The following is a 56,784-nucleotide window of genomic DNA, read 5'->3' as shown; positions in this document are numbered from 1 at the left end:
GCCGTCATCAACAAGCGATTCGTGTGTCATCGCAGTGTAGAATCACACCCGATTCCGCAGGGCAATACCTATCTTAGCGCCTATGGGTCAAAGGGGGCGCTCACGAGCCGCCTAATCGATAGACCGGGATGCCGAGCTTGCGGGCCTTGTCGGCGAGGTTCTCCTGAATGCCGGTGCCGGGAAAGATGATGACGCCGATCGGCATGACCGCCAACATCTGGTCGTTGCGCTTAAAGGGAGCGGCCTTGGCGTGTCTGCTCCAGTCGGGCTTGAAGGCGACCTGCGGCACCTTGCGATGATCGGCCCAGCGGGCGGCGATCTTTTCAGCGCCTTTGCGTGATCCGCCGTGCATCAGCACCATGTCGGGGTGCTTGGCGCGGATTTGGTCGAGCTTTGCCCAGATCATCTCGTGATCGGCGGTATCGCCGCCGGAGAAGGCGATCTTGGGGCCGGCCGGCAACATGACCTCGGTTTCCGCGCGCCGCCTGGCCGCGAGGAAGTCGCGGCTATCGATCATTGCGGCGGTGAGATGGTGGTGGTTTACCATCGACCCCGTGCGCGGTCGCCAGGCAGAACCGGTGTACTGATCGTAGTGTTCGGCGGCCTGGTCACGCATGAGCTCGAAGGCGCCCCGCCGTTCGATCATGGTCTGGCCCTGGGCGGTGAGTGTCTCGAGTTCAACCGCCTTGATCTCGCTGCCATCCTGTTCGCGCTGCAGACAGCGCTGGGCCTGCTCGTTGTCTTCCAGTTGCCGCTCGATCCGTTGTACAGCTCGGTGGAAGACATTGGTTAGGGACCAGAGCAAGTCATCGAGGTCGGGTTCGAGGCGCGTGTCAGCCAGGGTGACGATGAGGGCGTCAAAGATGTCGGCCACGGCTCCGGCCACTTGGTCGCCACCGGGGAGCGGTCGCGGATCGGGCTCGTCCGCAAATGGTCGCCAGCCATAGAGCTGGAGTTCGGTGAGGATGTGATCGGTCGCAGAAGCGGCGTGGTGCGGTTCAGTGTCGTCGTGCTCTCTCATGGGGATACTCCCGTCGGTTTGACCGCGACCCTCGCGGCCTTCATGGCGACGAGAGCCCACGGGCGGGACGGTCCGACACCCGCAGCGATGCGGAGGGCCGGAGCGCAGCGGAGGATGGCGGCGGCCGACTATTTTGCCTCGCGATGGAAAGGCGTCGCGCCCGATCGCTGCCATTCGCGACCAGTCGCGCGCGCCGGAAAATAGTCGGCCGCCGCCATTGCCTGGCCGGCCAGTTCGTGGGCCGATCGCCCTCTCGAAGGCCGGGTCTCGGCTCTCTGCCGGCGGGTCACTCATCCATGCGCCGCACCGGCACCGTGCGCCGCGCGCTTCCCCTCCCGGCTCATGCCGCCTGTGTCAGATATCGGATGCGATCTTTGCGCATGAGCTGGTCTGCAATCGAGGCCCGGAAGGCCGCAAGTCCGAAGCGGCTGAGGTCTTCGTTGAAGTCTTGCATCGCTGGCGACAGCACGATTGCATCGATTCCGGCGTCCGTCGCGCGCTCGAGCAGGCTGTCGCGGGCACCGTCACCGGCCGGATCGTTGTCGCGGATGACATAGAGCCGGCGCAGGGTTGGCGGGAACAGGATGGCGGCTAGATGGGCTGCCGAGAGTGCCGCAGCCATCGCCATATCGGGCAAGGCGCATCTGAGCGACAGCGTCGTCTCAATGCCCTCGCCTGCCGCCATGACGCTGCCGGGTGCACCGAAGCGGACGGCGTGACCCAGAAGGTCACCCATTGCGCGACGCGGCGTGTCGACGAGCGCCTTGCCGGTGCCGTCCGGTGCGAGCCAGGTGCGGTGCGCGCCGGTCAAATGTCCATCAAGGTCGGTGACAGCAGCGATCATTGCCGGCAAGGTCTCGGTCGGTCCATGATCGCCGGGCCGGTAGTAGCAGCGCGGATGGAACCGCAGCGATCCGGTGCCGGACAAAGTCGCAATGCCACGTCCACGCAAATAGGTTTCCACGAGGGTGCCGATAATGGGCTTCGACATGGCGACCAGTCGGCGAGCCGCTTCCGGAGATCCAATGGGGACCTGCGTGATCGGCGCGGCCGGTCGGGGTGGCATGGCATCTGGCATAGCGAGAAACAGGCGCGCCTCATCGGCGACGTCCCGGAAGTTGACCAGTCCGAGGGATTCGCGGATGACGTCGAGCAGGTCGCCATGCTCGCCGGTAGCGGCGTCGGTCCATTTGCCTGGCGGTCCCTTCGGGGATGGCTGCAGACGCACGAACGTCGAGCGGCCCGGCGCATTGCGGACGTCGCCGACGCTCCAATAGTTGCCCTGGCGACGGCCATTGGAGAGGTAGTGGCGGCACACCGCCTCGGCATGTTCGGCGAGGCGGTGTGCGAGGTCGGATGCAGCGTGACGCGGAATCATGCAGCCTCCCGCTCACTGACCCGCTCGATTGGGAAGCGGTCGAGCACGCGCTCCAGCACGGCGAGCCCGTTGGCGTCGATCGGCACGAACATCCTGAGCTTCCACGAAATGATCTCGTGGAAGAGACCGTAGGCGGTGAGGCGCTCCCGCATCATGTCGGTGAAGCCCGACAGTTCGATGCGCCACGCGCCCATGACGCGGCTGCGGCGAAGCTGGAGACCCTCGGCGAGATCAAGGATCGTCCGCCCGTCGATCAGCGCCGCGAGCGCCTGCTCGGGCGATAGCGATGCGACGCCTGTCGCCGTGGCGTTGGCGGCCCAGGCCGGCGTGACAAGGCGACCAATTATGCGCTCGCCCTCGTCGGTCTGAAGTCGAAAAACGCGGGTCGACTCGTTTGGCAGACGCTTCCAGATCGGCAACAACAGGCCCGTCACCATGTGCAGCACGGCATCGGCAAACTCGGGAGTCTCGGCGACCTCCGCATTCCATGCTGCAGCGAAAGCTTCACGGTGGGCCTCGACCCAGCGGGTTTCGCCCATAGCCTTGAGCGGCATGTTCTGGCCTTCCATTGGCCGGATCAGGCGGACCCGCGGCTCGATCTCGCCGTCGTCGAGCATGATGCTGGTGGTTGGGATCTGCACGGCGGCGCGGCCAGATTGCTCGTTGATCAGTAGGATGGCGCGCAAATCGCGAAGGTGATGGAGCGCCGCATCGAGCATGACGGGCCGATTGCGCTTGCGCTGGGTGATCGTCAGCAGCCGCGTTTCGGCGCCGGTGCGCGGATGGGCGTAGATGACCTGCCGGTCGGTGATGACGAAGCTCTCGGCCCGCAGGGTCTCCAGCCCGGTGTCATAGGTGCCCGAGGCGATGGCGCCACCGATCCGAGCGGCCAGAAGCTGCTCGAAGGCGCCGAACAGCACGCCCTGCACTTCGATGGTCAGCGCCAACAGGCGATTGAGGAAGGTGGTGATCGGCGGCAACTCGTCCTTGATGCCGTTGTTGTCCATCAGCTTGAGACCGGTCGCCGCCTCGAAACGCTGGAGTGTGCAACCCTCGACCTTGCCGCGTACGATCAGGAGATAGAGCTGCCGCAAGGCATCGCCGGCATAGTGGCTTTCAAGATTGTCCTCTGGCCGGAACAGCCCTTGGCCACCGGTCTGGCGCTGGCCGCGCGTGATTGCGCCCAACGTGTCGAGACGGCGGGAGATCGTCGAGAGGAAGCGCTTTTCCGCCTTCACATTGGTCGAGATCGGCCGGAACAGCGGCGGCTGCGCCTGATTGGTCCGATGCGTGCGGCCCAGGCCCTGGATGGCGGTGTCGGCCTTCCACCCGGCTTCGAGCAGATAATGCACACGCAGCCGCGTGTTCCGTGCCAAGAGTTCGGCATGGTAGGAGCGACCCGTCCCGCCGGCGTCGGAAAACACCAGAACGCGCTTCTGATCGTCCATGAAGGACTGCGCCTCGGCCAGATTTGCCGACCCTGCTCGGTGCTCGACGACCAGGCGGTCGCGCTTGCGCACGATGCGGCGCGAGCGGCCAGTGACTTCGGCGACGAGGTCCGCGCCGAAATGTTGGACGATCTGGTCGAGCGCGCCGGGGACAGGCGTCAAGCTGGCGAGTTTCGCGATCAGCTCGTCGCGCCGGGCGACCGCCTCGCGGCTCTCGACCGGCTGGCCATCGCGGTAGACCGGGCGCGACGACAGATTGCCCTCCGAATCCGTGAAGGGCTCGTAGAGCTGCACCGGGAAGGAATGAGCGAGGTAGTCGAGGACGTATTCGCGCGGCGTGATATCGACGCGAACATCGTTCCATTCCTCGGTCGGCAACTCGGCCAGCCGCCGCTCCATGAGCGCCTCACCCGTCGAGACGATCTGGACAACGGCCGCATGGCCCTCCTCCAGATCGCCGGTGATGGATTTGATCAGGGTCGGTGTCTTCATGCTGGTCAACAAATGGCCGAAGAAGCGCTGCTTGGCGCTTTCAAAGGCGCTGCGCGCGGTCGACTTGGCCTGGGCATTGAGCGTGCCGGTGCTGCCGGTGATGTTGGCCGCCTGCATCGCAGCATCGAGATTGTTGTGGATGACGCCGAAGGCCCCAGCGTACGCGTCATAGATGCGGACCTGTTCGGGCGTCAGCTCATGCTCGAGCAGTTCGTATTCGACACCGTTGAAAGAGAGCGAGCGGGCGGTATAGAGGCCAAGTGCCCTGAGGTCGCGTGCCAGTACTTCCATCGCCGCCACGCCGCCAGCCTCGATCGCCTCGACGAACTCGGCGCGGGTCGAGAATGGAAAATGCTCGCCGCCCCAGAGGCCGAGCCGCTGGGCATAGGCGAGATTGTGCACGGTGGTGGCGCCAGTCGCCGACACATAGACGATGCGGGCATTCGGCAGGGCGTGCTGTAGCCTCAGGCCGGCACGGCCTTGCTGGGAGGGAGCGGCGTCGCCGCGTTCGCTCTTGCCGCCACCGGCATTTTGCATGGCGTGCGCCTCGTCGAAGATGATGACCCCATCGAAATCCGGACCCAACCATTCGACGATCTGCTTGACCCGCGAAAGCCTCTCGCCGCGATCGTCGGACCGCAGCGTGGCATAGGTGGTGAACAGGATGCCGTCCGCCAGCGTGATCGGCCTGCCCTGCGGGAAGCGGGAGAGCGGGGTGACCAGCAAGCGCTCCATGCCGAGCGCGGACCAGTCGCGCTGCGCATCCTCGATGAGCTTGTCTGACTTGGAGATCCAGACGGCCTTGCGACGGCCCTGCATCCAATTGTCTAGGATTACGGCGGCGGACTCGCGGCCCTTGCCTACACCGGTACCGTCGCCGATCATGAAGCCTTGCCGGAAGCGCACGGCCCGCGCCGCGTCATCTGCCGCCGCGCTAATTACGTCAAAGGTATCGTCGAGCGTCCAGGCGCCGGCGAGATACTCGGCGTGAGCATCGCCCGCATAGATGACGGTCTCGAGCTGCGCGTCCGAGAGCAGGTCAAGGACGTTCTTCGGCAGGCGCGGCCGATAACTCGGCTTGGGCGGCGCGACCGAGGCCATGGCCGCCGATTGCACGAGTTGGGTGGGGTGCGGCTGCGCGCCGGGAATGCGGATCGCCTGAAGCGCGTAGTCCTCGTAGATGGCGTCGCTGATGTGGCCGCCCTCGGCGGCCTTCCAGTCGAGCACCTGATAGGCGAGCTCAACGGCATCGGGATCAGTGAGCGGTGGCCGCGGTGTTATTCTTGCCGTGGGACCAAGATAGCCGCGCACTGTGCGGGGTGCGGCCGACGACGATGTGGGAGTTGCACCTGCGGGTATGGTGACCGGCAGCCGTGCCGGCACATGCTCGCCGACCCATGCGATCAGCGTCGCGGCATCCGGGGCAACGCCCTGATCTGCCGGGAACACGTCCGGATCGTCCGCCGGCACCCGGTCGATGACGGTGAGGCGTGTCGGAAAGGTCGTGCCATGCTTGGCGTAGGCCGAGCCGTCGATGGCGGCGGAGAAGACGATGCGGCCACGTTCCTGCAGGCGAGTAAAGGCGGCGGTCCAGGCCGGGTGGTCGGGCGCGAAGTTCGCACCGGTAATCGTCACCAGCCGCCCGCCGGGCGCAAGGCGCGCCAGGGCCGAGGCGATGTGCCGCCAGGCCGCGTCGGCCATGCGGCCCTCGACGTTGGCCATGACCGAAAAGGGCGGGTTCATCAGCACCACGCTCGGCACGGCGCCGGGATAGAGATGGTCGTCGATCTGGGCGGCGTCGAAGCGGCTGGCGCAGACGGCCGGAAAGAGGCCGGAGAGAAGTGCCGCGCGGGTTTCGGCAAGCTCGTTGAGAATGAGCGAGGCGCCGGCTATCTCGGCCAGGATGGCGAGCAGCCCGGTGCCGGCGGAAGGCTCCAGCACACGGTCGGCCGGCGTGATGGCAGCGGCCGTTGCGGCGACCATGCCGAGCGGAATCGGCGTCGAGAACTGCTGGAAGGTCTGTGCTTCTTCGGATCGGCGGGTATGCGTCGGCATGAGCCGGGCGATCTTCGACAATGCTGACAGCCGGAGAGCCGGAGACGCGGCCTTGCGGAACAACGCCTTTCCGTACTTGCGCAGGAAAAGGACCGTCGCAGCCTCGCAGGCATCGTAGGCCTGCTTCCAGTCCCAGGCGCCGGCGGCGTCGGAGGCGCCGAATGCGGCTTCCATCGCCGCGCGCAACTTTGGCGCGTCGATGCTGTCGCCGCGCTCGAGATGGGGAAGCAGAAGGCCGGCGGCGGCGAAGATAGCGCCGGCTGCACCGGTTTGGGGGAGCGGGAGCGGCGCGGCTGCGGGAACTGCCACAGCGGGCGAGATCATGTACATGGTGTGAACCTCGGGAGAGCGGGGACAGGATCGAGCCGCGCGGCGCTCTCTCTGGACCGTGCGGATTCAAAACCATCCCGGCTCGCCTCTCCCTCTCTGGCCTCCACCGAAGCCAAAATGAAACAAGCGCCCCGCCATGAGGTGGAGCGCTTGCCGGTATCAACCGATCTCGATCATATTCCGCCGTCAGGCCCCGACTTCTGTAGGAAACCATTGGCGCTGTCGGGATCGGGCGGCAGGTAGGCATCATAGGGATTGCCGTCGGCAAGATGAGCGAACGGCGTGAACTCGTAGTGAAGAAGAAAGGGCCGAGCGACCCGCGCCACTCCGCCGACGGTGCTATCCGGCGGCGACCGCGTGTGCGGCAGTCTCATGGGTGGCCGAGCCGTCCTCGTCATCACCGGCCAGGAATTCGGGGAGGTCAGCTTCCTCGCCCACATTCGGCCGGGCGGCGTCATTGCCGCGAAGGCGGAGCGGTTCGGGTAGCCAGCCACTATCGGCCAGGAGGCGCTCGGCCTCTTTGGCCATGTCGGCCTTCTTGAGATGGTCGATAAGCTGGGCGGCCTGGTCGCCGGCGCCTTCGCGCACGGCTTCGAGAATGCGGGACTTGGTGACGCGACCGAGATAGTTATCCACCGTCGGCCGCCAGCCGGCATCTACCATGTCAAGCCCGGTGGCACGGGACAACCGATCGGCTTCACGCCGGCGCTGATCGAGTCCATGCTGGGAAACGCCGCTGCCGTAGGGATTGGGTCGTTCGAACAAGGCGTTGATCCCATAGCTGACGCAATGCGCCAGCAGCGTCTGCCGGCTTGCTTCATCGAGTCCGTCGAGCCACGCCCATAGGGCCTCGTCGTCATCCAGTGGAATGTCGCTCTTCCATGCCTCATGGCGCTCATGGACGGCCTTGGCCGCAGGGCTGTCCTTGAGACCGACGTCCTGCCACGGCAAGTGGACATGTCGGACGAAGGCCTCGACGCAGCCGATGGCGGAACGCTGACCGAAGGTGTCGAGGACGAGCCGGTGCAAGAGCGCCGTGATGGCCACATGCCGGTTCTCGGCCAGTGCGTTGCGCAGCGCCAACGTGCGATGGGCAGTAAGTTCGATGACCAGGCGCTCGGGTAGCGGCTTGATGGTGTCGCCGTCATCCTCCTCAGGCTCGGACGCCTGCGCGCCGATGGTGATAATCGCGCGGGCCGAAGGATTGTGTCTGCTGTCTTCGTTCTCGGTGGCGCAACCTGGCTCGGCCGAGTGGCCGTCGACCGCCTGCATCGCTTCGTCCTCGGGGCGCACATGGGCCCGATCGACGACGAGATCGCCATCACGATCGATGCTGATGAACACACCGGCGCGGGCGATCTCGGCCCCATCGTAGTGCATCGGCCGGCTCTCGAAGGCCTCAAGCGCGGTCTCGATTTGACCGAGGCGCTGATCGACATCGTCGGGGAGTTCGTCGGATTCGCCATACTCGGCTTCCAGCCGGTCGTACTCCGCTCGCAGGGCTTCGCGTTCCGCCCGCTCCGCGTCGGTCAGACCGACGGGGGTGCCAGCGATTGCCCGCAGACCGTGATTGTACCCGTAGGGCAGATCGGCATCGACCACGATCCACTTCCAGCCCTCCGCCGCGATTTCGTCGGCGATCGACTTCAGCCTATCGCCGACCAAGCGGTCGAGCAGAGCGGGGTCCTGCAGCCAGCCGCCATTGTCGGCCTCGAACAGGTCGCGCAGCACCACGCCGCCGGCAGCGACATACGCGTCGACACCGACGAACAGCGCCCGGCGATCGCTTGCCCGCACAGTGGTCTCCGTCAGCAGGCGCCGGATCTGCTGCGGCTCCTTCGACCAGGAGTTTTCGAGCGCCTCCCAGACCTGCTCCTGACGGGCGTGATCGTCGGTCACGGTGAACGCCATGAGCTGCTCGAGCTTCATGCCATCCTGCTCGTAAATCTCCTGCAGCTTGGCCGAAACCCTGGCCAGCCTGAGGCGCTGCTGCACGAATGTTGCGGAGACGAAGAAGCGTGCGGCAATCTCCTCATGGCTCGCGCCCTGGTCATGAAGTGTCTGGAAGGCGCGAAACATGTCGAGCGGATGTAAATCTTCGCGCTGAAAATTCTCGGCCAGCGAGTCCTCCTCGATCGGGACCGCGCTGTGGGCGTCGCTTATGACGCAGGGAACTGGCTCGGTCTTGCTCATGCGCTTCTGCTTGACCAGCAGTTCCAGCGCGCGATAGCGGCGCCCGCCAGCCGGCACCTCAAACATGCCGGTCTCGTTGCCCTCGCCGTCCAACACTGGCCGGACGTTGAGGCTCTGGAGCAGGCCGCGCCGAGCGATCGACGCGGCGAGGTCCTCTATGGTTTCCCCGCGCTTGATGCGCCGGACATTGGACTGGCTCAGCATCAGCTTGTTGAAGGGGATGTCACGTGAAGCGTTGAGGGTGATCTTCTGCTTGGGCGTAGCCATGTGGACTATCTCCGCGACGGGCGGCCGAAACTCTCTCGTCCTCCAAACCCGTCAAAAAAGACGGGCGCAGCCCTCTCACTCTGAGGACTGAGCCGCACCGAAGATCCAGAGGTGGGGACAGGGCCGCAGACACGACTGCGCATCTGCGGCTTGCGGATTACAAGCTGAGATCTCACTCGCCGTCTCGGCCAGATTGGCCGGCATGGTCGAGTTGCGTTCGGGGTCGCGAAGGTTTCCGCCCCGGCGGACCGCCTCTGCCCAGACGGAAATCGGCAGGTCGGTGCCAAAGAGCATGTCCCGCTCGATGCCGATGCCGAGAGGCAGCCGGATCGACGTCATCTCGAGCGCGGTTGCGAGCCAATTCCTTCGCCGAGTTGATTTGAAGAGCTTCACCACCCGTACGTGTTCGGCGTCGCGATCGCGGCTATTGGCGAGCAGGCACGCGCAGTTCCTCGGTGAGAACGATCATGCCGCCCTCTTCTCGATTTCGACCTCATCGACGCTGGCGGGCCCTGCCCTGGTTCCGTTGTCGGGTTGCGGAAGGAAGGCGAGCAACCAGTCGGCTGCCTTGCTGGCTTGGGAGGCGGCACGCACGATGGCTCGGTTGTCTTCGCGCAGGACGTCGAGCCAGGAGGCCAGGTAATCGGCGTGGCGCACGGTCGGCGCAATACCTCGCGAGGCGCAGCAGAAGGCTGCGTTCATTTCGGCGACCAGTTCCTCGAAAGCATATCGCTTTGTGCCGAAGGCGCCGCCGAGGTCACGGCCGACGCGGGAGGGATGGCCGGTCGCATGGCCAAGCTCGTGCAGGGCGGTGCGGTGCCAGTCAATGGTCTCGAAATACGCCTGCGGAGGCGGCACCTGCACGTAGTCGTGCGCCGGCACATAATAGGCGCTATTGCCGCCGATGCGGAAATCGATCCCTGTCGCCTTGATCAGTGCCTCGACGGCCGGTTCGATCAGTCCGGGCTCTGGTGCGGGCGGAAACACCGCCAGATCGTCGGGCAGATTTTCGCATTGCGCGACGTTGAAGACGGTGAAGCGCTTCAGAAACTGTATGGCCCGTGCTGCCTCGCCGGTCTCCCGCGCGCGTTTCTTCTCGTCGTCAGGGATGAAGCGGTCAGAATAGACGACGGTGGTCCGTGTTCGCCCTTGCGGACATGGCCGCCCAGCGATAGCGCCTGGCGGAAAGTCAGCCAGCCCTGGACGGGAAAGCCATGCTCGACGACCGCACCCCAAAGGATCAGCACGTTGATCCCCGAATAGGCACGGCCAGAGGCGGCATTGGCCGGCATGGCGAGGGGTGCTTGCGCCGCCGCCGTGCCCCAGGGCACCCAGGGAAAGCGCCCAGCCTCCAGCTCGGCGATGATCTTGTTGGTGATGTCATCATAGAGGCTTGCCCGGTCGGCGCCGGCGCGAGCGTAATGTCTGGACATCGGGTTTCTCCGCGACGGGCGCCGGAGGCCTCTCCTCCAGCTCTCAACCCGTCACGGCAAACCGGTCCGTACTCTCGCTCTAGAGGCTAGCCCAGGCCTCGAGGGGGACGCTCCCGGACTTGGGGCAAAGGCGGTCCGCGCCAATCAGTAGTGTCGCTGACCTATGGTTATTGCTGCCGGACTGCGTGCCGAATGCGGTCGGTAAGCGTTTGTGCGACGTCGAAATAACCTTCCCAGGCTTCGCGCAACTGAGCCCGCGCGGCGGCGGCGAAGACATCGAAGCCGTTGGCGTTTTTCGCAGGTGGGCAACTCATCCCAGCTGACAGGCACCGCGCACGACGCCCCCGCGCGTGCCCGAGTCGACCAGGGGCAGATTGCAGTGGAGCCCTGGCCGTTGCGCAGGTAATCGAGAAACATTCGGCCCTTGCGCTTCGCCTTGCTCATATTGGCGACGAAGCGCAACGGATCTGTACGGGCCAGCAGTTCGGCGAAGTCCTGGCAGAAGCTCTTGACCTCGTCCCAGTCTGCCTCCGGGAGGAGCAGGACGACCACATGAACGCCCTTGCCGCCGGACAGCAACGGCCACGACTGCAATCCAAGCGCTTCCAGAATGCTCCGAATGTCGAGGGCTGCCTGCTTGACGGCAGCAAAGCCCAAGCCCTGTCGGGGTCGATGTCGAAGATCATGCGGTGCGGCAGATCCGGCTGCTGGCGACGGCTTCCCCAGATGTGGAATTCGAGCACGTTCGTCTGGACGCCCGCGATCAGCCCAGCCAAGTCATCGACCACGAGATGCGGCTTTCCTTACCGGACACCTTCTCCAAGTGGCCATCATGGATGGCCCTGGGCACGCCTGGCAGGTTGTGCTTCTGAAGAAGGTCTGCTGCAGGTCGCCGTGAGTATCGCGCACCAGCGACAGCGGCCGATCCTGAATGTGCGGCAGCATCTTCTCGGCGACCACTGCGTAGTAGGCGGCGAGCGTGGATTTGGTCACCTTGGTGCCTGGATACATGACCTTGTCCGGATGCGTCAGCTTGACGCCGACAGCAGCGGCGATCTCGTTGCCGGATCGAGATTGGCCGAGTCTCTGGGCCGTTTGCGCCTTTTGTTGAGAGTGCCGTCTACTCGGACATGAGGAACTCGGATACATGTCAATACGCTGCCTGGGATTCGGTTCCATGCCCAAGCACCGCGCCGGCGACCGTCGGCGCTCAAGGAAGAACGGCGCATAAGCCGCAGTCCTGCGCGCGGCCGCAACAGCGGACAATTGTCACGCGCAGGACGGAGGAAATTCGCCCCCCGCCGCGGGCGGTGAACAGGACAGCCGTAGGAGCGTCAGCATAGCGCCGGCCGCAGGACGGGACGCGGGACCGACTGTCCCCGTCCGCGGTGGTCCGCATGTTTTGGTTCGAAGCCCACCGGCTGAGATCGCGCAGTTCAGTTCTCGACAGTCCGACCGCTGATCCGCGATGATGCAAACAGGATTGAACCACACCAGAGCCGAGTTTGGCTGCAAGAAATCGATCTGGTCTTGCACCCTTTCGGCTTCTTCCTCAATTGCGTTGCAGCTTGTGAATTCCAAGCCTGACAGGCCCTCCCCTGTCACAACTCGTGCAGAAAGCGCTCGCTCGACCGAACTGAGAATGCGGCTTTTCCATTGCGCTCAATGAGGCGTTTTGCCGTTGCATGGTGCGAACATGATCTGCAACAAGCTCGCAACACATGCCACTCGCGAAATGTCGAGCGCCCATACAGGCCACCGTGAACGCTGCCAGGCGCTCTCAAGCGTCAACGCCGGTTGCTGTTTAGCTGGCGACGTCCCTTGGCACGCTTTCGGTCGGAGAAAAGCGAATATCCGCCGTCCTCCCGAAATCTGCAGCGACGCATGAGCCCCGGGCTTGACCCATTGCGTCGCCGAGATTTATTCCCTTGGGCGCCGGCATGGTGTGCCCCAGGAACCTCTTCCACAGTCGCTAGCCAATAGCGGGGCTCGAATTGATGCGGCTGAGCCCACAAATTGGTCGATCGCGCGGCCAATCGAAAGCCATGAAGAGAGGTGGAAACCCTGTAGTGCCGAAGTATCACGTTGAGGGGATGGATGGTGCTACGCAGACGGCCATACGGACAGTCAACGCCCATGTGGGCTGCGCTAACGCTTCGACGCGCCATCAAAGCATTGACCATGTTGGGGGGCGATCGCACCGCTGATGGCCAGCGAAGGCCAACAAGTGGTCCGGCTACCCTTGGAGCCAATCCGCATTTCTGGCGATTTTTCCCTGGAGCAATCAGTGCATTGACATGAACTCGGCCGTTTTATTGTTCCTTGCTGAGTGCAGGTAATCGTGCCGGAACTCAGCAAGAAAGGCCAGTCCTTCCCAATCATGGATGGTCAATTGGCCATTCACAAGTGATGTAAGGTGCTTCTCCCGAAGAGACTTGAGCGTGCGGTTGATGTGGACTGCCGACAGCCCTGTCGCCTCGCCAAGGTCAGCTTGAGTCACACCAAAAGCGCAGGTTTGATCGGACGCAAGTCCGGCATCTTCCATACGTAGCATGATTTCACAGAGAAGGTGGGCCACTCGGCCAAGCGCTTGGCGCTTCCCGACATTGACCACCCATTCGCGAAAAATCGATGCATCAACCAGTGTCGTTCGCCAAAGATTTGCCGCCAGCCTGGGGTGGCGTTCGCAGAGCAGCCGGATAGCCGAGTGATCTATGAAGCCAACACTGCAAGCGCTCACCGTTCGAACGTCGCTATCCAACAGATCGAGGTGCAGGCTCAACAGATCGGGCATGTCGCCAGGCACATGATAAGCAGTGACCTGACGCTTCCCGTCTCCTGTTACCTTCGAGGTGCTGGCTAAGCCAGCCAGGACCATTATGCACCGGGACGGCTGGTCGCCTTCCCGGACCAAGTTCTGGTTTGCGCCAATCGCAACGATCCTTATTCTTACCGCGTCGAGAGCTTGACGCTCACCTGACGTGAGGGTGAAGGCACGATGGAACTTGGCGGTTAAGGGGCTTTGATAAAGCATGTCGGCTCTCCGTTTGGGCGGGAGCGCTATGGTCTCTCAGTCACCCGCGGCCAGCAGAACGCGAATGATGCCCGACCTTATATCATAAACACCGGACCGACTTAACCTGTGATAAGTCTGGCACTGCTTCCGATGGTCCTTTCCCCATCGGCAAACACAGGCTCAACAGGATTGGTGCTTACGAGGGAAGCGGCCCATCATCGGGCCTCGAGTTGCGCAGCTGCGGCAGCAGCTATAATAGATCGTTCTCAAATTCGAGGACTCACACCATGACCGACGCCCCCGACCACGCCGCTGAACTGGTAGAACTCACGGCGGATGTGGTATCCGCGTACGTCAGCAACAATCCCGTGCCGGTCGCGGGCTTGGCGGACCTGATAGCCTCAGTGCACGGGTCGCTGTCTGGGATTGGCCATCGCGTGGCTGCCGCGACCGAAGAACCAGTGCCTGCGGTAAATCCAAAAAGGTCAGTATTTCCCGATTACATCATCTGTCTTGAAGATGGTAAGCGGTTCAAAACCCTTCGGCGACATCTGCGCGTGGATTTCGGTCTCACTCCTGACGCGTATCGAACGAAGTGGAACTTGCCATCCACTTATCCGATGGTCGCTCCCAACTATGCGGCCTCACGGTCTGCCATGGCGAAGTCGATCGGTCTGGGTAGGAAGGCACCGCAGCCCCACGGCAACTGCAACGGGCAAGGCAAGGCCGACGGCTAAGGCTAAAGCGTAGCTTCCGCGATCACACCATTACCACCGCGGCACCAATCGGCGATGTATGCATCGCGGCGGACCTGTCCGCTCTTGGCCGGTGCCCACCCAGGTTCCCCAACCCATGGCGCCGGCCATTTGTGGCCCACACCTCAGCTTCGTATTGCTGCCCAATCTTTTCTTGTTGTAGGCCGCTTACGACGTTAATCTCCGCTTGGCCTGATTGCTGGGAGGCAACGCCATGGCTGACATAATTCCAATTCGCAAAGCACGCCCTTGTGTCGAAGTTGGCAAACCCTGTGGCGAGTGGTTTGTCCGCGTGATCGAGGAAGACCAGGAACTCACCCGATCATTCAAGCTCGAATCCTATGCCGTGGCCTTTGCAGAAGGCCAAAGGTCGCGTCTGCATCTCAACACGTTTTCGCGGCTGTAGAGCAAGCCTATGCAGAGGTCCGCAGGGTTACTGGCGAATTTGGGCGATAGCATCGAAGCCATCGCCGGCCACATTGCGACCATGGAAACGCGACAACTGCACCAATAGCTCAAGTCGTTGCCATCGAGATCGGAAATCGCCAGCGCGGAAATGGTGATGGGCATCCTCGTCTATCGAGAGGTTGAACTGCGCCGCCGGCGGGGGACGGGCGGCAACGTGCTGCCCTTCCCCGGTCTCGGGACTCCACCTATCCAGCACTAGGCAGCGACGCCGGACCTGTAAGAGGCCATCGGATAGCGCATCCCTGTCGGTGATTGTTCACGTTCTTGAGCAGCACTTCATGCGGATCCTGCACGGCCTGGTGATTGTCGCAGATCGGCGACAATCGGGCCGACGATTGCCTTGTGCAGCCGTTCCGCCTCGATCTTGAAGCGGGCGAGCTGTTCCTGCGAAACGTGTTGTGAGGGGTTTTCGTCTTGACCATGGTAGCGAACTCCGTTGAGGGGATCGCCGCAAACGGTTCTTGCACAAAAAAGCCCGTCGCGGTGAGCGACAGGCTATTATGACATCAGGGGATTAGAACTTGTAGGCGATGCCGAAGCGAACCTCGTTGGTCTTCAGATCAACGTCGGCATTGACCAGACCACCAAAGGATTCTGTACCGAAGTCGGTATAGCGATACTCGCCTCGCAGCAGCAGATTGTCGGTCATGGCATAATCCAAGCCCACGCCTATCGTCCATCCTGTGAATGTATCTCCGAACGAAGGTCCGCCTCCATTATTACTTATGTCGACATCGCCAAACGCAACGCCACCCGCAATATAAGGAAGAAAGCGATCAACGGCATATCCTAGGCGCAGTCTTGCCGCCGCACTCCAGTTGAGTTCTTCGGTGGCGATGCCGCCCGGGATCGGGATACCAGGAGCGCTGAAGACTTGGCCGCTGCCATCAACATTCGCATATACGACGTCCAGCTCCGCGCCAATCACAATGTTATTGGACATCTGATAGTTGTAACCGGCGTAGACGCCACCAAGGAACCCGTCGGGATCTGTGTCGACAAAGCCCGGCCCACCGATTTCGTCTATGTTGCCATTCCCCCAAGCATAGCCTGCCTGTAGGCCGACATACCCACCCGTCCAGCTAAAGACCGGCGCGGCTTCTGCAACGATGGCATCGGCAGCATACGCCGACGAAGCCAGCAGAGACAACGACAGACCAAGAAGCAGCTTCTTCATAGGTGATCTCCTGTAACTAACCTTTTTGGTAGCAGAGCGCGCCGATTGATGCAGTTGTTTTTCTGCCACAGTTGGCCGAATTCAAATCGGCCGCCCGCACTTACATGAGAACCTTATGCCAACTCGCTGGTGGCGATCGGATCGCCCCTCGCCACAGTGGGCAACTGCTCGGCCACCCAAACTGTCCGGAACCTTCAGGCCGGGAACACTCATTCCGGTATCCCAGAATTAACATCGAGGAGGGTACGATAAAGGCTGTCGACCTCCTTGTCGTCGAACGCCTCGGTCAGCTCGCTTTCCGCAATCCCCTCAGCCTCCGCGTCGGCGATTAGGCGCTTTGCGAGCTGCTCGATCTCCGCTCGCTCTTTCGGCGCACCGGCGTCGGATAGATCGTGTTTTTTTATCCATTGGTTCAAAAATAGGACGGCCGGCTTGCTCATTCGGAAACACCTGGGGCAAAGTGCACGACGGCATCGACCAGCGTCCGATATAGGCTATCAACCTCTTCGTCGATCTCTTCGCGCTCGATCGTCAAGGCTTTAGCGTCGGCATACAATTTGTGTATGTACTCACTTACCGAAACGGCGTCGGTTTTAGCCGTTTCGGGGAAATTGTTGCCGATCCAGCGATCGAGAAAGTTGACGCCGCGTGTGCTCATGAAGCCTAAGCTCGATCCAGCGCTTAGGTTCCAGCAGGGCGCTCGACGGCAGCTTCGTCGACCTCGGCTTCCATTTCGTCGTTGACAGTCTTGGTCTTGCCGAAGGCGGCCACCGGCTCACCGTCAAAGCCCTGCAGCCACGCGTCGGCATGCTCTCCCCAGTAGGCTGGCACCGCACGTCTCCTTGCCATCCTTGCTCGCTTGGGCGTACATCCAGGCGTAGGTGGCGCGCTCCTGATCTTTCCTAGCCACGGCCATCTGTGTCATCCTCTCGGAAGTCCTGCAGTGAGGCGTGGCGCAGGTCATCCTCGCCGCGCAGGTGCTTTACGCGGCCGATCAGCCCCGGCTTGACCCATTGCGTCGCAGGCCGCTTCATGACGCCCTTGGGCGCCGTGCCTGGGTGCTCTTGGACGCGTTTCCATAGCCTCTCGCGCATTTCCCGGTTCAAGGTGACGAACGCGCTGCCGACATAGCGCCCTGTGCCCCGCTCGGCCATGAGAGCGAAAGCCGGCTTGCCCGCTTCACGCTCGACGCCGAGCAGATCGAACTCGTCGATCGCATAGCACTTGGCCTTCAGCCAGTTGGCTGACGGACCGCTGCGGTATTTGCTGTCCTTCCGCTTCGACACCATGCCTTCAAGTCCGGCTTGGTCGAGCAAGTGGAGGATCGCCTTGGCTTCGCCGGGCAGAGGCTCGCTGAACTGAATACGCCGCCCGGGCTTGATCATGCTGGCCAGGATCTCGCGCCGCACCTCAAGCGCCATGTCGCGCAGATCGTGCCCATTGAGGTGCAATAGATCGAAGGCGACGAAATAGAGGTCTTGCTGTCGGCGGGTGATCGCTTTGCGCAGATCGCCGAAGTCCGAAAGGCCAGCTTCGTTCAAGACGATGATCTCACCGTCGACAATCGCGCTTTCGGCACCAAGACTCTTTGCCTCCCCCACCAGGTCGCGATATTTCGCAGTCCAGTCGTGGCCGTTGCGCGTATAAATGCGTGTGCCGTCTTCATCGATGATCATCTGCGATCGGTAGCCGTCGAACTTGACCTCGTGGGTCCAGCCTTCACCCTCGGGAGGGTTCTCCACAAGGGTCGGCATCAACGGCTCGATGAACTTCAAACGCATGCACTGATCCGCCCTCCGGCGATTCAATAAGATTGAGCTAAAATAGTTCCGAAACCGGAAATCAGCCTCTTGGGTGCAACAAACACGTCAACTCGGCGTTGCGGGATGAGCGAAGGAGGAATCGATATGGCCGACGACAAGAGCAAGCGGGACTTTCGCGATCGGGACCGGGTCTCGGCCGATGAGGATTATGAAGTCGAGTATTTCGCAGCCAAGGCCGGGATCACCCCGCAGCAGGTCAAGGAATTGATCGCGAAGCACGGCAACCAACGCGAAACGCTGGAGCGAGAAGCGAAGGCTCTGCGGAAATAATGACCAGGCTATCGGATCTCGGCAGACCAATAATTGGGCACCGACATGAAGGCCCGCCCGCGAGCGAACTCGCGCATTTCCTCCCTTGCCCTGTTTGCGGGCAACAGATCGATATGCGCGATTTTCGCCAGGTCGCTTATCATGCCGATCCGGATCACGATCAGCCTCTCGAACTAGACGCTTAGGAACACAAGTGTCGAAATACCACGTTGAGGAAATGGATGGCGATACCGTGACGGCTACCCACATCGTGCACGCGACAACGCCGATCAGGGCGGCGCGGGAAGCGACGGAGCGCGACGTCACCCTGCGCACCAGCGAACCCATTTGGATCAGGGTTGCCGACGAGAAGCGCGGGCACGTCTTCGAATACTGTTTCAGCCTGTAGCTGGCGATCCAACCCGGCTGAGTTTGGATGGCATACCATGCCGTCGACTTCGATACGCAAGTTCGACTATGACCCGAACACCAGGGTTCTCTCGGTTTGGTTTGTAGCGAGCGGGAAGCATTACGAGTTTTTGGACGTACCTGCTGAGGCCGTTGCCGCGTTCAAAGCTGCCTTTGCCAAGGGCGTCTATTTTAACAGCCACATCCGCAATCGTTATGCATTCCGGCTCGCGGCAGGGAGGGCAGCAGCCGCATCGGGCGATTGACAGAATTTCAGATTCGAGGCGGCCCGCGCCATCGCAGGGGAGCAACTGTGCGAATTGACCAGGTTCCGAGGGCAAACGAAAAGCCGGCCGGCCGGGCCAGCGGGCGCGTATTATACTAAGCTAAGTGCTGGGCCTATTTGCCCATCATCATCGCAGTTTTGCAGAAGTTTTCATGGGCCTGTCGGACAGGTCTGCCACGACGGCGTGACCCACGGCGACGGGTCGGCAAACAGCGCACTCCTGCGCATCCACTGGGCTTACGAAGTCGGTCGGCTGCTCTGCGATCATAGTGCCCTTATCGGAGAACCGCGCTGAGCTCCGCGCAGTCACCGGTCCTGCAATACGGCCGGATCTATGATCAAAGCGCTGAGCAGGAGCCATTCGGGGTCTACGCCTGCCGCCCGGTATTTATTGTCACAAAAAGGGGAACAACGGCAGCTCGGCCGTGTTGGGCCAGTTAAGCAATATTGCAGGAGCACAACATGCATTTCGTCAAAGTGCTTTTGGCTGCGATCGCCATCGGTCTCATCAGCCCGGGGGCAATGGCTCAGACCGCGACGACGTCCCCGCAGGAATTTGTCAAAGCAGCTGCGAGTTCAGACATGTTCGAGATCCAGTCGAGTGAGTTGGCGCTGCGGAAATCGAAGACATCACGAGTGAAGGAATTCGCTCGCATGATGATCAAGGACCACACGAATTCTTCCAAGCGGCTCATTGCGGCGGCAAAGAAGGACGACGTCGCAGTGGCACCGGAGATAACAAGCAAGCATGCTGCCCAATTGGAAGCATTGAGCAACGACAGCAGCGGGGCGTTCGATAACGCCTACATCGACGCCCAGGTTGCAGCGCACCAGGAAGCCCTGACGCTGATGACCTCCTATGCGGAAAACGGTCAGGCAAAACATCTGGCGGCCCATGCGAAAAAGACCGCGCCGGTCATCCGGCAGCATTTCAAACATGCCCAGCAACTGAGCAAGAGCGGTTCTCAGGGCTGAGTGGATCTGGCCACGACGTTGGTTCTTCGCGGCGCTGTGGAGTCTGTGCCAACCCTCTGGCATTGCCTCCGCCCCCAGGGACGCTGCAACCTTCAAGCGGTCGTCGATGCAGGAACTCTAAAGGTGCGTCGCTCAGGTAGTCCGGCGTGCAAGCACCAGCGTCGTCGAATTTGCCAAACGAACAGGAGACCTGACATGCCAAAGCAAAACGAGACCTCGCATTCGAGACGAAGTGACTTCGCCAATGATGAACCCATTCGCCCGGAGGATGCCGCCGTGTTGGACAGCCCCGTGGGCCACGAAGACAGGCACGGCGCGGAGCCAGGTTTCGGGGGAGCCGACGATGTCGACCAGCCGATCGGCGCAAGGCCCCGCAGCGAAATTACCGGTCGTCATGATGAAGGGGCAGGCGCCAATGAGACGATCGACGGCTTAAGCGAAACCGAGGAACTGACCCGCAGCTACGCCGAGGACATACCAACCGGTGACAATGATGAGGAGGAGGAAGACATCCCTGTCTTCGAAAGAGGCCGAAGCAACACCGAACTCTGAGCGCGCCAGGTTGAACCCCGCACGGTGAGGAACATGACAATGAGCACATTCGGACTTCGGGTTGCGTCTTTGGGGCTCCGGGCCTTTTTGGGACTGGCGGCCTCGCTGACTTTGGGCGTCGAGGCATCTGCGCAGACAAGTCAGCCCGCGCAGCAATCCGGCGACTCGTCGCAAACAGCCAAGCAGGGTCGACTGCCGGCGCAAGGATCGTCGCCGACCGCCAAGGATGATGTCGGCGTTGACGTCTCGCTCGGCCGGCCGGAGGTGAAGCAACAGGTTGCAAGACATCTGGGAGTGGCTGAGACCGAGTTGCCACTGGCGGTGCACGTACCGATCGCGCTCGCTTCGCAAGTCTGCGGGCAAGAGGTATTTACCGCCCGCGCCAATGTAAACCGAAGCTGCACCGCGACGAAATTCATTCCGGAAATCGCCGAGGCGGCACGCAACCATCCACAAACCTCCGCGGTACCGGAGCAGTAGCACCGAAAATGTCCGAACCCGGCGCGACGGTCGTGCCATGCTTACCCGAGGGTAGCGCTCCAACCCGGGGTAAATCAGCCAGCCCCACCGCCGTCTGTTTTTGGCGGCATGCATGATGGCGTTCGCCGCCATCTCTTAACCAATGTGAATGCTGTTGCTCCGCAGCCACGCTACGAGATCCTGTCCGAAGCGGAGGCAGGCAGATGCCACTGGAATCCCTGATCGATCAATATGTGAGCAGCCGCAAGCGGCGGGGTCTTTTGTCGATACGGCACGCTCTCGAGGCGTTGAAAGAGGCCGTTCCGGCGCTGTCGATCGGCGAAAGCCATCTTGTCAATATGATCGCCGAGCGAGCGCTCGCCTTTGGCCTCGCCATCCACTTCGATCATTCCGGCGAGAATGCCGGGTAGACTCCACGAGCGTCTGCTGATGCTACAGGACGAGGAACTCGGTGTTCGCGTAGCTTCATTGCCTGGTGGGCGGATCTTTCCGAGGCTGCTCCCATCCGTGTTCTGGGCGGGTGGTTAAAGTCGCCGAAGCGATGCCACGGCGTGCACCGAGCCCACCCCGGCATTGGACAAGCTCCCCCAGCTTTCGCCAGTTGGAGCTTTCGTCTACTCGCAGCAGCCCTAGCGAGGCTCGATCAGCCTCCGCGTTCGGCGGTCTCGGAAGTTTTGCTCCAGCGGGCGGTTCGGGCCGGCGAATTGAGGTTGAAAGGAGAAGATGATGACGGACAACAAAACCGAGCGTGATTTTCGCGACAGGAACCGGGTCTCGTCCAACGAACGCAACGAACTCTTCCATTTTGCCCAGCAGAACGGCATCACGCCTGAGCAGGTGATGGAGCTCATCAAAGCCGTCGGGAATGACCGCGCCTCGTTGCGGCTGCGAAGGAATTGAAATCAGTTTCCCGGGGCGGCTCGCTTACGGCATGAAGCCTCGCTGCCGAGGAGAACCTTGAGCCGTGGTGAGAATTTGAGTGTAGCATCATCCTGACGCACACGCGGAGCAGGTCGAGCGTGAAAGTGAAAATTGTACCCCTGCCCAACATGCGGCAAGCGCTGGAGGTTCGAGGCTGCGCAGATCGGCTATGGTCACCCCGAACCATAATCCACTCCAACCCGAGTCCTGGACGCACGGCGTGGCACCGAGCCTACTTCCTGCCGTCGTTCAATAATAATCCCGCGCCGCAGTCAGCCAGCGAGATCACCGTCGTCTGCCGGACGCGTGTCGGCTTCCAAACTGACAACGCACCGCCTTTGTAGCGACGCTTTCCAGCCACGATCACCTGCGCAGCTTTGCCGCGCTCGCTGCGCACCAATAAATTCCATCTCCTTCCCTCACACTGATCTTGTTCAGGCGGTCGTTTTGCCGCTGCGGTAGGCGCTGTCCTTCCGCTTCGATCGCGGTAGCGCCCAGTATCAACGCTGCCAGATCAAACCGCACAATCAGCACCTCAAAGCTGATCAGCAGAAGCAGCAGTGAATCAGGACCTCGTCGATCAGGGTCAAAGGGCCAAGCACATATGTCTGGGCACGGTGACCGTGGCATAGCCGGCGCTGCAATGACGGCGTCGGTGCCCGTCTTGTGGAGCCGGAAAGCCCAACTTAGAAAACAGTCGGCGGTGCCGATCTCGAAGAAATTCTAGCCCGGCACGGTGAACAGGCTGGGGGCCGCATCGCGATCTAGGGTTCAGCACAACTCCGGCGGCATCGAGACGATCGACCTCAGCCCGGTCGGCGGCCCTCGGCCACGTCCATGACCAGCACGCGCAGCATGGCCAGCTGGCGCTTACCCTCCATGGCGCGCCCGTCGGCGACGGTCTGTCTCTTTCGGCTCAGGAAAACGTCACTCTGAGTTTGCTAAACGCGGTGCTGGACCGGTTACCACGCGTCAGATCTGGATCATCACCTTGCCGGCCTCGATTCTCATCGGATAGATCGCGAGCTTGACGCAGACCGGCGCGCCCTTGACCTGGCCGGTCGCAGAGCGGCCAATGTGCTTCAAGGCATTCGATGACGTCGTCGATCACCAGCCCTTCGGCTAGATGCGCCTTCTCATGGGTCCAATATCCGTCGGTGGTGAAGAGCTCGTCATCGGGCGAGCGGCAAACCGCGAGGATCGAAGCAGATGACATACTCTTCCTCGATGTCATCGACCGCGCACGCTTCAATCCAGTCGGCCATCTCCGGCTCCCGCACCATCCGCTATGGCTATTCAGCCGCCGCCGACATATCCACCTGGTGAAATTCGCCGCGATAGGGTCTGGCTGTCGGCGGCAATTCGCGCTTGAGATAAAAATCCTCGTACCGCAGCTGCTTCAGCAGCACCGGCCAGACCTCGCGATAGGCATGCCACATCGACGGGTTCGCTACCGGCAGGTCGTGCTTGATCAGCTCGTGCAGCCTCGGCAGCGCATGATAGGGCACCATCGGGAACATGTGGTGTTCGACGTGATAATTCATGTTCCAGTAGATGAAGCGGCTGACCGGGTTCATGTAGACGGTGCGGGTGTTCAGCCGATGGTCGACCACGTTGTCGGCCAGGCCGATATGCTGCAGCAACCCTGTCAGCACCATGTGCCAGCTGCCATAGAGGCGCGGCAGGCCGATCAGCACCAGCGGCAGCAGCGACCACGTGAACAGCGCCAGCCCGACTGTCGCCGCATAGATGGCGACATGCCAGCGCGCAGCGATCACCGCCTTGTGCTGCTCCATCTCGGGGATATAGCTCTTCTCTTCATCGGACAGCTTGCCGAACGCCTGGCGCACCAGCGCCGGCAGCGAATAGCGGAAATCGAGAATACCGGTGAAGGCGAGCGCCGCCCGCAGCAGATCTGGGGGGCGCATGACGGCGATTTCGGCATCGCGGCCGACGATGATGGTATCGGTGTGATGGCGGGCATGGCTCCAGCGCCATTGCACGGGGTTGCGCATCAGCATGAAGCTTGAGATCTGGTAGACGACATCGTTCATCCAGCGCGTCCGGAACGCGGTACCGTGGCCGCATTCGTGCCAGCGCGAGTCGCTGGACGAGCCGTAAAGCACGCCATAGACGAACAGGAACGGCACCACCCACCACGTGGCCCAGAACCATACGATGCCGGCGGCCGACACCAGGATCGCGGCGACCCAGATGATCGTGTCGCGGATCGCCGGCCCGTCGGAGCGTTGCATCAACTCCTTGATCGCCTTGCGCGGGACATCGGTGTGATACCATTCGGCCGAAGCCAATCCGGTCTCAATGGCGCGCTTGGTGCTTTCACCGACCAGGCTGTAGTCGCGCTTCCTGCTTGCCGTCATCGTCATCTCCGCTTTCCCGCCTGCGCTCCGCAAGGGCCGCCTGGGGCCGGCCGGGCCGCGCCTGCTTCCGTATTCCGGCGCACTTCCCGCCCGCCGCGGCAACCGATCGTGCGTTTCAAGCCGGTCACGCCTGCAGTCTCGCAAAAGCGCCCGACGGCGCAGGGTAATCCTGTTGCGGCTGCCGGGCGATCGACCCTATCCTCGCTTCCGCTTGGGCGATCTGGCCGGCACCGTCGAGCACCCGGAACACGGCGTCATAGGAGCGGCTTTCGCCATGGTCCAGCCAGATCATCTCGCCCCGTTCGCGCGCGGCGAGATTGCCCAGAACATGATGCGTCGAAGGTTCGATTCCCAACGCATATAGGCCGGCCTGGAAGTTCTGCCACTGATAGGTGCAGGGCAGCTGATCCTTGCGGGTAACGACCTCGAAGCCGAGGCCCAGGTGGTCATTGACGACGGCCACCGGCACCTCGCCCGCCGCATCGGAGCCAAGCTCGTGCTCCCAGACCTGCTCGCTGAACCCCAGCTGCGGCGCCGGCACGGTTCGGTAGCCGACTTTCTGCGCCTCGTAGCGTTCGCCGGCGTGCGCCGCCCAGACGACATCCCGGATCGGCGCCAGGTAGCGCGAACCCTCGTCGAGCAAGGGATGGCTGACATTGACGTGATAGAAATACATATGCGGCGTGCGGCTGAAACCGTGATTGACGACGCGGTCCGACAGGCGGATCTCGCTGCCGCCGACATCGGCCTCGATGCGGCGCAGCAAATGGAGATCCTCGCCGAACACGGTTGCCTGCTGGACGATGCCTTCCGCCCACAGCACGCAGCGGTCGCCGTCCCAGGCCTCGCCGTAGCCGGTCAGCCGCGCCGGCACGGTGCCGATGCGGCCATGCAGCGAGTGCAATACCCGCTTGCGCCCGGGATAATTGTAGCTTTCGGCCGGCACGTCTTGCCGGCCCAGTATATGATCGAGGCCGCAGGTGACGAGCAGCCCCGAGAACGACCGGCCAAAGGCGAAACCGTCCTCCCCTTCATGCTCGTGCAGTCCGGGGTGGCGAAAGCCGCTCGGCGAATGCCAGCCGATCGCCTGGCCCCGGAAGTCGCAATCGGCGATATCAAGCGCCCGGTCGACCAGCGCCGTGAAGCGCAGGCCGGAGCCGGTGCGGAACTCGAGCATCCGGATGCCGCGCTCCACGCCGTCGCCGAGCGTCATAAGCCGCACACCGGCAAACTGCGACAGCATGCCGGATCGCTCGGCCACCTGCCTTCGCGACAGCGTCTTGCCGTAAAGCTCTACCATGCGACGTCCTTCACTTTGCCCGCCTCCTTGAGCAAGGCCGACATGTCGGCGCCGGTGATGATGCTTTCCACCGTCAACAGGTCGGTGTCGGCGACCGTCTGTTCCGCGACGATTTCGCCGCGGCGCATGACGATGATGCGGTCGGCGACCTGGAACACGTGGTGGATGTTGTGGGTGATGAGCAGCACCGAGTGGCCGGCGTCGCGCACCTCCTTGACGAAGCGCAGCACGCCGTGGGTTTCCTCGACGCCAAGATTGTTGGTCGGCTCGTCGAGTATGATCACCTTGGCGGCGAACTGCATGGCGCGCGAGATCGCGATCGATTGCCGCTCACCGCCCGAGAGCGTGCTCACCAGTGCATCGGCATCGAGCTTTTTCGAAATGCCGAACCGCTTCAGCAGCGCCGAGGCGGCGTTGCGAAGCTTGGCGAGATCGAGCGGCGCGAACACGCCGAGCCAGCCGAAATTGACCGGCTCCCGGCCCAGGAAAAGATTGCGCGCGATGCTGAGGTCCGGCGCGAGCGATGTGTCCTGATGGATGGTCTCGATGCCGAGGTCCATCGCGTCGCGCGTCGAGCGGATCGATGCCTTCTCGCCGCGCACGAAGATGTCGCCGTGGTCGGCCGGGAAGACGCCGGAGATCGCTTTGATCAGCGTTGACTTGCCGGCGCCATTGTCGCCGAGCAGGGCAACCACCTCGCCTTCGTTGAGGGTGAACGAGGCGTTCTTCAGCGCACGCACGTTGCCGAAGGACTTTTGCAGGTCTTGCAGACGCAGCACTTCCATCGTCAGCTCCTTGCGGCGTTCTTCTGCAGCAAAGCGTGCAGGATGAGCATGGCGAGGATGATGACGCCGACGAAGATGTTGTATGCCAAGCCCGGCACGCCGATCAGCACGATGCCGTTGCGGATGGCGCGCAGCATCAGCGCGCCGACGATGGTGCCGAGGATGGTGCCGCGCCCGCCGGTGAGCGCCGTGCCGCCGACCACCACCATGGCGATCACTTCGAGTTCGTAGCCGGTGCCGGCCACCGGCGAGGCGGCCGAAATCCGGAACGCGCTGATCATGCCGGCCAGCCCGGCCACCACCGAGGTCAGGATGAACAGCCAGATCTTGACCGCGTCGGCCGGCACGCCGCGCGCCACCGCTGCGTTGCGGTTGCTGCCGATGGCGCTGATCCAGTTGCCGAGCTTGGCGTAGCGCAGGATGTAAATCGCCAGCAGCGACAGGCCGATGAACCACCAGAGCGAGGTGTAGAACCGGAACGAGCCTACATTGAAGCTGCCGGCAAGCAGCGTGACGAAGAAGCCGGGCTGGTCCCACGACTTCAGGGGGAATCCCTGCGTGATGTAGAGCGCCGCGCCGCGCACGACGAGCAGCATCGACAGCGTGACCAGGAACGAGGAAATGCCGATCTTGGTGACGATCAGCCCGTTGATGGCGCCGATCGCGATGCACAGCACAAGCCCGGCCAGGAGGGCGACGCCGATGTCGATACCGCCATTCTGCACCAGCAGCATCACCACGACGGGCGCAAGGCCGAACACGGCGCCGACCGACAGATCGAACTCGCCCGCCGTCAGCAGCAGCGTCATGCCGAGAGCGATGATGCCGAGCTCGGGCAGGAACGCCATCATGTTGGATATGTTGAGCGGCGACAGGAAGTTGCCGTCGGCGATGGCGAAAACCACGAGCAGCACGATGAGGATGATGAGCGAGGAGAATTGCGGCGAACGCAGCAGCGCAGACCTGCCCTTCGCTCGCTGCGTGTCGTCGTCTGCTGTGATTGCCATATCTGTCAGGACCATGCGTTTCGTCCGGCGCCCGCCATTTCGGGGCGGGCGCCGATTGTCGTCACTTGTTGTAGAGTTTCAGGATCGGCTCGACGCTCGAGGCGTCGTAGAGGCTGAATGTGTGAATGTCGTAGCCGACCGGCTCGCCAGAGGCCGCAAGCCCGAGCAGCGCCACCGGCATGAAGCCCTGCGCCGACGGGTACTGCCAGGCCGCAGCATTGACGAAGCCGGACTTGACCGCCTCGGCCGTCTCCTTTGAGTTGCCCCAGCCGACGACCGGGACCTTGCCGGCCGACACACCGGCCCCGTCGAAGACGCGTTTGATGCTTGCTGCCACGGAATCGCCCAGTGCAATGATTGCCGGCGGATTGTTGGCGACCATGTAGTCGGTCATCTTGGCGATGATGCCGGCCGGGTCGGTGCCGCAATCGACCACGTCGTACTTGATGCCGAGCGGATCGAAGACGCTGGCGATGCCCTCGGTCTCGAGCTGCTGGTAGCTGGCGCCCGGCACTTCGACCGGCAGGAACACCTTGTCGCCCTGCTTCACCATCTTGTGGTCGACGAGATACTTGGCCCAGATGACGCCCGCTTCCCTGAGGTCGGCCCCGACATAGGCCTGCCGCCCGGTCGCCGGATCATCGGTGTTGAAGAACACGATCGGTATGCCGGCGGCCTTGGCGGCCTTCACCTCCTCCGTCCACAGGCCGGGCTGAGCCGAGGTGGTAGCGATGCCGTCCGGCTTGGCGGCGAGCGCCGAGTTGAAAGCCTCCTTCTGCGCCGCCATGTCGCCGCCGCTGAACGAGATCTTGCAGGTCACCTTGAGCTGGTCGCAGGCCTTGGTCGCGCCGGCATTCCAGTCGATCCAGAACGCGTCCGAAGGGCCACCATGCGACAGCAGATAGAAGGTCTTCTGGCCGTCCTGCGCGAATGCCGGCAGGCTCAAGGAGACCCCGGCTACCAGCGTTGCCGCGGCAGCCACTTTCAATGCGAATTTCAACATTCATTCCTCCCTTGGTTGGAGTTGCGCCGCCATGCGCCGGCGGCGCAACCGGCGCTCACAGCCCGTTGGCGCGGAACTTCCCGTCGAGGAATTTCTTCGCGCGCGGCACGTCGTCTTCCGAGAGATGCTCGATGATGACCGGGATGTTTGGGTGCTTTTCCGCCAGCCGCTGGAGATAGAGATCGTAATTCAGCGAGCCCAGCCCGGGCGCCGGCAGCTCGATCTCGCCGACGCCGCGGAACGTGTGGCTCTCCATCGCATCCTCGTCGCCGATGTCGGCATGCTTTTCCGACTTGTCGCTGCCCGAACGCTTGACGTCCTTGGCATGCGCGATCTTGATCTTGTCGGTCAGCGTATCGAACACCTGGTTCAGGATCTGGTCCATCCGGTCGATGTTGTGGGTTTCGAAATAGTTGGTCGGATCCATCAGCAGGCCGAGGCCCGGATGGTCGACCTGGGCGAACATCTTCACCGTCTCCTCGACCGAACCGACGACATTGTTGACATAGGTTTCGAGCAGGAACACCGCCCCATGGTCGTAAGCCGTCTGGGCAAGCTCCGAGATCACCTTGCGGCATTCCTCGAATCCTTCCTCGGTCTTGTTCTTGGGGTGATGCACCCAGTCGGATTCGGTGTTGTAGGTGCCGGTCTCCGAGATCACGTAGGGCGAGCCGAAGGCGCGCGCATTGCGGATGATCTCCTTGAGATAGCCGACGCGCTTGTCGCGCTCGGCCTTGTCGGGATGGATGATGTTGGTGTAGCCCGACACGCAGCAGATCGGCAGGTTGTTGTCGCGGAAGACGTCGCGCACCTGCTTGGCCTTTTCCTCAGTGATCTGCCCGGCCGACAGATCGACATCCCTAAAATGCAGGTCGAGCTGCACCGTGTTGAAACCGAGCCCGCGGATCTTCTTTGCCGTCTCTTCGAGGCCGTACGGGAAATAGCCCGTGAAAATACCTGCCTGCATCATGATGTGAGTTCCTCCCTGTAAGCGATTCAGTTGGCTGATTTTATCGAGATTTCGGAAAGCTTGACGGTGCGGCCCTCGTCGATCGAGCGATAGCCGGCTTCGACCAGCGCCATCGTCTTGACGTTGTCGGCCACCGATAATGCCGGCGGCGCGCCTGTCTTCACCGCATGCTGCAATTGCTCCATCACGCCGATGAAGGCATGCGGGAACCACATCGTGTCCCAGCTCGGGCTGACCCACTTGCCATCCGTCGTCTCGGTCGAGGCATAGGTCAGCGTCGAGGCCACGCCTTTCGGCCAGCCGATCGTGCCTTTGGCGACACCCTTGGTGCCGTCGACGCGCCAGTTGATGTGCTGGTCGTCCAGATAGCCCTCCTGGCGCGGTCCGGACCAGACATCCTCCAGCGACACGGCGAGCACGCCGGAGGGAAAGCGCAGCGTCGAGACGGTGATGCCGTCGCTATGCTCGAATGTCGTGCGCGGGTCCTTGCGTGTCAGGGTGGTGATTTCCGAGGGATCGCCGAACAGGAAGCGCAGCACGTCGAGATGGTGCACGCTCATATTGGCCAGCGTCAGCCGGTCGTAGTCTTGAAGGAAGGTCTGCCAGTGCGGGATGGCATGCATGTCGATCTGCGCAAAGACGATGTCGCCCAGCGCGCCGCTGTCGATAATCTGCTTCAGCACGCGCATCGACTGGTCGTAGCGCATGTTCTGGTTGACCGAGAGGATCTTTCCGGACTTTGCGGCTTCGTCGCGCAGTTTCACGGCTTCATCGACCGACAGCGCCAGCGGCTTCTGCGCCAGGATCGCCTTGATGTGAGGCTGCTTCAGCGCATGGCGGATCAATGCCGGCTGCTGGTCGGGCGGAAACGCCAGGTCGACGATCTCGACCTCGGAATCCTCGATCAGCTGTTCCGGTGTGTCGTGGACGGTCGCAATGCTCCAGCGCTTCGCCACCTTCTCGGCGCTGGCCTTGGTCCGTGAGGCGATCGCCATCACGTTGAACCCCGCTTCGCGATAGGCTGCCAGATGGCACTCGGCCATGATCATGCCGGCGCCGATGCAGCCGATACGGTATTCTTTCGTGCGGACCTTCACGTCCGGCTCGAAGCCTTCGCTCGCCATGTCTTCCTCCCGCAATTCTGTTTTCGCAGCCGCGATCATCTCGCCAACGCGCCTCCGTCCTGCCCGAAATAATGCACCCGGGCCGGCTCGCAGGATATCGCTACCACCGCATCCGGCCTGATGTCGGGCTGGCCGCGCAGCAGCGCCTTCAGCCGCGCCTCTCCGGCGGCGAGCGTTACCACCGTGTAGCCGCCAAGGGGCTCGACCTCGAATACGCGCGCCGGGCGGCCAGCGCCCCCTTCGACCCAGGGCCGGACCTTGATGTCCTCCGGCCTGAGCCCGATTTCGATCGCGTCGGCCGGAGCAGCGCGATCGTCGATGCTGACCGTGCCTTCGGCGGCCTCGAGGCCATCTTCGCCGCAAACGGATTTGAGGATGTTCATCATCGGCGAACCAAGCAGTCGCGCCACATAGGTGTTCGCCGGGCGGTCGTAGATCTCGGACGGGGCGCCGATCTGTCGGATCCTGCCATTCTCCAGAATCGCGATGCGGTCGGCGATCGACATCGCCTCTTCCTGGTCATGGGTGACGTAGATCAGCGTCTTGCCGAGTTCGCGCTGGATGCGCTTGAGCTCGACGCGCGTTTCCTCGCGCAGCCGCGCATCGAGCGCAGAGATCGGGTCGTCCATCAGATAGGCGTTCGGGTCGCGCACCAGGGCGCGGGCTATGGCCACGCGTTGCCGCTCGCCACCGGAAAGCTGCGCCGGCGGCTTGTGCAGAATATGGCCGATGTGGAGCTTGGCGGCCACATCGGCGACACGCGTTTCGATCTGGGCCTCGGCGACCTTGCGCTCGACCAGCGGGAAACGCACATTTTCGCGCGCGCTCATATGCGGGAACAGCGCCAGGTTCTGGAACACCATGGCGACATTGCGCTCGGCCGGCGAGACGGTGTTGACCGGTTTGCCGCCGATCAGGATCTCTCCGGCGTCAGGCGTCTCCAGCCCGAGCACCAGGCGCAGGATTGTCGATTTGCCCGACAGCGGCGGCCCGAAGAAGCAGAAGAATTCGTTGTCATTGACGGTGAACGAGGCGTCGTCGACCGCGAGCGTCGTGCCGTAACGCTTGCTGACATTGCGAAAGACGATATCGGCCATGTCAACCTGCCTTCATCGCAATGCCGCTGCGGGCATCGAAGACACGCACGGACGATGCCACGGGGGCGACGACGGCAAGCTCGCCGATCGACAGTCCGACAGCATTGTCGAACACCGCCTTCACGGCGGTCTCGCCATCGCCGAGATGGACGATGGTCCTCGCGCCGATCCGCTCGACGAAGCTCACCGGCATGGCGAGGCCCTGCCCGCTCTGCACCAGCGACACCTGTTCGGGCCGGAAGCCGTAAAGCACCTCAGAGCGCGATCCGCGCAAGGTGGCGGCCAGCGCATCCGGCAGCGTCGGCGTGACCCCCAGTGGCCCGAGATCGACCACCAGGCCCCGGTCGCTCTCCGCCGGCCTTCCCTTCAGCAGGTTCATGCCCGGAGCGCCGATGAAGCGGGCGACGAAGACATTGGCTGGATTGTTGTAGACTTCCAGCGGCGTTCCCACCTGCTGCAGCACGCCGTGATCCATGACGGCAATGCGGTCGGCCATGGTCATGGCCTCGAGCTGGTCATGGGTGACGTAGACCATCGTCTGCCTGAACTGGCGCTGCAGCTGCTTGAGCTCGGTCCGCATTACCGCCCGGAAGGCGGCGTCGACATTGGACAGCGGCTCGTCGAGCAGGAAGATGGCCGGCTCCATGATCGCCGAGCGTCCGATTGCCACCCGCTGCAGGATGTTGACCGAGAGCCGGTCGGCCTTGCGGTCGAGCAGCGGCGTCAACTGCAGCAGCTCGGCGGTGGCGCCGACGCGGCGGTCGATCTCGGCTTTCGCCGCACCGCGCATCCGCGGCCCGTAGGCAAGGTTCTGGCGCACCGTCATGTGGGTGAAGATGGCATAGTTCTGGAAAACGAAGCCGACGCCGCGCCGGCCCATCGGCACGCCGGCCATGTCGCGCTCGCCAAACAGGATCTTGCCGCTGGTCGGCTCCTCCATGCCGGCGATCATGTTCATCGTCGTCGACTTGCCGCAGCCCGAAGGCCCGAGGAGCGCCATGAACTCGCCATCGGCGATGTCGAGGTCCATGGTCTTCAGCGCCGTGAACTCGCCAAAGGTCTTGACCAGGTTGCGCAGCTGGATCGCGCTCATGCCGGCACCAGCCTTGCCCGCGCCATGCGCTTCATGGCGAATACGGCAACGATCGAAAGCACGACCAGGATGGCCAGCGCGATCGCCGCCACATAGCCCCAGATCAGGTCCTGCGTCGTGACCTTGTAGATGTAGACGGAGATCGTCTCCGTGGCGACGCCGGGGCCGCCGCCGGTCATGATGTAGAGCGTGTCGAAGATCTTGAAGTTCTCGATGACGCGGATCGCCAGCGCGATGATGATGATCGTCTTCATCTTCGGCAGCACGATGGTGACGAAGCGCTGCCACGGGTTGGCGCCGAGCAGGGTCGCCGCCTTGATCTGGTCCTGCGGCACGCCGACCAGGCCGGCAAGCAGGATCAGGAACATCAGCGGCGTCCACTGCCAGATATCGGCGATGATCACCGCGATCAGCGCCAGTGTGGGGTCAGACAGCCAGGCGATGGTGACGCGGGAACCGCTGAGTGCCGACAGGATGTCGTTCAGCGGCCCGCCCGACTGGAACAGCATGAAGAACATGTAGCCGGCCACCGCCGGAACCACCATCATCGGCATCAGCAGGATCGAATAGAAGACCCGCTTGCCCGGAAAATCGTCCGCGAACAGCGTCGCCAATGCCAGGCCAAGCAGGAATTCGACGGGCACGCACACGACCATGACGATGGCCGTGCGCCTCAGCGCGCTCCAGAAGCGCGCATCGGCGGCAAGGTCGGTGTAGTTGGCGAAGCTGTTCCACATCTCCCATGCGTTCCACCAGCCGAGGCCGGAGAGCGGCGACCAGTCGGTGACGCTGATGTAGAGCTGCATCAGCAGCGGGAAGACGGAGATGAAGAGCACCAAAACCTGCGCCGGCAGCGTCAGCCGGAATCCCAGCCGCGCTCCCTCGTCCCGCAGCGCGGGCTTGCCAAGCGCGGCCTTTGCGTCCTTTGAGACAGTCACGGTCACCGCGCTCATTGCTTGAGCGCGCCGAACGTCAGTCCGCGCACCAGATGGCGCTGGATGGCGATGCCCATGATGACCGGCGGCACCGCGGCGATAAGACCGAGCGCGGCCTTGGCGCCATAGAGCTGCCCGGTCATCGAGGAGGACAGCGAGGCCATGTAGACCGGGATCGTCACCCATTCACGCGTCGTCAGCAGCAGCGCGATCAGATAGTCCGACCAGTTGAGGATGAAGACGAAGAGGGCGGCGCTGGCCAGCGGTGCGCGCATCATCGGCAGCGTGATGCGCGTGAAGACGCGCAGCCGCGAACAACCTTCGACAAGCGCCGCTTCCTCGATCTCGCGCGGCATGTCGTCGAAGAAGGTCTTCATGAGCCAGAAAGCGAACGGCAGGGTGACGATGCCGTAGATCAGGGCCAGGCCAAACCAGCTGTCGGTGAAGTTCAGGAAGGCCCACATGATCATGACCGGGATCATCACCGCCATTGGCGGAAACAGCCTGAGCTGGATCAGCGCCAGCGGCAGGTTCTGGCCGGAGCCGAAACGCGACAGCCCGTAGGCCGCAGCCGTGCCCGCCGACATTGCGATCGCCGTGCCGAACACCGAAGACAGCAGCGACGACAGGATCGGCTTCAGCGCGGTGCGGTCGAGCGCCACGATCAGATTGTTGTTGGACTCGCCGAAGACGAACTGGAAATTGCCGAGCGTCGGGTTCTTCGGCCACCATGTCAGGTCGGCGCCGGTCGCCGACCATTCGGCGATCGGCTTGAAGGCCATCGACACCATCCACAGGATCGGTACCAGCGTCACCGCCATCGCCGCGAAGATCGCGGCGTAGCGGAATATCTCGAAGGGGACGGAACGCTTCATCTGGCTGCTTTGCTGGTGGCGTTGACTGCGGCGGGGAGGAACAGATGCTCCTCCCCTCCAGCGCTGATCCAGGGAGACGGATCAGCTGATCGGGTCGAGAACCGTCGGCCAGGCCTCCTTGTTCGTCCTGATGGCTTCGAGCAATTTGTCCTCGCCGATGCGGCGGGCGATCTTCTTCCACTCCGCTTCCGTGTCGGCCATCGCCTGTTCCGCTGTCTTGGCCTTGGTCAGCGACGCCATCAGATTTTCGTCCAATGCGTTGTGGAAGGCGGTGGCGCCGGGATAGTTGATCGTCGGCACCGTGCGGGCGACGGTCTCGCGCACCACGTCGATGTGGTAGGCGTGGTAGGTCTGGCGCACCAGCGGATCGGAGAAATCCGAGAGCCGGAACGGATCGAGATAGCCGCCCGGATTGGCGCTCATCCAGGCATAGATGCGGGCGGAGCCCAGCCACTGCAGCAAAAGGTAGGCGACCTCCTGGTTTTTCGACTGCGACGAGACCATGCCGGTCAGCGAGAACCACAGCACGGAACGGCTGATCAGCTTGCCGTCGACTTCGCGGCCGGGCGGCAGCATCGAGCCGATCTTGCCGGTGACGGCAGAATCCTTGTTGCCGGCATTGTCGAGGAATTTCGGCAGGTTCGAGAAGGCGCAGGTCATCGCCGCGCCGCCCTTGGCGAAATTTCCATACTGCTCCGGCCAGCCCCAGGAGATCGCGTCCGGCGAGTGATGAACCAGCGAGCCGACATATTCGTTGGTGGCGGCAATGCCGTGCTCGGAATTGATCAGCGGCTTGCCGTCGTCGCCGAACAGGAACTGGTTGGGCGATGCCATCGAGACATAGCGCTGATACCAGTTGGTGTAGCCCCAGCCCTGGTTGCGCAGGTCGGTGGAGCCGAACAGGCCCTTGTCGGGCCGCTGGAAGAAGCCCGCGATGTCACTGTGCTGCTTCCAGGTCTTCGGCGGCGCCAGATCGTAGCCGAATTTGTCCTTAAACGCCTTCTGCTCGGCAGCGTCGCCGAACAGGTCGGTGCGGTAGACCCAGGTCTGGAAGTCGCCGTCCAGCGACACGCCATAGTTGGACCCGCGATATTTGTTGAGCAGCGACACGCCCTTGGCGCCGTCGACATAGCCGGTCTTGGGATCGTCCCATTCGGGCTTGTACTGGGCGACGAAGTCGTCGAGCTTGGCGATGCCGCCGGTCTCGGCAAGGTCGCCGAGGCGGTTCCATTCCGTCGAGTAGATGTCATAGGCCCCACCCTTGGTGGAGATGTCCTGCATCGTCTTGGTGAATTCCTGGCCGTTCGGCAGGCCGACGATCTCGATCTGGATGCCGGTTTCCTTTTCCCACAGCTCCTTGATCGACGGCGCACCCGCAGGGAAAGGCTGTGTGAGTTGGCCAATCGAGCCATCCGACAGGCCAAGCACGATCTTGGCCGGTGCCTTGCCAGCTCCCTTCAAGGCCTTGGCCGCCTCAACGGCACGGGCTTCCGGCGTGTCGGCGCCATATTGATAGCGCTCGGCGCCCTCGAAACCGGTGGGACCGCCTACCATGCCTGGCGCCAGCGCGTCGGCCGCAACGGCACGGCCGGGACGGATGAATTGCGGTGCGATACCGGCCGCAGCCACGAACGCCGCCGCCTTCCCTCCGGACGCCAACAAGCCGCGTCGCGATATGCGGATCAAATCAGACATTGGAATTCCTCCCTCAGGGCCGATGTTTCCTCCACGAGCCCGTTGAGGGATATTGACGGCAGCACCGGAAGGCTGTCAACATCATAAATACTCAAAATACATCGTAACACCGCAACCGCGGAGAAAATACCTCATGCAAAGGTCGACACACGGGCTCAATGCCTCGATTTGATGGGAAATCTGCCTTTCTGGCACGCGACTATCACGCCGGGCGACGCGATTTAGCCCAACCTCCTTGCGCATCGGCTAAGGCTCGATACATCATTTCCCATCAGAATCGCTGATGGCTGGCAGCTGTGGCCGTCGGACGGGCTAGCGGCATTGTGCGATCTGATGCATTGAGGAGATGAAGACGGTGCGTTCCACCTTGACTGACATAGCCCGGGAAGCCGGCGTTTCCGCCGCCACCGTCGACCGCGTGCTGAACAACAGGCCCGGTGTGCGGGCGCGCACGCGTGAGATCGTGCTCGAAATGGCGCAGCGCCTCGGCTACATCGCGGAAGGCCCGAACGGAGCGCCGCCCAGGCCCTCACCTGGAGAGGTCATCCGTCTCGACTTCGCCCTGCCGGCCGGCACCAATTCCTTCATCAAGATGCTGCATCGACACATCGAGGCGCAGGCCCTAGCGCGCCCCGATCTTGACGTCCACATCGCCACCATAGAGGGCTTCAACCCCGACCGGCTCGCCCGCCTGCTGCAAGAATTGCGTGGACAGACACAAGGCGTCGGCGTGATCGCGCTCGATCATCCAACGGTGCGCGAGGCGATCCGCTCGCTGTCAGCCAATGACGTCAAGGTGGTGACCATCGCCTCCGACATCCTGCATGTTCCGAGAGTGGCCTATATCGGCATCGACAACCGCGCCGCGGGGCGGCTGGCCGGCTATCTGCTCAACCGCTTCATGGGATCCGAACGCCCAAGCAAGGTGGCGCTGTTCGCCGGTTCGCTGTCCTACCGCGGCCATGAGGAACGCGAGATGGGATTCCGGCACATCTTGACCGAGGAGTCGCCCAACCTCAAGATCGTCGAGATGCGCGAAATGCTGGATGACCGAGAGAAGGCTTATTCGGAAGCATCAGCGCTTCTGGACCGGCACCCCGATCTTGCCGCGATCTACAATGTCGGCGCCGGCAACACCGGCATCGCTCGGGCGCTCAAGGAGCGTGGACGCGCCAAAGACATTCTCTTTCTCGGCCACGAGGTGACAGACGGCACCAAGGAACTTTTGTTGGATGGGACGCTCGATGCGGTCATAGATCAAAATCCGCGCGTCGAGGCGCGGGAAGCGCTCAACATTTTAAGCCACTCTGTCAGGCACCTGAACTATGAACCGCATCAACCACGACTTCAGGTGATCTTCAAAGAGAATATACCTGAAATCTGATCAATGGATCCGTGATCGTATCGCAAAGCACAGCGTTGGCGTCGCCACCGGTCCCAAATACGAACGAGAGCCCGAATGATCTCGTCAAAGCCGCCGATCTGGCACTATTCCGTGCGAAGTCGGAGGGCCGAGATCGGGTCGTGGTTGATGGTGCATGAGAAGGCCGTCGCCCGTTGCAACTCGGTCAGCCTTTCCGAACCTAAAAAGACCTGGATGTCGGCACGAAGCCGACGAATGGCATACGCCCGTCCGTCCGCGACGATCACCTGAGGCATCGCCCCGGCCCCAGGCGCACGAGCAGATATGTCGCAGGCAACCTCGTGTGTTATACACGCACGCTGACTTTTTGGGTCGGACACGAGATCGATGGACCAGGAAACGCTTCTTGCCGCAGTCCTCTTAGCTGATGTCGTGGGCAGCACGCCACTCTATGAGCGGATCGGAGACGATGCCGCTCTACAGCAGGTCTCGGATTGCCTGGACACGATGCGCGAGATCGTCGCCAAACACGGTGGTGATTTCATTTACTCGAAGGGCGATGACATACTCAGCCTCTTCGAGAGCCCGGAAATGGCGCTGACGGCCGTCTGCCAAATCAGCCACCAACTGACTAAAGGTCCGTTAAGCGCCCGTATCGGATTGCATTTCGGGGCGGTCATTCGCGCGCGGGGCGCGATATTCGGTGACGTTGTCAATGTCACCGCAAGGTTGTCCACCACGGCGAACCCCGGAGAGGTGCTGATCAGCCAGAGCTTCTGCGAAGCCCTTTCCCCGAGAAGCCGCAAGGGCCTGCGGCTCCTCGACAAAATGGCCTTGAAGGGGAAGCAAGAGTTCTTCGATGTCTATACCCTGTGGAGCGACGATGGGGGCCCCGGTACGCAGATCACCAGCCATGGCGCCACTACAGATAGACGCTCGGTCCTGCCGCGGCAGATTCATCTGGTCATCCGCTACAGAGATCAGCTGCGATCCTGTCGAAACGGCGAATCCGTGACAGTCGGCAGATCGGCGGAATGCGATATCATCGTCGAGCGGCCCTGGGTATCGAGGCGCCACGCCGCCTTCACCATATTGAATGGCAGAGCTCGGCTTCTCGAACGAAGCTCTTCGGGCACATTTGTGTCCATGGGACTGGGCCATGAAGTATTCGTACGCCGTGAAGATATTATCCTCTTCGGCTGCGGCGTCATCTCGCCTGGAGTGAAGTCGGCACTCGACGAAGCCCAGCTTCTTCACTACGAAATTGTCTCGGATTGACCCGGCCCGGCTACTAGCTCGACCGGTTTCGAGGTGGTTCGCTGCGCCCTCAATGTCGCGCCGTACTCTTTGACAGCCATTGGGATCGACCGTTCACAAATGTGCCAAGGCCAATCCAGGAACGTCTGACTTCCGTTTCCCTCGTTGAGTTCGACGGAGCCGCGGCCGGTGCATCTCCCTCGCAGGATGCGGAGTTCTACCTGCTCCTAGGCCACATTCTGCAGGTGGTGGATGGCTTCGGCAGCAAGCTGGCCCGCTCGATCGATGACGCGCTAGGTCTTGCCGCGAAAAGGCCGGTGCGTGGGAATTGTGCTGGACTGTCGGCCAGACAATGAGCTGGCGACGGGAGCGACCGGCTGAAGCGGGATGCCCGGACCAATTCCCCCTGCCCTGTGTCGCCTTGATATCCCCAGGTGCTGAAGGTCAGCACAGGCTGTTGCAGCCCGGGGTCGACGAACGCTTCATCAGACCATTTGCGCCGCAATAGCTCCTCGACCACCTGCGAAGGCTCGCGATTGGGCTACCGTCACGAAATTGGCGCAGAAGCGCAGACCACTGACATATCGCGGCGTCGAGATGGAGCTCGATACCACCGTCTTTGCAGCACCGGGGAAAATTCCTCTTGGGCCGATCGAGTTCAAGTTGCTGCGCCACATGGCTCGAGAATCCTGAAAGGTGATCAGCCGTGATGAATTCATCGCAGCTGGCTGGTCGCAGAAAGCCAGTGTGAGCGCCCAGGTGGTCGACGTTCACATGAGCCAGTCGCGAAAGTTGTTGAAGCAGTCGTCGCAGAGTTGCCATTCGCACCCTGCGGCTTGCCGGCTATTCTCTCGAAGACACTGCGGGCTGACGATCTCGGCGATTGGGTTCAGAAAGGTCGCTGCGTGAGGCCGCAAGGGGACCGACCCAATGGGAAAGGTCTTGGCAGCTAGGGGACTTAACGCCACCGACATTGCAGCCGGGCGCTGCTCTAATCGAGAGAAAGTCTGGGCGTATAGAACAAGCGACATGAGCGTGTCGGATTGTTTGCATTCAAACGACCTTTGCGACGTTATCCGTGCCTTCGCCTTGCTGGTGCCGGAGTAAATCATGACGTCGCCCGACAATTCGGTCGAACTCGTTCGCGACAAGAAGTGGACGGTCCGCATCACCGCCTACGGCAGCACCCTGACGTTTCCGTTCGAAGCAGAAAGCTATGCACGTTCTTATGCCGATGGTCAGGCATTCCGTCTCGGCGTTCAGGTGGCGGAACTGAAGCGATGCGGCTGACACTTTGTCGACGCGTTGGCGGATAGCCTGCATCGCGATCGGAACGAATAGGTCGCTGATTGCAGCCTCGCGATTTTTCCATCAAATCCCGCCTGCAATATTGACAGCAACTCGGCAAAATCCCTCGCCGACTAGTGTTGTCATATGAGCTGGAGCTTTCCTCGCCGCCGGTGGTAGGCGGGATACGCTGCCGGGACAGCCCTCTTTTCGCATAGACGCGAACCTTGTGCTTTTCCGTCTCAAGGCTGATTGGCGGCTGGATGCGCGCGCCGTCTTTCATATTCTGCCATCAGCCCGCGCGGAGCGTGGAATCAACGGCGGGGAAGCGGATGATGTTTCCTGTTTGCGCTCGCGTAGCGCAAGAAACGCTGCGAAGAGCATGATAGCCATGCCGATGATGTCGATCAGGCTAACCTCCTCGCCGTAGGTGATGATGCCAAGCACGACGGCAATGACGGGTGAGACGAAGGCAAATGCTCCGGCGCGCGAGGCGCCGATTTCGTGCAGGAGCCGGATAAAGAGTGTGTAGCCTATGAACGAACCAAACAGCACGAGGAACAGCCACCCGACCCAGGCCGACCAGCCCCAATCGCCTTTTAGAGCCGCGGCCGCGCCTGGCTCCACAACGAGTGAGATGAGAATTAGGAATGCGCCCCCGAAAAGGGTGGTGAAGCCGGCGATGAAGTCCGATGAATATACCTCAAGAAGCGGCCGCGCGAGCACCGAACCCCATGCATAGATTACAGCTGCCGACGCCACCGCTGTCATCGCAAGCAGCCGGAGCCCCCTGCCCTGCTGGTCTGCGTGTGTCCAACTAGCATAGGCCTCGGGCCCGAACAGGATGCACAGACCGGCCGCACCGAGTAAAATCGCAAAGAGCCTGCGGCCGTCATAGCGTTCGTCCCCCAGAAGCAACGCAAATCCAAGCAGCGTGACAGGGGTCAGCGAAAGCTCAAGAACAGCCGCGGTGCCCGTATCGACATAGAGCATGCCCCAAAAGAGTGGGCCATAGCAAAGCGGAATCATGAACAACGTAACAACGAAAAGACGCGGCCAACTCCTTTTCGCCACCCGTGGTAGAGCAGCGCCCCTTAGGCGAGTCGCGCTGAGGATCAGCAAGCCGGCTACTGTAAAACGCGTGCCTGCGAACATCAGAGGCGGCACGGTGGCGATCCCTGCCTTGATACCGATCCACGTGGTGCCCCAGATCACACATAAAACCAGAAATGTCGCTGTGTTGCGGTTCATCGGAAGCAGCCTTCGCTGGGCGTTGTTGGTTCGTCGTAACGGCCAAAAGACGTTTATTTCGTTACAACGGCCTCTTGCCAATACGGTTCCGCCAACCGATGTTTCCGGGATGGATGGTGCGAAGACTATCGTCGACATGCGCATGGTTGGCGGTCACCCCTGCTTGGACTTCGTCAACACGGTCGACGCGCGACGCGATGTGTGGGGGCCAGACCTCTTGCAGACCTATGCCGACCTGGTCGTCTGGGCTGGACGTGCCGATTTGATCGACGTCGATGAGGCGCGAGCACTGCTCGCGGAGGCTCCCGCCCGCCCGCTCCTTGCGGAGGCGGCATTGGAAAAGGCCAAGATTTTGCGCGAGGCCGTTTACGCGGCTCTCCAGGCCGAGGCGGCAGGCGCCCGGGTGCCGGACGATGCCTTGCAAATCGTGCGCGATGCAGTCGCCCTAGCCCTGCCGAAGCGCTCGCTTTTCCCGTCCGGCGACCGCCTCGCTTGGCAGTGGACCGACGCAGCCAGTCTGAACACGATCGGCCACCGCGTGGCCTTTGAGACAGCCGAGTTTTTGGTGTCCAGGAATGACCGCCGCCGCGTGCGCGAGTGCACCGGGCCGAACTGCGGTTGGCTTTTCATCGACACCTCGCGTGGCGGGCGCAGACGGTGGTGCTCGGATGAGAGCTGCGGCACACGCAGCCGGGTAAGGCGCTTCAGGGCAAAAGCCGCAGGGAACATGGCTCCCGACAGCAAGAATTAGTATCTGACGCCAGGCTTGGATGACCAACGCAGCATAGTTGGCTTCACGCTATCCCTGTCGCTGTTTGTCCAACGAAGCTGGTCTCGCGAGCGACTGTGGCCAAGAGTGTGGAGAACACAGCCGGCGCGGCAAGCCATCATCGCGTTCCAGAGCGGGTTGCTTCGGGGCCGCCTACCTCGCCACGCTTCGATCGGTCGATCTGCTCAAACTTGACAGGAACTCCGGTAGCGTTACGGCGTTTTTCTCAGTCCGAAACAAACAAGGATAGGTGCCATGGACTGGAACCGTGTCGAAGGCAATTGGAAGCAGGTAAAGGGCAAGGTCAAGGAACAGTGGGGCAAACTCACAGACGATGATCTGGACCGTATTGCCGGTAACCGCGATCAGTTGGAAGGCAAGATTCAGGAGCGCTACGGCATTGAGAAGGACCGCGCTCGGCGCGACATCGATGACTGGTATGGCCGGCAAGGCTGGTAGGTCGCCGGTTCCAAACTGAACTTGAAAAAGGGCTCCGAGAGGTACGGCGCCCTTTTTTGCCGCGTCTCTTGTCGCCTTTTCGTGAGTCTCACGACAAGGGCGCTCACCGAGAGACGTGGAACCGCGAAAGGTGCCCGTCGTTATCTGGTTCTCGAAATTACATTGGGGGATTAGTTGGACAGAGACGACGCCTCGGCGATCACAACTGGAGTTAGCGGCCTCGACTACATTCTTCGTGGCGGCTACGCCAGGAACCGCTCCCATCTCATCGAAGGGAAACCAGGTTCTGGAAAAACCACTCTTGGCCTCCAGTTTTTGATCCAGGGCGCCAAGAATGGCGAGACATGCCTTTACATCACTTTGTCAGAAAGCCAGCGCGAACTGCTCTCGGTTGCTGGCCGTCACGGCTGGGATCTGAAGGGGGTGCAAATTATTGAACTTGTGCCGCCGGAGCTCAGTTTCGATCCTGCGCAGCTACAGACATTGATCCATTCCTCGGAATTGGAACTCGGCGAAACCGTGCAGTCTGCCATGGCCGAGATCGGACGCGTCAGACCCGATCGCGTGGTGTTCGATTCGCTCTCTGAAATTCGACTTTTATCGCAAGGGTCACTGCGGTATCGGCGCCAGGTGTTGGCATTGAAGAGCTTCTTCATGCTCAACAATGTGACGGTGCTTATGCTCGACGACCTGACCGCTGAGCAGGATGACCTCAATTTGCATTCGATCAGTCACGGCGTCATTCGGATGGAGCAGCTGTCGCCCGTCTATGGTGGAGAGCGTCGGCGGCTACGCGTGATCAAAATGCGCGGCGTGCAGATCCGGGGCGGCTTTCACGATTTCGTCATTCGCCCAGGCGGCGTTATCGCCTATCCGCGGCTCGTTGCAGCCGAGCATGAGGTGGCCGAGCATGATACGCCAGCCATGAGCAACAACCGGATCGACACCCTGCTTGGCGGCGGGCTGGCCCGTGGTACCAGCACGATGCTGATGGGGCCGTCTGGCGTTGGCAAGTCTACCATTGCCTGCACCTATTGCTATGCCGCACTCGAGCGTGGCGAGCGTGTGCTGGTGCTGTTGTTTGACGAGACAAAGCGCATCTTCTTGGCGCGCGCCGCCGGGCTCGGCATGGACCTGGAGCCGTTTGCCGAGGACGGCACGCTGATGCTTGAATCTGTCAATCCGGCTGAGCTTTCACCAGGCGAATTGTCTTCGCGCATCCAAGCGGCCGTCGAAGAATCCAATGTGCGGATCGTCGTGATCGACAGCCTAACTGGCTATCTCAATGCCATGTCCGAAGAACAACATCTGGTGCTTCAGATGCACGAGATCCTCACCTATCTCAATCAGAAGGCAGTGGCGACGATCCTGCTGTTGGCCAATCACGGGCTGTTTGGGCAAACGGCAGCGCCGGTCGACATGACCTATCTCTGCGATTCCATCATGCTTCTGCGCTTCTTCGAGAACGCAGGTCAGTTGAGACGCGCGATTTCCGTTGTCAAGAAACGTGTCGGCCCCCACGAAGAGACGATTCGTGAGTTTAAAATCGGCGGTAACGGCGTGGCCGTAGGTGAGCCACTGGAACAATTCCGCGGCATCCTGATGGGATCTCCGGAATTTGAAGGCAAGCCGACAGACCTTCTGAGGGATAAGGCGCTGTGATGTCGTCCAGCCCCGCCGTTCTCGTGCTGGCGCCGCTTGGCCGTGACGCGAGGATCGCGGCCTCCATCCTGGCTACAAACCAGATTGCCTCGCGTGTGTGCGGCAGCTTGGAAGAGGCAGTGCCGCTTCTCGACGAGGCTCAGTGCCTTGTCGTGGCCGAGGAGGCCCTGCTCAGTTCCGATCGAACGCAGTTTGCGGCCTGGCTTGAAGCCCAACCCGCATGGTCGGATTTTCCGATCGTGCTTCTGACGATGCGGGGGAACGAAGTCGACACGCGGATGGCATTTCTGGACCGCTATCTGATCGTGCTTGAACGGCCATTTCTGGCTTCGAGCCTCGCCAACTCGGTGCGCTCCGCCTTGCGTGCCCGCGCCCGCCAGCGTGAGGTCCAGTCCTACATCGAACAGAAGCGGGAGGTCGCCGATCGGCAGAAATTGCTCATCCGCGAGCTGCATCACCGCGTCAAGAACACGCTGGCCAACGTTCGCGCCATGATGGGCGCGACGGCCAAGTCGAGCGGCAACGTCGATGATTTCGTACGCGATTTTTCAGCCAGGCTCGTTTCCCTGGCCCAGACCCATTCGATGCTTACCGACGACTATTGGCAGACTGCCTCCCTGCACAAGCTGCTCGAAAGCGAGCTTGACCACTATGAGACGCGCGACAGGCCGCGTATCGTTCTGGAAGGCCCGAACGTAGCGCTAGTCGCCGACATTGCGGTCCCTGTCGGGATGGCTTTCCACGAACTGGCCTCCAATTCGTCGAAGTTTGGCGCGCTTTCGCAAACGGGAGGCCGCCTTGATGTCCGCTGGTCGTTAGGCGGGTCCGGCGATACACAGATCGTCAATCTTGACTGGCGGGAACGAGATGGGCCGAAAGTCGAGCAGCCCAGTCGCCGGGGGTTTGGCACGACACTTCTGGAAAAAGTCGTGACCGTGCAATGCAACGCCAAGATCGAATTGAACTACCATCGTGACGGCTTGCAGTTCACCATGGCCTTGCCGTTGCGAAACACGCGCCTTGTGCCGGCTTACTGAGCGGCAACGGAAAGGCTGGCTGGGCGCCGCGATAGGGATTAACTGAGCGTCACTCGGCAGGCTGGTCTAGCGCTTTAGCCAAAACATCAGTTCCGAAAAAGACCGCCTCTATATCTCCCATATGCCTCTGCAACATTGCGAGAGCTCCGGCGTGGTCTATGCGGCCGACCTTGGTGATGAAGTCGAACTCGTGCCGCGGCGCTGTGACCCGGGTCATGCGTCCTAGACGAAACCTTGGGCTCCCGGAGCGCAGTTTTGTCGCCTTCGTGGTCACCCCCCGCCATTTTGCTCACGATCTCGTTGATAGCCCGGATGCGCATCTGAATCATCTGCGACCCGTCTGGGTTCCGACTGGCGTCGTAAAAAACCAAGAGGCCCGCAGACAGGCTCGATCGACGGTCAGCTATCCCGAACAGCAAACGAAATCACCCTTGCCTTTGGCCAACCAACTTTCGCCAGATCACCTTCGCAATGGCTGCGGCCCCAGTACGGTCGGACAGCCCGCGCCTCTGGCGGCCGAAGTGAGGCGCCGGGAACATACAACGTCGGTCGTTGTTTCTCTGATCGGGAGGAAAGATGATGGCAGACGATAAGAGCAAGCGTGATTTTCGAGATCGCAACCGTGGATCAGTCGATGAAGATTATGAGGTTGGCTATTTCGCCAAACAGCATCGTATCACGCCAGAACGCGCGAGCTAATCAGAGAACACGGCAACGACCGGAAGAGGCTCGGACGCGAGGCAAGGAAACTCGCTGATACCGGCTGATGGTCGCGACGCATCACGCGGCTTTTCGACGAGCGGGTCTGAAAGGCTGCGCGAGCGTGAAAACGTCTGCCCGGATGCCCGCCTCGACTTGCTTCCATGTGACCGGGTGGGCAATTGGGAAGCCGGGCCGCGCTCGCGGGGAAAAAGCGCCTATTGCGGTATTGCCCTGTCCGTTGCGGAGATAGTCGAGAAAGATCCGGCCTCCTCGGGCTGCGGGGTCAGCTGACAACAGGTATCGGTCAGGATCGGTATCAACCAGACGGTGGGCGAGCGACTTGGCCAGTTTCCGGGCGCTGTCATGGGTCATCTTCGCAACGAGCGGGGCCATCAAGTGGATGCCTTTGCCGCCAGTGACCTTTGGCCAGCTCTCCAAGCCTGCCGCTTCCAAGATGCCCCGTAGCGCCAGCGTGGCCTCGATCACATCGTCCCATGGAACGCCTTCTCCGGGATCGAGGTCGAGGACGAGCCGGTCCGCATGTTCGATGTCATCAATCGTCGCGTTCCACGGATGAAGCTCAACGGCATCCATCTCGACCAAGCCAAGCAGACCATCCATGTCATCTATCCATACCCGAATGCCTTCGCCGCCTTCGCGCTTTTGAACCCGGAGCTGATGTACGGACGCCGGTATCCGAGGTAGCGGTCCCTTGTGATAGAAGGTTGCGCCGGAGGCGTGGCGGACCAGCTTCAGCGGTCGCCGAACCAGATCAACTAGAGCTTGATCAGCGACCCGCCGCCAATAGTCTGCCAGCTCTTCCTTGGAAGGTGCAACCGCATCGGGTAGCAGCTGGAGAATGTTCTCGCGCGGGACGCCGTGTTGGCCTTCCGACCTCCGCTTGGAGGGCGACGGAGGCTTGGGCGGGATTGCCTGAAGGTCCTCGCGGAGTCCCTTGAAGACCGCCTCACGCAAGATGCCCCGGTCCGACACGCCACTGAATTGCACCTCGGCAAGAACGTCTGGTTCGACCCATGTCGCCTTGGGCTTCTTGATCGGCTCCGACAGCGGTGACTTGGCGGTTACAAGCGGATCAAGCCGCTCCCTAACGCGCCGGGCTGCGTCCAGCGTATAGCCGGTCTGGGCCTTCCCGGCATAAAGCAGCCGGTCGCCCTCTCGCCTGCCGATGTACAACGATGCGATGCGGCGCGGCTGCGCGCCAAGTTTCTCGACGAAAGCCACGATTGGAAAAGTGTCGCTCTTGACACATTTGACCTTGACCCAACTGGTCTGGACGCCCGAGCGGTAGTGAGCATCCGCTCGCTTGGATACGATTCCCTCTATGCCCATCCGGCAGGCATGGTCGAACATATCATTGCCGTTCACCTCCAGATGCTCGGCATAAGTCAGGGTTGGCTCGGTTTCGGTCAGCAGCTTCTTCAGCGCAGCCTTGCGCTTCACTAACGGTTGTTCCCGTAGATCACGGCCATCGAGGTACAGGAGGTCGAAAGCGTAGAGAGTCATCCGCAGCGAACTTGGGTTGCCCAGCTCACGTTCCAGGGCTTGATAGTCCGGCAGGCCGGTGTCGCCCAGGACGACAGCTTCACCATCGATGATAGCGGATTTGACCGGCAGGCTTGCCGCGGCCTGAACAATCCTCTTGTAACGGTGGGACCAATCGTGGCCGCGTCGTGTGAATGCTCGCGCCTTTCCGCCTTCAACGACCAGCTGCGTCCTGTAGCCGTCATATTTGATCTCGTGAAGCCAATCTCCGCCTTCGGGAGCTTTCTCGACCAGTGTGGGCGATTGGAACTCGATGAACGAAAGCCGGTCAATGGCACTGGTCATATGCTCGCGACTCCAGGAATCGCGACTCAAGCCCCAGCGCCCCTGTCGGTTCCGAGCCTTTTAGAAGAATTGCATCGCGACGATTGCTTATCCGCCTCACTTGTTGATGTGACGGCGCAGCAGTCTGATGTTGCGATTGTTCGCCTTAAAATAGACGTCGAAGATCGAGCCGAGAATTGGGACACTTCCTACGAGCGTATCCAGCAGCACGTTGCCTAGCATGCGGGCGACCAACCCATTTCCGGCACCGACGTTTCGAGCTCGCAAGACGATGTAGGCCGAGATAATGCCCGTCGCCGCATCTCCGATTACGGGAACCAGACCTACGAGCGCATCCAGTCCAAAACGAATTGATGTGCCTGGAATGCGCCAGCGGGAATCGAGTAGCGCGGCCAATAGATCCAACTCGGCAAGTACGTTTGCTGTATGACCACCGTGACCGCCCTGCCCGATCATGCCAACTCGCGCGCCAGTACGATTTAGTATCTCTCCCTGATGGATAGCCGTCACCTTAGATATCGCTTTGACCGCCTGAATTCGCTTGCGTCCTGTGCGATGGCACGTCGTCGAGCAAGGTCGTCTCACCGGAGCTTTTCGGCGCCTCAACGGGCAATTCACCAGTAGGCGTCATCTTGCTGACGGCCTCAGGCAAATCTCGCGTGATCCGGCTTATGAGTTCCTCGCGCGAAAGGCCGGTCTGCATCGAGAGGGAAGTCAGGGTTTCTTCGTCTATGGCTGCTTCCACCTCGCTTGGCTGGATCGGCTCGTTCGGCCCGGTGCCTACCCACGAATCGACCTTCGATCCGGCGCCTGCCCCTCTGAACCGGTCGAGAATATCGCCAAGCGCGGTCCCCGAAACGCCTTTTGAAAGCTGATCCAGAATCCCGCCTTGCGGATCATTTGGGTTGCGATCACCCGCTCCACGGATCATGTCGCCGATCTTGTCGCGATTTTGGTATGCCAAGACGCCGAGCATCGCGATCGCCAATTTTCCCAGGTTAGCCATTGGTACCTCCACTGTTCAATGGACAAGGGCTCAACATCACAAAAGTTCCGACCGGCGACGATCTAATTGAATAAGGCCTGGCGTATCGACACAGACGTGAGCGGTGCTGCCTAACCGGCTTGTTTCCGTTTGCGGTGCGGCTTCGGCCTCGCAGACGCTGATCGTGCAAAGCTCGTTGCCTGCCTGATCGCGCATGCGCACTAACCATCCGGTCATATCGTCATCGCCCGATTACGCAACGAATCGCTTCGGCGCGAGCGGCCTCAAAACTTGGCGTCTCGGCAGGCGGAACCTGGCGAGCCTGGTCGGCGTCGCGATAGTAGAACGTATAAGCGAGATGGATCCCGCGCGCTGCCTTAGAGTATGGAACTACCACCCTCATCTTTGACGGGGGTTTGGCCAAACAGCGAACGTCGGCTAGGCCTAAGACGATCGATCGAGGTCGACTCGCGCGACGGCGTAGGCGCCAAGCGAGATGCTTTGATCATCCAGCGGTCTTGCGGAACTTTCCATGAAGTCGGGATCGGTTGCCGCCCGCTCGAACTGCTCGGCGCCGAGAAGAGCAATGCGGGCGCTGCTCGGCGAATCCGAAAGCCTCACAGATTGCGTCTTGGCGGTAAGGTTAGCGACCCACAGGGTCACGCGGCGATCTTTTTCAGCCGCGATCGTCACGACGCCGTCACAGCCGGAAGTTCCTACGGACAGCAAGGTGGCTCCGCCGAGCTTTGAGAGACCAGCCAAGACATGGAAAGCGGGATAGACCGTTGGGCCATCCTGCTGGTCATACCATGGCTGCACGAAATCAGCCTTCCTATGGATTTGGCCAAAGGGGCCGGCGAAGTCACCGAACGCGACGGCATCGATTCCTTCGCGAGCGCAGGCCGCGAAATATCCGACAGTCCAAGCCGCATTGAACAGCCCGCGCTGACGAGGATCAATGCGCGATAGACAGACGCGAGCGTTCGCTTCATTCGGCGTAGTGGATTTTCCGTATGGGTTCTCACGGCAGCCGAGCTGGATGGGACCGATACGCAGTGGCAAGCGTTCCCCCATGAAAGCATGCGCGGAGCGGATTAGATGGGGGATTGCCTGAAGTGTCTCCATCACCGAGACATCATCTGCGGCGTGCACGCTGGGACAGGTGGTGAAGGTCACGTAGTCGAGCGCTTCGGCTGGCGGACGCTTGCGGTTGAGTTCGGTGAAGTAAGCGGCCATGCCGCCGCCCAGCGCGATGCCCGGGAAAGCCCGGCGAGCGGCGGAGTAGCTTTCGTGGAAGCTGGGCATAGTCGGCCACGGTGCTCCCGGCTGTACGGATGTCATGTCCTGCGCCGGAAAGACGGAGACAGCTTCTAGTTTGAGGCCGAGTGAGTGGACAGCATCCGCGACCGGCGCCAATTCGCCGAATGGATCGCGCGTGCCCTTGGTGATAATCTCGAGGACCACTCCAGCGCCGGTCAGCCGTGCGAGCGCGGCGTAGCTTTCTAGTTCGTCCTGGCCGTGTGCGATCCGGAGATCGACCTGGCAGACCATCCACTGGGGAGCCATTCGTCGTAGGAGCTCGGGGGTTTCGAGCGCGTGCTTTGCCTCGTCGGCGGCGACGCCGACGCCAGTGCGGGGCACTCGGCCGACCGGTCCGCCGATCGTCAGGTTGATGAGTGGATTGCGATTTTCAGACGTCCCGGCAGGGAGCGTTCCTGACACGTGAAGCCGGACGGCCTGCGTGAATTTCTGGCCCCTGGGCAGTCTGTAAGGCCACGGGCGACGCAGAGGGCGGACATATGTTTTATACGAGGCGTCAGACCAATTGCGTTGGTCCTCCATCTCAAAGGCATCACCCTCCATGGTGCATGTCGCCCAGATCCCAGGCGCGATCTCGTGCGACAACGCCCGGATGTCGGTGAACGGACATTTTGGATCGATGTGGTCCGGCAAGAACGATAGCTCGTCGTGACCATCCTCATGCAGCACCTTTATCGGCTTGCCGGCTAAGCCCTCGATCGGATGAAGGACGACGAAGCCGGTCCGATTCGTCAAAAGGTCGGTCTCGGGCTCTGCCTCCGCCACAAACGACAGCGCACCATCGCCACGGCCTGAGACGCGCGCCCGGTAAAACAGGCGGCCGGATGTTGCAGCACATGTTGCACGGTATTCAATGGCGAACGCATCCGGCCTCTCGTCGATCCGCAGATCATCGAGAACGGTGGTACATGTTCCCCAGTTTTCGTCCCGTACAAGAAACGAGATTCCGCGCAAGACCTCGATCGTCCCAACGTGGATGTAACGCAACGCCCCATTGTCGAACGCGACCGACAAGGATCCGGCGCGCAGCGTGCGCAGCGGTGCCTCGAGCTCTTCGGTGCCACACAAGCGGACTGCCAGGGAAGCTGCCGAGGTCAAATTGCGCGCTCCGTCGTGGCGTCGAAGATCGAGGCCCGGTTCATGTTGATGTCGATCGCAAGCTTCTCGCCCGGACGGCTGACATCGTGCGCCTGCAGCTCAGCCATCACCGGCGCGCCGGCCAGTCGGAATGTCGCGTAACTGCGCGAGCCGGTCGGCTGCAGCAGGTCGATCGTTGCCTCATAGCGAAACGTGCCCTGCTCCGGCGTTGCAGTGTGCGCACGAGTGAGGTGTTCTGGCCTCAACCCGAGCAGCACCTGCTGTCCGTCCGCGACGCCCTTCAGCCCCCTGCCGCGCGCTAAAGGCAGCAGTGCATCCGCGAGCCGGATGGCAGCGGCGCCTGCGTCCAAGGCAAGGGTACCTGGCAGGAAGCTCATCCGCGGCGAACCCAGGAACCCAGCGACGAACGTTGAGGCCGGGTGCTCGAACAACTCGAGTGGCGCGCCCTGCTGCTCTATCAACCCGTCGCGCATCAGCACGATGCGGTCAGCCAACGTCATCGCTTCGATCTGGTCATGGGTGACGTAGATCATCGTTGTCGCAATGTCCTGGTGAAGGCGTTTGATTTCGCCGCGCATTTCGTCGCGAAGCTGTGCGTCGAGGTTGGACAGCGGCTCGTCGAACAAAAAGATGCGCGGGTTGCGGACTATGGCGCGGCCGATGGCGACGCGCTGGCGCTGGCCGCCGGATAATTGGCGCGGAAAACGCCCCAGCAAGGGAGTGATGCCAAGCATGCGTGCCGCCTCGGCCACGCGCACCTCGACCTCTGGCTTCGGCATCTTGCGAGCCTTGAGGCCGAAGCCAATGTTCTTGGCCACGCTCATATGCGGATAGAGCGCATAATCTTGAAACACCATTGCCACGTCGCGATCGCGCGGCCGGAAATCATTGACCACCTCGCCGCCGATCTCGATCGTGCCTTCCGATATCTCCTCCAGGCCGGCGATGGTCCGGAGCAGCGTGGACTTGCCGCAGCCGGACGGTCCAACCAGAACGGTGAACTGGCCGTCGCGAATGTCCAGGTCGATGCCGCGCACGGCATGGAACGCGCCGTAGCGCTTGTGCAAGCCGGTAATTTTGACTTCGGCCATGCGGGAGCTTTCCTAACCGCGAACGGCGCCGAGCGTCAGCCCGCGCACCAGATGACGTTGAGCAAGGACCCCAAGGGCGATCGATGGCACAAGGGAGACGATGGCAAGGGCCGCGGCTTCGCCATATTGCGCGCCCTGGAAGCCGATGAAGGCGCGGAAGACCGTTGGCAGTGTAAAGGCAGTTCGGCTGGTCAAGATCAGAGCGAAGAAGAACTCCGTCCAGCATGCAATGAAGGCGAAGACAGCCGCCGCGACGATGCCCGGTGCTGCGAGCGGCACGGCAACGCGCCAGAACGCCTCCCATCTCGTGCAGCCATCGACGAGGGCCGCCTCCTCCATCGACTTCGGCATGCCGCGGAAATAGGCGAACATCATCCACACCGAGACCGGCAGCGTGAAGACCGTATAGGCGATGATCAGGCCGACATGAGTGTCGTAGAGCCCGACCTGGCGATAGATCAGGAACACCGGCAGCACGATCCCGATCGGCGGCAAAAAGCGCTGCGACAGCACCCAGAAAGACAGATGCTTGCCGCCGGTGTCGTAGCGCGCCAGGCTATAGGCCATCAGCGTGCCGAGCAGCGCCGAAAGCACCGTGGCCGAAAGCGAAATAATCAGGCTGTTGATGAGCCCGTCGAGACCACGATAGGCGAACAGCGCAGCTTTGTAGTGGACAAGCGTCGGAGCGGCGGGGAACCAGACAGGAGGTACGGTGAGGTAGTCGTCGCTGGGCTTGATGGAGGTGTTGAACATCCAGTAGAGCGGCCAGAGCACGAACACCAGGAAGAACCCCAGCAGCAGAATTCGGCCGATCGGCAACGACCGGCGTTTCCTGCGGCGGGCGGGCGCGACGGCGGCCATCAGACCGGTTCCACCTTCAAGAGCCGACGCACCAGCAACGTCACGATGAGCGCCGTAAAGATCAGGAACAGCCAACTTCCTGCTGTTGCCTGCGACAGATGAAACTGCGTGAAGCCTATGGTATAAAGATAATAGGAGGCCGTGTAGGTTTGTGTTCCTGGGCCACCCCCTGTCATGATGAAAATGGTATCGAACATACGGATTGCGTCGAGCAGACGGAAGGTCAGCGCCAGCAGCATCATCGACCCGAGATGCGGGAGCGTGATCGCCCAAAAAACCTGCCAGGCGTTGACGCCGTCGAGTTCTGCCGCCTCATAGAGATTGGGTGGGATTGCGGTCAGCCCGGCGAGCAGGATGACGAACATGAACGGCGTCCACTGCCAGACATCGGCGATGATCAGCGAGACGTAGAGCCACGGGCGCTCCGTCATCCAGCCGATCGTAACCTCCTGCCCCAATAGTTGCGTCAGGACATAGTTGGTCGGTCCAAAAGGCCGCTGTAAGAGCAGCGTCCAGGCTTGGCCAACGATGACCGGGCTGATGAACAGCGGCACGATCAGGATCGACATGATCACACCGCGGCCCGGAAAGCTGCGCACCATTGTCAGCGCCACCAGGAGGCCGAGAACGAACTCTATAGCGACGCTGATGCCCGACAGCGATGCTGTCAGCAACAGCGACCAACGTGCTACGGGATCGAACACGACCCGCTCGAAGTTCTTCAATCCGACAAAGGCGTGGCCCGGCACCTGGAAGTCGTAGTTGATGAAGGATACCACCAGCGAGAACAGAAGCGGATAAATCGACAGTGCCAATATCAGCAGCACAGCGGGGGCGACCAGCAGCCACTTGAAATGACGGTCAGCCCATTGGGCAAAGGCAGACAGCCGGGGCGGTGCGCCGGCGGCCTTCAAATGGCGGATCGTGGCTGTGGGCTGCATAGGCGTATCCAATCGCCGCTTAGCGGGGAGGTGTTGCGAGCCAAGCGCCCGCAACACCAATTGCTCCAGAGAGTCCGCCTCCCTTCAGAGGGTGACCGCCATGCCAAGTTTTTCCACCGTGTTGTCGGCGGTGGCGCCAGGCAGTTTCAAGAACTCGGTGTAGAAGCCCTTCTGCGAATCCACACCCAGTCGGTCGGTCGTCTCGTTCCACTCGGCGGCCGCCGTTTCAAGCGACGCCTTCGGATCCGCACCAGCCCACACCGCCGTGCACATGCGATCGATGCTCAAGAAGTAGTCCTGCGCGCCTGGCATGATCGGGTCGAGCAGACCGACGTTTGCCGAGTTGTTGAGGTTGGCAAGGTACTCCTTGGCACTCGGGAAGAGCGCGCCGTAGAGCTCGGACTTGAAGTGCGAGATGCGGTACGGGTCGCGTAGCGCGTAGGGCAGCATGCAACGTGCCAGCGAGACGGGTGGCGAGCATACCCACTGCATGAACAGATACGCCGCCTCAGGGTTGGGCGAGTCGGCCGACAGTGCCTTGTTGTAGCCGGTGGCATGTTCCGGATTTCCCGGAACCACGGCATAGCCGACCTTGCCGGCGATCTGGGACTGCGGAATGAAGTTGATTGCCGTGGCCGACTGCGAATAGTTCGCCGCCATACGGCCGCTAGGAGGCCAGGAATAGATCATCGCGACTTTGCCGGTCAGGAAAGCCGCCCACAAGGAGACGGCGTCGAGCTCGTTGTTGCCGGGGATCGAGGCCTTGTTTGCGGCGAGCATGTTTGTCAGCGTCTTGACGCCGGCATCCGAAACCAAACCTGCCTTCATGTCGTCGCCGAAGAGTTTTCCGCCGTTGGCCCGGTACTGCTGCAGAAAGTCGAACTGATTGCCGGGGCTGCCCGCCTTGCGGAAATGTCCCGCGCCATAGACCTTTGGCGCCATCTGGTCGGTGATGAACTGGGCGATCTGGGCATATTCTTCCCATGTCTTGGGCGGTCCAAGCTTGGTGTTGAACTTCGCCTGGTAAGCCTCCATCATTTTCGGATCCTCGAAAATGTCCTTGCGGTAGTAGAGAGCGAACATGTCGCCGTCGTCGAAGAACCCCCAGATCTTGCCCTTGTAGGTCGGCAGCGCCTTGTACAGGGGATGATAGTCCTCGAGGTCTGCCGGGTTCATGTATTTGGCGATGTAGTCGTCTAGCGGGGCGATGACGCCGCCATCGGCAAGCGACGGCGTCCAGGCCGGCGAGATGTCGAGGACGTCATAGGCACCCGAGCCGGCGATGTGCTCGGCGACCGCCTTGGAGTACTGGTCCGGGTTCGACAGCTCGACGACATTCGACTTCATCCCGGTAAGCTGCTCCCACATCGGCCCGCTGAAATTGCGCGGGTCGAGTGCCTGCAGGCCAGCCTCGTAGGTCATGTTGAGGGTGACGCCCGAATGCGCCTTGGCCGCCTCCGCCGCGCGAAAGGCGGAACCGTCCGCAGGCCCTTCCTTCGATGCTTTCAGGGCTGCGGCCTGCGCCTGGCCGAGCGGCGACGTGCCGTCCGCCAATTCCAATGTTTGCTGCGCCAGCGCCCAATCGGTCATCATCCCCAGCAGCGGGCCGGACACGGCCAACATGCCGGTCATCTGACCGAAGCGGGTGATGAAAGTTCGGCGGGTGGTTTCGCCGCGCATGAAGGCGTCGACCTCTGCTTCGAGACCTGCCTGAAAGTCACGTTTTTCACGATCGTTCATAGTGCTTGGTCCTCCCATTTTCCTTTTGCTTCACTCGTCCGCCGGCGCAGCGGTCAAGCATTTCCTCCCGTAAGGTCGCCGCAAACAGGCCGCGGCGGCGCGCCGAAAATCAGTGTCCTCCTAGGTTCCAAAGCGGGCGGCGAGCCCAGACAGCCTGGTCTTCCACAGCTCGCTCGAAAGCACCTCGCGATTGACCACGCCGCGCGGCTCGCGACCGCGCTGCACCTCCATTACCGCTTTGACGTCCGCGGCACCGTTGCCGGCAAAGCACTGGTCGGTCCAGCAAAGCGCGTGCGGCGCCAGGATGACATTGTCGAGTTTGAGGATCGCATCGTCTGCGTCGGGAGGCTCTTGTTCCAGCACGTCGAGACCGGCGCCGGCGATGCGGCGCTCCTGCAGTGCTTGCGTCAGAGCTTTCTGGTCGACGATCGGGCCGCGCGCGGTGTTGATCAGGTAAGCTGTCAGCTTCATCAGGGCGATCCGCTCGGCATTGACGATGTGGTGGGTCTGGGACGACAGGGGGCAACTCACCGACAGCACGTCGGCGCGGCGAAACAGATCCTCCAGCCCTACCAGCTCGACGCCCAGGTCGGCAGCGACCCCCTTGTCGGCAAACGGGTCATGGGCAATGAATTGCATGTCAAAGGGCTTCGCCAAGCGGAAGACCTCGGCACCGATGTTGCCGATGCCCAGCGACCCAAGCGTACGCCCGACGAGGCCGACCCCCATATGTTCGGAGCGCTTCTCAAAACCAACAGACCCTTTGCGGGTGAGCGCGTCCTTTGTCAGCAGCTTGCCGGTCAGCGCCAGCATGAAGGTGACGACGGATACGGCGACGGGCCGTCGCACGCCATCGGGCGTGATGACCAAGGCAATACCGGCTGCGGTGCATGCCTCAACGTCGACAGTGTCGTAGCCGACCCCGAAGCGGGCAACGACGGCCAGGCGGCCGCTCCTGGGGACACTCGTGGCATCGAAACGATGGGCGAGGAGGATCAGCGCATCGAAATCCTCAAGTTGGTCGGCGCGAAGCGGACTGTTTGACTCCAGGAACACCATCTCGACAGCTGTCGCATTGCGCAGCGGCTCCAGATCGAAATCTGGGTAGGTCGGCGAGCCGT

Annotated in this window: 52 protein-coding genes and 4 pseudogenes (1 of these 56 only partly in view); 17 read left to right on the top strand and 39 right to left on the bottom strand. The window is 61.8% G+C overall.

All coding sequences use genetic code 11. The annotated features are described in order from the left end of the window. Positions 1 to 100: 100 nt before the first annotated feature. From NKJ64_RS16790 to NKJ64_RS16745, 10 genes and pseudogenes are all read right to left on the bottom strand, one after another. Entirely contained in the window at positions 101 to 1,021 is a 921-nt protein-coding gene (locus tag NKJ64_RS16790; RefSeq protein WP_023690439.1) for a DUF2493 domain-containing protein, read from the bottom strand. A 340-nt stretch (positions 1,022 to 1,361) separates the two neighbouring features. Next, positions 1,362 to 2,399: a DUF7146 domain-containing protein gene (locus tag NKJ64_RS16785; protein WP_023815815.1), complete on the bottom strand. Its 1,038-nt coding sequence runs from the start codon at positions 2,397 to 2,399 to the stop codon at positions 1,362 to 1,364. After that, positions 2,396 to 6,724 (bottom strand): strawberry notch-like NTP hydrolase domain-containing protein, encoded by a 4,329-nt coding sequence (locus NKJ64_RS16780; RefSeq protein WP_352462980.1) that lies wholly within the window; start codon positions 6,722 to 6,724, stop codon positions 2,396 to 2,398. Before NKJ64_RS16780 ends, NKJ64_RS16785 begins: the two co-directional genes overlap by 4 nt. 173 nt (positions 6,725 to 6,897) lie before the next feature. Further along, positions 6,898 to 7,017, bottom strand: a pseudogene (locus NKJ64_RS30515) (DUF6117 family protein); the annotation flags it as partial. Between the two features lie 46 nt (positions 7,018 to 7,063). Next, positions 7,064 to 9,184, bottom strand: a complete 2,121-nt coding sequence (locus NKJ64_RS16770; protein WP_352462979.1) for a ParB/RepB/Spo0J family partition protein — start codon at positions 9,182 to 9,184, stop codon at positions 7,064 to 7,066. 75 nt (positions 9,185 to 9,259) lie between these two features. Further along, positions 9,260 to 9,580 carry a DUF2958 domain-containing protein gene (locus NKJ64_RS16765; RefSeq protein ID WP_352462978.1) on the bottom strand — a complete coding sequence of 107 codons (321 nt, stop codon included), beginning with the start codon at positions 9,578 to 9,580 and terminating at the stop codon, positions 9,260 to 9,262. Positions 9,581 to 9,649: 69 nt separating this feature from the next. Continuing rightward, a pseudogene (locus tag NKJ64_RS16760) lies at positions 9,650 to 10,617 on the bottom strand (ArdC family protein). 144 nt (positions 10,618 to 10,761) lie between these two features. Next, positions 10,762 to 11,360, bottom strand: a pseudogene (gene ligD / locus NKJ64_RS16755) (non-homologous end-joining DNA ligase LigD). A 34-nt stretch (positions 11,361 to 11,394) separates the two neighbouring features. Further along, positions 11,395 to 11,796 carry a non-homologous end-joining DNA ligase LigD gene (gene ligD, locus NKJ64_RS16750; RefSeq protein WP_352462977.1) on the bottom strand — a complete coding sequence of 134 codons (402 nt, stop codon included), beginning with the start codon at positions 11,794 to 11,796 and terminating at the stop codon, positions 11,395 to 11,397. A gap of 1,105 nt (positions 11,797 to 12,901) precedes the next feature. Then, positions 12,902 to 13,651: a Crp/Fnr family transcriptional regulator gene (locus NKJ64_RS16745; protein ID WP_023686036.1), complete on the bottom strand. Its 750-nt coding sequence runs from the start codon at positions 13,649 to 13,651 to the stop codon at positions 12,902 to 12,904. 269 nt (positions 13,652 to 13,920) lie between these two features. On the opposite strand from NKJ64_RS16745, the gene NKJ64_RS16740 reads away from it, so the two are divergent. Beyond that, positions 13,921 to 14,370, top strand: coding sequence for a Ros/MucR family transcriptional regulator (locus NKJ64_RS16740; RefSeq protein ID WP_352462976.1), 450 nt, complete (start codon positions 13,921 to 13,923; stop codon positions 14,368 to 14,370). Positions 14,371 to 14,602: 232 nt separating this feature from the next. Then, on the top strand, positions 14,603 to 14,794 hold the full coding sequence (locus NKJ64_RS16735; RefSeq protein ID WP_023673145.1) for a hypothetical protein: 192 nt from the start codon (positions 14,603 to 14,605) through the stop codon (positions 14,792 to 14,794). Between the two features lie 576 nt (positions 14,795 to 15,370). Here NKJ64_RS16735 and NKJ64_RS16730 read toward each other — a convergent pair. The 5 genes from NKJ64_RS16730 to NKJ64_RS16710 form a co-directional block, all read right to left on the bottom strand. After that, positions 15,371 to 16,033 (bottom strand): outer membrane protein, encoded by a 663-nt coding sequence (locus NKJ64_RS16730; protein WP_023673148.1) that lies wholly within the window; start codon positions 16,031 to 16,033, stop codon positions 15,371 to 15,373. Between the two features lie 209 nt (positions 16,034 to 16,242). Then, positions 16,243 to 16,473, bottom strand: coding sequence for a DUF768 domain-containing protein (locus NKJ64_RS16725; protein ID WP_023673149.1), 231 nt, complete (start codon positions 16,471 to 16,473; stop codon positions 16,243 to 16,245). After that, entirely contained in the window at positions 16,470 to 16,691 is a 222-nt protein-coding gene (locus tag NKJ64_RS16720; RefSeq protein WP_023673150.1) for a DUF768 domain-containing protein, read from the bottom strand. Before NKJ64_RS16720 ends, NKJ64_RS16725 begins: the two co-directional genes overlap by 4 nt. 23 nt (positions 16,692 to 16,714) lie before the next feature. Continuing rightward, the gene (locus tag NKJ64_RS16715; protein ID WP_023673151.1) at positions 16,715 to 16,864 is read right to left on the bottom strand and encodes a hypothetical protein; all 150 of its coding nucleotides are present in this window, start codon (positions 16,862 to 16,864) and stop codon (positions 16,715 to 16,717) included. 71 nt (positions 16,865 to 16,935) lie between these two features. Continuing rightward, the gene (locus tag NKJ64_RS16710) at positions 16,936 to 17,814 is read right to left on the bottom strand and encodes an ATP-dependent DNA ligase (RefSeq protein WP_352462975.1); all 879 of its coding nucleotides are present in this window, start codon (positions 17,812 to 17,814) and stop codon (positions 16,936 to 16,938) included. 126 nt (positions 17,815 to 17,940) lie between these two features. On the opposite strand from NKJ64_RS16710, the gene NKJ64_RS16705 reads away from it, so the two are divergent. From NKJ64_RS16705 to NKJ64_RS16670, 8 genes are all read left to right on the top strand, one after another. Next, the gene (locus tag NKJ64_RS16705) at positions 17,941 to 18,126 is read left to right on the top strand and encodes a DUF3606 domain-containing protein (RefSeq protein ID WP_023700484.1); all 186 of its coding nucleotides are present in this window, start codon (positions 17,941 to 17,943) and stop codon (positions 18,124 to 18,126) included. Positions 18,127 to 18,319: 193 nt separating this feature from the next. Continuing rightward, a complete protein-coding gene (locus tag NKJ64_RS16700) occupies positions 18,320 to 18,514 on the top strand; it encodes a hypothetical protein (RefSeq protein ID WP_352462974.1) in 195 nt (64 codons plus the stop codon). A 37-nt stretch (positions 18,515 to 18,551) separates the two neighbouring features. Beyond that, entirely contained in the window at positions 18,552 to 18,779 is a 228-nt protein-coding gene (locus NKJ64_RS16695) for a KTSC domain-containing protein (RefSeq protein ID WP_023673160.1), read from the top strand. A 482-nt stretch (positions 18,780 to 19,261) separates the two neighbouring features. Further along, on the top strand, positions 19,262 to 19,774 hold the full coding sequence (locus tag NKJ64_RS16690; RefSeq protein ID WP_352462973.1) for a DUF4142 domain-containing protein: 513 nt from the start codon (positions 19,262 to 19,264) through the stop codon (positions 19,772 to 19,774). 195 nt (positions 19,775 to 19,969) lie between these two features. Further along, positions 19,970 to 20,326 (top strand): hypothetical protein, encoded by a 357-nt coding sequence (locus NKJ64_RS16685; protein ID WP_023685250.1) that lies wholly within the window; start codon positions 19,970 to 19,972, stop codon positions 20,324 to 20,326. Between the two features lie 39 nt (positions 20,327 to 20,365). Continuing rightward, positions 20,366 to 20,806 carry a hypothetical protein gene (locus tag NKJ64_RS16680; protein WP_023707404.1) on the top strand — a complete coding sequence of 147 codons (441 nt, stop codon included), beginning with the start codon at positions 20,366 to 20,368 and terminating at the stop codon, positions 20,804 to 20,806. Between the two features lie 203 nt (positions 20,807 to 21,009). Further along, positions 21,010 to 21,216 carry a hypothetical protein gene (locus tag NKJ64_RS16675; RefSeq protein WP_023673164.1) on the top strand — a complete coding sequence of 69 codons (207 nt, stop codon included), beginning with the start codon at positions 21,010 to 21,012 and terminating at the stop codon, positions 21,214 to 21,216. 316 nt (positions 21,217 to 21,532) lie between these two features. After that, the gene (locus NKJ64_RS16670; protein ID WP_023731698.1) at positions 21,533 to 21,706 is read left to right on the top strand and encodes a DUF3606 domain-containing protein; all 174 of its coding nucleotides are present in this window, start codon (positions 21,533 to 21,535) and stop codon (positions 21,704 to 21,706) included. Between the two features lie 253 nt (positions 21,707 to 21,959). Here NKJ64_RS16670 and NKJ64_RS16665 read toward each other — a convergent pair whose 3' ends face one another. The 14 genes and pseudogenes from NKJ64_RS16665 to NKJ64_RS16600 all read right to left on the bottom strand — a co-directional run bounded on the left by NKJ64_RS16665 (position 21,960) and on the right by NKJ64_RS16600 (position 35,992). After that, complete coding sequence (locus tag NKJ64_RS16665; RefSeq protein ID WP_156935602.1) at positions 21,960 to 22,127, bottom strand: hypothetical protein; 168 nt, start codon at positions 22,125 to 22,127, stop codon at positions 21,960 to 21,962. 572 nt (positions 22,128 to 22,699) lie between these two features. Next, positions 22,700 to 22,992, bottom strand: a pseudogene (locus NKJ64_RS16660) (Rieske 2Fe-2S domain-containing protein). Between the two features lie 27 nt (positions 22,993 to 23,019). Further along, entirely contained in the window at positions 23,020 to 24,114 is a 1,095-nt protein-coding gene (locus NKJ64_RS16655) for a fatty acid desaturase family protein (protein ID WP_023685252.1), read from the bottom strand. A gap of 118 nt (positions 24,115 to 24,232) precedes the next feature. Continuing rightward, on the bottom strand, positions 24,233 to 25,408 hold the full coding sequence (locus NKJ64_RS16650; RefSeq protein ID WP_023673170.1) for an aldose 1-epimerase family protein: 1,176 nt from the start codon (positions 25,406 to 25,408) through the stop codon (positions 24,233 to 24,235). After that, entirely contained in the window at positions 25,402 to 26,199 is a 798-nt protein-coding gene (locus NKJ64_RS16645) for an ATP-binding cassette domain-containing protein (RefSeq protein ID WP_502902872.1), read from the bottom strand. Before NKJ64_RS16645 ends, NKJ64_RS16650 begins: the two co-directional genes overlap by 7 nt. Further along, positions 26,196 to 27,200 carry an ABC transporter permease gene (locus NKJ64_RS16640; protein ID WP_050586906.1) on the bottom strand — a complete coding sequence of 335 codons (1,005 nt, stop codon included), beginning with the start codon at positions 27,198 to 27,200 and terminating at the stop codon, positions 26,196 to 26,198. Before NKJ64_RS16640 ends, NKJ64_RS16645 begins: the two co-directional genes overlap by 4 nt. Positions 27,201 to 27,261: 61 nt before the next feature. Continuing rightward, positions 27,262 to 28,203 carry a sugar ABC transporter substrate-binding protein gene (locus tag NKJ64_RS16635; RefSeq protein ID WP_023673173.1) on the bottom strand — a complete coding sequence of 314 codons (942 nt, stop codon included), beginning with the start codon at positions 28,201 to 28,203 and terminating at the stop codon, positions 27,262 to 27,264. A 55-nt stretch (positions 28,204 to 28,258) separates the two neighbouring features. Further along, complete coding sequence (locus NKJ64_RS16630; protein WP_352462971.1) at positions 28,259 to 29,173, bottom strand: sugar phosphate isomerase/epimerase family protein; 915 nt, start codon at positions 29,171 to 29,173, stop codon at positions 28,259 to 28,261. Between the two features lie 26 nt (positions 29,174 to 29,199). Next, entirely contained in the window at positions 29,200 to 30,297 is a 1,098-nt protein-coding gene (locus NKJ64_RS16625; protein WP_352462970.1) for a Gfo/Idh/MocA family protein, read from the bottom strand. 35 nt (positions 30,298 to 30,332) lie between these two features. Then, complete coding sequence (locus tag NKJ64_RS16620) at positions 30,333 to 31,394, bottom strand: ABC transporter ATP-binding protein (RefSeq protein WP_023731702.1); 1,062 nt, start codon at positions 31,392 to 31,394, stop codon at positions 30,333 to 30,335. A 1-nt stretch (position 31,395) separates the two neighbouring features. Continuing rightward, positions 31,396 to 32,487, bottom strand: a complete 1,092-nt coding sequence (locus tag NKJ64_RS16615; RefSeq protein ID WP_023731703.1) for an ABC transporter ATP-binding protein — start codon at positions 32,485 to 32,487, stop codon at positions 31,396 to 31,398. After that, positions 32,484 to 33,440, bottom strand: a complete 957-nt coding sequence (locus tag NKJ64_RS16610) for a carbohydrate ABC transporter permease (RefSeq protein WP_352462969.1) — start codon at positions 33,438 to 33,440, stop codon at positions 32,484 to 32,486. Before NKJ64_RS16610 ends, NKJ64_RS16615 begins: the two co-directional genes overlap by 4 nt. Further along, the gene (locus NKJ64_RS16605; RefSeq protein ID WP_023669474.1) at positions 33,437 to 34,297 is read right to left on the bottom strand and encodes a carbohydrate ABC transporter permease; all 861 of its coding nucleotides are present in this window, start codon (positions 34,295 to 34,297) and stop codon (positions 33,437 to 33,439) included. The genes NKJ64_RS16610 and NKJ64_RS16605 overlap by 4 nt, the downstream gene beginning before the upstream one ends. Before the next feature lie 81 nt (positions 34,298 to 34,378). After that, a complete protein-coding gene (locus NKJ64_RS16600; RefSeq protein ID WP_023700495.1) occupies positions 34,379 to 35,992 on the bottom strand; it encodes an extracellular solute-binding protein in 1,614 nt (537 codons plus the stop codon). 355 nt (positions 35,993 to 36,347) lie between these two features. On the opposite strand from NKJ64_RS16600, the gene NKJ64_RS16595 reads away from it, so the two are divergent. The 3 genes from NKJ64_RS16595 (at position 36,348) to NKJ64_RS16585 (ending at position 39,902) form a co-directional block, all read left to right on the top strand. Next, a complete protein-coding gene (locus NKJ64_RS16595; protein WP_023669472.1) occupies positions 36,348 to 37,376 on the top strand; it encodes a LacI family DNA-binding transcriptional regulator in 1,029 nt (342 codons plus the stop codon). A 366-nt stretch (positions 37,377 to 37,742) separates the two neighbouring features. Then, a complete protein-coding gene (locus tag NKJ64_RS16590) occupies positions 37,743 to 38,633 on the top strand; it encodes an adenylate/guanylate cyclase domain-containing protein (protein WP_023669471.1) in 891 nt (296 codons plus the stop codon). Between the two features lie 1,089 nt (positions 38,634 to 39,722). Beyond that, a complete protein-coding gene (locus NKJ64_RS16585) occupies positions 39,723 to 39,902 on the top strand; it encodes a hypothetical protein (protein ID WP_023669469.1) in 180 nt (59 codons plus the stop codon). A 276-nt stretch (positions 39,903 to 40,178) separates the two neighbouring features. Here the strand turns inward: NKJ64_RS16585 and NKJ64_RS16580 are convergent, their stop codons facing one another. Continuing rightward, on the bottom strand, positions 40,179 to 41,150 hold the full coding sequence (locus NKJ64_RS16580; RefSeq protein WP_352462968.1) for a DMT family transporter: 972 nt from the start codon (positions 41,148 to 41,150) through the stop codon (positions 40,179 to 40,181). On the opposite strand from NKJ64_RS16580, the gene NKJ64_RS16575 reads away from it, so the two are divergent. The 4 genes from NKJ64_RS16575 (at position 41,137) to NKJ64_RS16560 (ending at position 45,077) form a co-directional block, all read left to right on the top strand. Then, the gene (locus NKJ64_RS16575) at positions 41,137 to 41,901 is read left to right on the top strand and encodes a CGNR zinc finger domain-containing protein (protein ID WP_155929636.1); all 765 of its coding nucleotides are present in this window, start codon (positions 41,137 to 41,139) and stop codon (positions 41,899 to 41,901) included. The two genes, NKJ64_RS16580 and NKJ64_RS16575, sit on opposite strands and share 14 nt — an antisense overlap. 273 nt (positions 41,902 to 42,174) lie before the next feature. Next, the gene (locus NKJ64_RS16570; RefSeq protein WP_023669466.1) at positions 42,175 to 42,378 is read left to right on the top strand and encodes a CsbD family protein; all 204 of its coding nucleotides are present in this window, start codon (positions 42,175 to 42,177) and stop codon (positions 42,376 to 42,378) included. A 174-nt stretch (positions 42,379 to 42,552) separates the two neighbouring features. Then, positions 42,553 to 44,040: an ATPase domain-containing protein gene (locus NKJ64_RS16565; protein WP_352462967.1), complete on the top strand. Its 1,488-nt coding sequence runs from the start codon at positions 42,553 to 42,555 to the stop codon at positions 44,038 to 44,040. Next, on the top strand, positions 44,040 to 45,077 hold the full coding sequence (locus tag NKJ64_RS16560) for a sensor histidine kinase (RefSeq protein WP_031199112.1): 1,038 nt from the start codon (positions 44,040 to 44,042) through the stop codon (positions 45,075 to 45,077). The genes NKJ64_RS16565 and NKJ64_RS16560 overlap by 1 nt, the downstream gene beginning before the upstream one ends. A gap of 780 nt (positions 45,078 to 45,857) precedes the next feature. Here the strand turns inward: NKJ64_RS16560 and ligD (NKJ64_RS16550) are convergent. From ligD (NKJ64_RS16550) to NKJ64_RS16510, 9 genes are all read right to left on the bottom strand, one after another. Then, complete coding sequence (gene ligD, locus NKJ64_RS16550; protein ID WP_023807877.1) at positions 45,858 to 47,627, bottom strand: DNA ligase D; 1,770 nt, start codon at positions 47,625 to 47,627, stop codon at positions 45,858 to 45,860. Between the two features lie 96 nt (positions 47,628 to 47,723). Beyond that, positions 47,724 to 48,083, bottom strand: coding sequence for a DUF4112 domain-containing protein (locus tag NKJ64_RS16545; RefSeq protein ID WP_081725532.1), 360 nt, complete (start codon positions 48,081 to 48,083; stop codon positions 47,724 to 47,726). Between the two features lie 55 nt (positions 48,084 to 48,138). Then, positions 48,139 to 48,633 (bottom strand): YidB family protein, encoded by a 495-nt coding sequence (locus NKJ64_RS16540; protein WP_023669459.1) that lies wholly within the window; start codon positions 48,631 to 48,633, stop codon positions 48,139 to 48,141. 423 nt (positions 48,634 to 49,056) lie between these two features. After that, positions 49,057 to 51,030 (bottom strand): D-apionate lactonase family protein, encoded by a 1,974-nt coding sequence (locus tag NKJ64_RS16535; protein ID WP_023807876.1) that lies wholly within the window; start codon positions 51,028 to 51,030, stop codon positions 49,057 to 49,059. Then, positions 51,027 to 52,121, bottom strand: a complete 1,095-nt coding sequence (locus NKJ64_RS16530) for an ABC transporter ATP-binding protein (protein WP_023669457.1) — start codon at positions 52,119 to 52,121, stop codon at positions 51,027 to 51,029. Before NKJ64_RS16530 ends, NKJ64_RS16535 begins: the two co-directional genes overlap by 4 nt. Positions 52,122 to 52,133: 12 nt before the next feature. Continuing rightward, the gene (locus NKJ64_RS16525) at positions 52,134 to 52,982 is read right to left on the bottom strand and encodes a carbohydrate ABC transporter permease (protein ID WP_023827582.1); all 849 of its coding nucleotides are present in this window, start codon (positions 52,980 to 52,982) and stop codon (positions 52,134 to 52,136) included. Beyond that, positions 52,982 to 53,980: a carbohydrate ABC transporter permease gene (locus NKJ64_RS16520; RefSeq protein WP_245260549.1), complete on the bottom strand. Its 999-nt coding sequence runs from the start codon at positions 53,978 to 53,980 to the stop codon at positions 52,982 to 52,984. Before NKJ64_RS16520 ends, NKJ64_RS16525 begins: the two co-directional genes overlap by 1 nt. A gap of 27 nt (positions 53,981 to 54,007) precedes the next feature. Then, positions 54,008 to 55,663 carry an extracellular solute-binding protein gene (locus NKJ64_RS16515; protein ID WP_023689443.1) on the bottom strand — a complete coding sequence of 552 codons (1,656 nt, stop codon included), beginning with the start codon at positions 55,661 to 55,663 and terminating at the stop codon, positions 54,008 to 54,010. A gap of 120 nt (positions 55,664 to 55,783) precedes the next feature. After that, on the bottom strand, positions 55,784 to 56,784 hold the 3' portion of the coding sequence (locus tag NKJ64_RS16510) for an NAD(P)-dependent oxidoreductase (RefSeq protein WP_352462965.1). The gene runs 52 nt beyond the window's last position; 1,001 of the gene's 1,053 nt are visible here — the last part of the coding sequence; its start codon lies off the right edge, out of view — the gene reads right to left on this strand; its stop codon occupies positions 55,784 to 55,786.

Source organism: Mesorhizobium sp. M0062, from assembly GCF_040323125.1.
Classification (GTDB): Bacteria; Pseudomonadota; Alphaproteobacteria; order Rhizobiales; family Rhizobiaceae; genus Mesorhizobium.
This window is presented reverse-complemented; position numbering and strand designations above follow the sequence as displayed.

Bases quoted from the DNA above. Each gene is read 5' to 3' on its own strand.
- NKJ64_RS16790 (WP_023690439.1), bottom strand. From the start codon at position 1,021: ATGAGAGAGCACGACGACACTGAACCGCACCACGCCGCTTCTGCGACC.
- NKJ64_RS16785 (WP_023815815.1), bottom strand. From the start codon at position 2,399: ATGATTCCGCGTCACGCTGCATCCGACCTCGCACACCGCCTCGCCGAA.
- NKJ64_RS16780 (WP_352462980.1), bottom strand. From the start codon at position 6,724: ATGTACATGATCTCGCCCGCTGTGGCAGTTCCCGCAGCCGCGCCGCTC.
- NKJ64_RS16770 (WP_352462979.1), bottom strand. From the start codon at position 9,184: ATGGCTACGCCCAAGCAGAAGATCACCCTCAACGCTTCACGTGACATC.
- ligD (WP_352462977.1), bottom strand. From the start codon at position 11,796: ATGGAACCGAATCCCAGGCAGCGTATTGACATGTATCCGAGTTCCTCA.
- NKJ64_RS16745 (WP_023686036.1), bottom strand. From the start codon at position 13,651: ATGCTTTATCAAAGCCCCTTAACCGCCAAGTTCCATCGTGCCTTCACC.
- NKJ64_RS16740 (WP_352462976.1), top strand. From the start codon at position 13,921: ATGACCGACGCCCCCGACCACGCCGCTGAACTGGTAGAACTCACGGCG.
- NKJ64_RS16735 (WP_023673145.1), top strand. From the start codon at position 14,603: ATGGCTGACATAATTCCAATTCGCAAAGCACGCCCTTGTGTCGAAGTT.
- NKJ64_RS16730 (WP_023673148.1), bottom strand. From the start codon at position 16,033: ATGAAGAAGCTGCTTCTTGGTCTGTCGTTGTCTCTGCTGGCTTCGTCG.
- NKJ64_RS16725 (WP_023673149.1), bottom strand. From the start codon at position 16,473: ATGAGCAAGCCGGCCGTCCTATTTTTGAACCAATGGATAAAAAAACAC.
- NKJ64_RS16720 (WP_023673150.1), bottom strand. From the start codon at position 16,691: ATGAGCACACGCGGCGTCAACTTTCTCGATCGCTGGATCGGCAACAAT.
- NKJ64_RS16710 (WP_352462975.1), bottom strand. From the start codon at position 17,814: ATGCGTTTGAAGTTCATCGAGCCGTTGATGCCGACCCTTGTGGAGAAC.
- NKJ64_RS16705 (WP_023700484.1), top strand. From the start codon at position 17,941: ATGGCCGACGACAAGAGCAAGCGGGACTTTCGCGATCGGGACCGGGTC.
- NKJ64_RS16695 (WP_023673160.1), top strand. From the start codon at position 18,552: ATGCCGTCGACTTCGATACGCAAGTTCGACTATGACCCGAACACCAGG.
- NKJ64_RS16690 (WP_352462973.1), top strand. From the start codon at position 19,262: ATGCATTTCGTCAAAGTGCTTTTGGCTGCGATCGCCATCGGTCTCATC.
- NKJ64_RS16685 (WP_023685250.1), top strand. From the start codon at position 19,970: ATGCCAAAGCAAAACGAGACCTCGCATTCGAGACGAAGTGACTTCGCC.
- NKJ64_RS16680 (WP_023707404.1), top strand. From the start codon at position 20,366: ATGAGCACATTCGGACTTCGGGTTGCGTCTTTGGGGCTCCGGGCCTTT.
- NKJ64_RS16675 (WP_023673164.1), top strand. From the start codon at position 21,010: ATGCCACTGGAATCCCTGATCGATCAATATGTGAGCAGCCGCAAGCGG.
- NKJ64_RS16670 (WP_023731698.1), top strand. From the start codon at position 21,533: ATGACGGACAACAAAACCGAGCGTGATTTTCGCGACAGGAACCGGGTC.
- NKJ64_RS16655 (WP_023685252.1), bottom strand. From the start codon at position 24,114: ATGACGATGACGGCAAGCAGGAAGCGCGACTACAGCCTGGTCGGTGAA.
- NKJ64_RS16650 (WP_023673170.1), bottom strand. From the start codon at position 25,408: ATGGTAGAGCTTTACGGCAAGACGCTGTCGCGAAGGCAGGTGGCCGAG.
- NKJ64_RS16640 (WP_050586906.1), bottom strand. From the start codon at position 27,200: ATGGCAATCACAGCAGACGACGACACGCAGCGAGCGAAGGGCAGGTCT.
- NKJ64_RS16635 (WP_023673173.1), bottom strand. From the start codon at position 28,203: ATGTTGAAATTCGCATTGAAAGTGGCTGCCGCGGCAACGCTGGTAGCC.
- NKJ64_RS16630 (WP_352462971.1), bottom strand. From the start codon at position 29,173: ATGATGCAGGCAGGTATTTTCACGGGCTATTTCCCGTACGGCCTCGAA.
- NKJ64_RS16625 (WP_352462970.1), bottom strand. From the start codon at position 30,297: ATGGCGAGCGAAGGCTTCGAGCCGGACGTGAAGGTCCGCACGAAAGAA.
- NKJ64_RS16620 (WP_023731702.1), bottom strand. From the start codon at position 31,394: ATGGCCGATATCGTCTTTCGCAATGTCAGCAAGCGTTACGGCACGACG.
- NKJ64_RS16615 (WP_023731703.1), bottom strand. From the start codon at position 32,487: ATGAGCGCGATCCAGCTGCGCAACCTGGTCAAGACCTTTGGCGAGTTC.
- NKJ64_RS16610 (WP_352462969.1), bottom strand. From the start codon at position 33,440: ATGAGCGCGGTGACCGTGACTGTCTCAAAGGACGCAAAGGCCGCGCTT.
- NKJ64_RS16605 (WP_023669474.1), bottom strand. From the start codon at position 34,297: ATGAAGCGTTCCGTCCCCTTCGAGATATTCCGCTACGCCGCGATCTTC.
- NKJ64_RS16600 (WP_023700495.1), bottom strand. From the start codon at position 35,992: ATGTCTGATTTGATCCGCATATCGCGACGCGGCTTGTTGGCGTCCGGA.
- NKJ64_RS16590 (WP_023669471.1), top strand. From the start codon at position 37,743: ATGGACCAGGAAACGCTTCTTGCCGCAGTCCTCTTAGCTGATGTCGTG.
- NKJ64_RS16585 (WP_023669469.1), top strand. From the start codon at position 39,723: ATGACGTCGCCCGACAATTCGGTCGAACTCGTTCGCGACAAGAAGTGG.
- NKJ64_RS16580 (WP_352462968.1), bottom strand. From the start codon at position 41,150: ATGAACCGCAACACAGCGACATTTCTGGTTTTATGTGTGATCTGGGGC.
- NKJ64_RS16570 (WP_023669466.1), top strand. From the start codon at position 42,175: ATGGACTGGAACCGTGTCGAAGGCAATTGGAAGCAGGTAAAGGGCAAG.
- NKJ64_RS16560 (WP_031199112.1), top strand. From the start codon at position 44,040: ATGTCGTCCAGCCCCGCCGTTCTCGTGCTGGCGCCGCTTGGCCGTGAC.
- ligD (WP_023807877.1), bottom strand. From the start codon at position 47,627: ATGACCAGTGCCATTGACCGGCTTTCGTTCATCGAGTTCCAATCGCCC.
- NKJ64_RS16545 (WP_081725532.1), bottom strand. From the start codon at position 48,083: ATGATCGGGCAGGGCGGTCACGGTGGTCATACAGCAAACGTACTTGCC.
- NKJ64_RS16540 (WP_023669459.1), bottom strand. From the start codon at position 48,633: ATGGCTAACCTGGGAAAATTGGCGATCGCGATGCTCGGCGTCTTGGCA.
- NKJ64_RS16530 (WP_023669457.1), bottom strand. From the start codon at position 52,121: ATGGCCGAAGTCAAAATTACCGGCTTGCACAAGCGCTACGGCGCGTTC.
- NKJ64_RS16525 (WP_023827582.1), bottom strand. From the start codon at position 52,982: ATGGCCGCCGTCGCGCCCGCCCGCCGCAGGAAACGCCGGTCGTTGCCG.
- NKJ64_RS16515 (WP_023689443.1), bottom strand. From the start codon at position 55,663: ATGAACGATCGTGAAAAACGTGACTTTCAGGCAGGTCTCGAAGCAGAG.